The sequence below is a fragment of the Agromyces sp. NPDC058126 genome (assembly GCF_042884595.1).
Lineage (GTDB): Bacteria > Actinomycetota > Actinomycetes > Actinomycetales > Microbacteriaceae > Agromyces.
Genome location: NZ_JBHVTS010000005.1, coordinates 348,929 through 394,914, shown reverse-complemented (window position 1 = coordinate 394,914; position 45,986 = coordinate 348,929). Strand labels below are relative to the sequence as shown.

The 45,986-nt window shown below is 71.5% G+C and carries 41 protein-coding genes, 1 tRNA gene and 1 pseudogene (1 of these 43 cut by a window edge); 9 read left to right on the top strand and 34 right to left on the bottom strand.

Translation table 11 applies throughout. The features are described 5' to 3' along the window. The 4 genes and pseudogenes from ACFVTR_RS16765 to ACFVTR_RS16750 all read right to left on the bottom strand — a co-directional run. Nucleotides 1-100: pseudogene (locus ACFVTR_RS16765) on the bottom strand (UTP--glucose-1-phosphate uridylyltransferase); the annotation flags it as partial. Nucleotides 101-129: 29 nt separating this feature from the next. Next, nucleotides 130-1,584, bottom strand: coding sequence for an aminobutyraldehyde dehydrogenase (locus tag ACFVTR_RS16760; RefSeq protein WP_387039148.1), 1,455 nt, complete (start codon nucleotides 1,582-1,584; stop codon nucleotides 130-132). 37 nt (nucleotides 1,585-1,621) lie between these two features. Next, the gene (locus ACFVTR_RS16755) at nucleotides 1,622-3,040 is read right to left on the bottom strand and encodes an NAD(P)/FAD-dependent oxidoreductase (RefSeq protein ID WP_387039146.1); all 1,419 of its coding nucleotides are present in this window, start codon (nucleotides 3,038-3,040) and stop codon (nucleotides 1,622-1,624) included. Further along, complete coding sequence (locus ACFVTR_RS16750; RefSeq protein ID WP_387039143.1) at nucleotides 3,037-4,338, bottom strand: glycosyltransferase; 1,302 nt, start codon at nucleotides 4,336-4,338, stop codon at nucleotides 3,037-3,039. The genes ACFVTR_RS16755 and ACFVTR_RS16750 overlap by 4 nt, the downstream gene beginning before the upstream one ends. Nucleotides 4,339-4,468: 130 nt before the next feature. Between ACFVTR_RS16750 and ACFVTR_RS16745 the strand changes: the two genes are divergently transcribed. Next, nucleotides 4,469-5,089: a TetR/AcrR family transcriptional regulator gene (locus tag ACFVTR_RS16745; RefSeq protein ID WP_387039141.1), complete on the top strand. Its 621-nt coding sequence runs from the start codon at nucleotides 4,469-4,471 to the stop codon at nucleotides 5,087-5,089. Here the strand turns inward: ACFVTR_RS16745 and ACFVTR_RS16740 are convergent. From ACFVTR_RS16740 to ACFVTR_RS16725, 4 genes are read right to left on the bottom strand one after another with little or no spacing between them, the layout of a single operon-like run. Continuing rightward, nucleotides 5,059-6,231, bottom strand: coding sequence for an ABC transporter ATP-binding protein (locus ACFVTR_RS16740; RefSeq protein ID WP_387039139.1), 1,173 nt, complete (start codon nucleotides 6,229-6,231; stop codon nucleotides 5,059-5,061). The two genes, ACFVTR_RS16745 and ACFVTR_RS16740, sit on opposite strands and share 31 nt — an antisense overlap. Then, nucleotides 6,228-7,070 carry an ABC transporter permease gene (locus ACFVTR_RS16735; protein WP_387039136.1) on the bottom strand — a complete coding sequence of 281 codons (843 nt, stop codon included), beginning with the start codon at nucleotides 7,068-7,070 and terminating at the stop codon, nucleotides 6,228-6,230. The genes ACFVTR_RS16740 and ACFVTR_RS16735 overlap by 4 nt, the downstream gene beginning before the upstream one ends. Then, nucleotides 7,063-7,965 (bottom strand): ABC transporter permease, encoded by a 903-nt coding sequence (locus tag ACFVTR_RS16730; RefSeq protein WP_387039133.1) that lies wholly within the window; start codon nucleotides 7,963-7,965, stop codon nucleotides 7,063-7,065. The genes ACFVTR_RS16735 and ACFVTR_RS16730 overlap by 8 nt, the downstream gene beginning before the upstream one ends. Nucleotides 7,966-7,969: 4 nt before the next feature. Further along, entirely contained in the window at nucleotides 7,970-9,073 is a 1,104-nt protein-coding gene (locus ACFVTR_RS16725; protein WP_387039130.1) for a spermidine/putrescine ABC transporter substrate-binding protein, read from the bottom strand. A 120-nt stretch (nucleotides 9,074-9,193) separates the two neighbouring features. Here ACFVTR_RS16725 and ACFVTR_RS16720 point away from each other — a divergent pair, with 120 nt between their 5' ends. Both ACFVTR_RS16720 and ACFVTR_RS16715 read left to right on the top strand, forming a co-directional pair. Further along, a complete protein-coding gene (locus ACFVTR_RS16720; RefSeq protein ID WP_387039128.1) occupies nucleotides 9,194-10,375 on the top strand; it encodes a hypothetical protein in 1,182 nt (393 codons plus the stop codon). Continuing rightward, complete coding sequence (locus ACFVTR_RS16715; RefSeq protein WP_387039125.1) at nucleotides 10,339-11,352, top strand: SIS domain-containing protein; 1,014 nt, start codon at nucleotides 10,339-10,341, stop codon at nucleotides 11,350-11,352. Before ACFVTR_RS16720 ends, ACFVTR_RS16715 begins: the two co-directional genes overlap by 37 nt. Before the next feature lie 136 nt (nucleotides 11,353-11,488). Here ACFVTR_RS16715 and ACFVTR_RS16710 read toward each other — a convergent pair whose 3' ends face one another. Then, a complete protein-coding gene (locus ACFVTR_RS16710; protein ID WP_387039122.1) occupies nucleotides 11,489-12,988 on the bottom strand; it encodes a flavin monoamine oxidase family protein in 1,500 nt (499 codons plus the stop codon). 170 nt (nucleotides 12,989-13,158) lie between these two features. Continuing rightward, complete coding sequence (locus ACFVTR_RS16705) at nucleotides 13,159-13,638, bottom strand: Lrp/AsnC family transcriptional regulator (protein ID WP_376947785.1); 480 nt, start codon at nucleotides 13,636-13,638, stop codon at nucleotides 13,159-13,161. Between the two features lie 376 nt (nucleotides 13,639-14,014). Between ACFVTR_RS16705 and ACFVTR_RS16700 the strand changes: the two genes are divergently transcribed. Further along, nucleotides 14,015-15,673, top strand: coding sequence for a flavin monoamine oxidase family protein (locus ACFVTR_RS16700; protein WP_387039120.1), 1,659 nt, complete (start codon nucleotides 14,015-14,017; stop codon nucleotides 15,671-15,673). 82 nt (nucleotides 15,674-15,755) lie between these two features. On the opposite strand, the gene ACFVTR_RS16695 is transcribed toward ACFVTR_RS16700, so the two are convergent. Next, entirely contained in the window at nucleotides 15,756-16,337 is a 582-nt protein-coding gene (locus tag ACFVTR_RS16695; protein WP_387039118.1) for a YdeI family protein, read from the bottom strand. 168 nt (nucleotides 16,338-16,505) lie between these two features. Between ACFVTR_RS16695 and ACFVTR_RS16690 the strand changes: the two genes are divergently transcribed. Further along, entirely contained in the window at nucleotides 16,506-19,415 is a 2,910-nt protein-coding gene (locus tag ACFVTR_RS16690) for an AMP-binding protein (protein WP_387039117.1), read from the top strand. Here the strand turns inward: ACFVTR_RS16690 and ACFVTR_RS16685 are convergent. The 8 genes from ACFVTR_RS16685 to ACFVTR_RS16650 all read right to left on the bottom strand — a co-directional run bounded on the left by ACFVTR_RS16685 (nucleotide 19,403) and on the right by ACFVTR_RS16650 (nucleotide 27,221). Further along, complete coding sequence (locus ACFVTR_RS16685) at nucleotides 19,403-20,497, bottom strand: ABC transporter ATP-binding protein (protein ID WP_387039115.1); 1,095 nt, start codon at nucleotides 20,495-20,497, stop codon at nucleotides 19,403-19,405. The genes ACFVTR_RS16690 and ACFVTR_RS16685 overlap by 13 nt on opposite strands. Then, a complete protein-coding gene (locus tag ACFVTR_RS16680; protein WP_387039114.1) occupies nucleotides 20,494-21,969 on the bottom strand; it encodes an ABC transporter permease in 1,476 nt (491 codons plus the stop codon). Before ACFVTR_RS16680 ends, ACFVTR_RS16685 begins: the two co-directional genes overlap by 4 nt. A 77-nt stretch (nucleotides 21,970-22,046) precedes the next feature. Continuing rightward, nucleotides 22,047-23,075 (bottom strand): iron ABC transporter substrate-binding protein, encoded by a 1,029-nt coding sequence (locus ACFVTR_RS16675; RefSeq protein ID WP_387039111.1) that lies wholly within the window; start codon nucleotides 23,073-23,075, stop codon nucleotides 22,047-22,049. A gap of 169 nt (nucleotides 23,076-23,244) precedes the next feature. Continuing rightward, the gene (locus tag ACFVTR_RS16670; protein WP_387039108.1) at nucleotides 23,245-24,297 is read right to left on the bottom strand and encodes a permease prefix domain 1-containing protein; all 1,053 of its coding nucleotides are present in this window, start codon (nucleotides 24,295-24,297) and stop codon (nucleotides 23,245-23,247) included. Beyond that, a complete protein-coding gene (locus tag ACFVTR_RS16665; protein ID WP_387039105.1) occupies nucleotides 24,294-24,626 on the bottom strand; it encodes a PadR family transcriptional regulator in 333 nt (110 codons plus the stop codon). Before ACFVTR_RS16665 ends, ACFVTR_RS16670 begins: the two co-directional genes overlap by 4 nt. An 86-nt stretch (nucleotides 24,627-24,712) precedes the next feature. Continuing rightward, nucleotides 24,713-26,086 (bottom strand): MFS transporter, encoded by a 1,374-nt coding sequence (locus tag ACFVTR_RS16660; RefSeq protein ID WP_387039102.1) that lies wholly within the window; start codon nucleotides 26,084-26,086, stop codon nucleotides 24,713-24,715. Further along, on the bottom strand, nucleotides 26,056-26,625 hold the full coding sequence (locus tag ACFVTR_RS16655; protein WP_387039101.1) for an ArsR/SmtB family transcription factor: 570 nt from the start codon (nucleotides 26,623-26,625) through the stop codon (nucleotides 26,056-26,058). Before ACFVTR_RS16655 ends, ACFVTR_RS16660 begins: the two co-directional genes overlap by 31 nt. A gap of 89 nt (nucleotides 26,626-26,714) precedes the next feature. Next, nucleotides 26,715-27,221, bottom strand: a complete 507-nt coding sequence (locus ACFVTR_RS16650; RefSeq protein ID WP_387039100.1) for a MarR family winged helix-turn-helix transcriptional regulator — start codon at nucleotides 27,219-27,221, stop codon at nucleotides 26,715-26,717. Between the two features lie 139 nt (nucleotides 27,222-27,360). Here ACFVTR_RS16650 and ACFVTR_RS16645 point away from each other — a divergent pair, with 139 nt between their 5' ends. Then, nucleotides 27,361-28,152: an SDR family NAD(P)-dependent oxidoreductase gene (locus ACFVTR_RS16645; protein ID WP_387039098.1), complete on the top strand. Its 792-nt coding sequence runs from the start codon at nucleotides 27,361-27,363 to the stop codon at nucleotides 28,150-28,152. Between the two features lie 67 nt (nucleotides 28,153-28,219). Here the strand turns inward: ACFVTR_RS16645 and ACFVTR_RS16640 are convergent, their stop codons facing one another. Beyond that, nucleotides 28,220-29,932, bottom strand: a complete 1,713-nt coding sequence (locus ACFVTR_RS16640) for an FAD-binding protein (RefSeq protein ID WP_387039096.1) — start codon at nucleotides 29,930-29,932, stop codon at nucleotides 28,220-28,222. 75 nt (nucleotides 29,933-30,007) lie between these two features. Between ACFVTR_RS16640 and ACFVTR_RS16635 the strand changes: the two genes are divergently transcribed. Beyond that, nucleotides 30,008-30,604, top strand: a complete 597-nt coding sequence (locus ACFVTR_RS16635; RefSeq protein ID WP_387039094.1) for a TetR/AcrR family transcriptional regulator — start codon at nucleotides 30,008-30,010, stop codon at nucleotides 30,602-30,604. 70 nt (nucleotides 30,605-30,674) lie between these two features. On the opposite strand, the gene ACFVTR_RS16630 is transcribed toward ACFVTR_RS16635, so the two are convergent. The 3 genes from ACFVTR_RS16630 to ACFVTR_RS16620 form a co-directional block, all read right to left on the bottom strand. Then, nucleotides 30,675-30,746: transfer RNA gene (locus ACFVTR_RS16630), tRNA-Gln, on the bottom strand. 178 nt (nucleotides 30,747-30,924) lie between these two features. Next, complete coding sequence (gene gltX / locus ACFVTR_RS16625; protein ID WP_387039092.1) at nucleotides 30,925-32,439, bottom strand: glutamate--tRNA ligase; 1,515 nt, start codon at nucleotides 32,437-32,439, stop codon at nucleotides 30,925-30,927. A 10-nt stretch (nucleotides 32,440-32,449) separates the two neighbouring features. Then, nucleotides 32,450-33,412, bottom strand: coding sequence for a LysR family transcriptional regulator (locus ACFVTR_RS16620; protein ID WP_387039091.1), 963 nt, complete (start codon nucleotides 33,410-33,412; stop codon nucleotides 32,450-32,452). Between the two features lie 81 nt (nucleotides 33,413-33,493). Here ACFVTR_RS16620 and ACFVTR_RS16615 point away from each other — a divergent pair, with 81 nt between their 5' ends. Continuing rightward, on the top strand, nucleotides 33,494-34,552 hold the full coding sequence (locus ACFVTR_RS16615) for an aminotransferase class V-fold PLP-dependent enzyme (protein WP_387039089.1): 1,059 nt from the start codon (nucleotides 33,494-33,496) through the stop codon (nucleotides 34,550-34,552). A gap of 37 nt (nucleotides 34,553-34,589) precedes the next feature. On the opposite strand, the gene ACFVTR_RS16610 is transcribed toward ACFVTR_RS16615, so the two are convergent. The 8 genes from ACFVTR_RS16610 to ACFVTR_RS16575 all read right to left on the bottom strand — a co-directional run bounded on the left by ACFVTR_RS16610 (nucleotide 34,590) and on the right by ACFVTR_RS16575 (nucleotide 42,680). Further along, entirely contained in the window at nucleotides 34,590-35,129 is a 540-nt protein-coding gene (locus tag ACFVTR_RS16610) for a group III truncated hemoglobin (protein ID WP_387039088.1), read from the bottom strand. A 9-nt stretch (nucleotides 35,130-35,138) separates the two neighbouring features. Beyond that, a complete protein-coding gene (locus tag ACFVTR_RS16605; protein WP_387039086.1) occupies nucleotides 35,139-35,912 on the bottom strand; it encodes a fumarylacetoacetate hydrolase family protein in 774 nt (257 codons plus the stop codon). A gap of 86 nt (nucleotides 35,913-35,998) precedes the next feature. After that, complete coding sequence (locus ACFVTR_RS16600; protein ID WP_387039084.1) at nucleotides 35,999-37,501, bottom strand: DUF222 domain-containing protein; 1,503 nt, start codon at nucleotides 37,499-37,501, stop codon at nucleotides 35,999-36,001. Nucleotides 37,502-37,743: 242 nt separating this feature from the next. Then, nucleotides 37,744-38,298 (bottom strand): hypothetical protein, encoded by a 555-nt coding sequence (locus ACFVTR_RS16595; protein WP_387039082.1) that lies wholly within the window; start codon nucleotides 38,296-38,298, stop codon nucleotides 37,744-37,746. A gap of 46 nt (nucleotides 38,299-38,344) precedes the next feature. After that, nucleotides 38,345-38,821, bottom strand: coding sequence for a GNAT family acetyltransferase (locus ACFVTR_RS16590; protein ID WP_387039081.1), 477 nt, complete (start codon nucleotides 38,819-38,821; stop codon nucleotides 38,345-38,347). Next, the gene (locus ACFVTR_RS16585) at nucleotides 38,818-39,933 is read right to left on the bottom strand and encodes a branched-chain amino acid aminotransferase (protein ID WP_387039080.1); all 1,116 of its coding nucleotides are present in this window, start codon (nucleotides 39,931-39,933) and stop codon (nucleotides 38,818-38,820) included. Before ACFVTR_RS16585 ends, ACFVTR_RS16590 begins: the two co-directional genes overlap by 4 nt. Nucleotides 39,934-39,962: 29 nt before the next feature. Next, nucleotides 39,963-41,024, bottom strand: a complete 1,062-nt coding sequence (locus tag ACFVTR_RS16580) for a 3-isopropylmalate dehydrogenase (RefSeq protein ID WP_387039077.1) — start codon at nucleotides 41,022-41,024, stop codon at nucleotides 39,963-39,965. 93 nt (nucleotides 41,025-41,117) lie between these two features. Next, nucleotides 41,118-42,680 carry an MFS transporter gene (locus ACFVTR_RS16575; protein WP_387039164.1) on the bottom strand — a complete coding sequence of 521 codons (1,563 nt, stop codon included), beginning with the start codon at nucleotides 42,678-42,680 and terminating at the stop codon, nucleotides 41,118-41,120. A 161-nt stretch (nucleotides 42,681-42,841) separates the two neighbouring features. On the opposite strand from ACFVTR_RS16575, the gene ACFVTR_RS16570 reads away from it, so the two are divergent. Beyond that, nucleotides 42,842-43,405, top strand: a complete 564-nt coding sequence (locus tag ACFVTR_RS16570; protein ID WP_387039075.1) for a TetR/AcrR family transcriptional regulator — start codon at nucleotides 42,842-42,844, stop codon at nucleotides 43,403-43,405. A 66-nt stretch (nucleotides 43,406-43,471) separates the two neighbouring features. Here ACFVTR_RS16570 and serA read toward each other — a convergent pair whose 3' ends face one another. The 3 genes from serA to ACFVTR_RS16555 form a co-directional block, all read right to left on the bottom strand. Further along, complete coding sequence (gene serA / locus ACFVTR_RS16565; protein ID WP_376947734.1) at nucleotides 43,472-45,070, bottom strand: phosphoglycerate dehydrogenase; 1,599 nt, start codon at nucleotides 45,068-45,070, stop codon at nucleotides 43,472-43,474. Between the two features lie 151 nt (nucleotides 45,071-45,221). Further along, nucleotides 45,222-45,593 (bottom strand): bacitracin resistance protein, encoded by a 372-nt coding sequence (locus tag ACFVTR_RS16560; RefSeq protein ID WP_387039073.1) that lies wholly within the window; start codon nucleotides 45,591-45,593, stop codon nucleotides 45,222-45,224. Continuing rightward, nucleotides 45,590-45,986, bottom strand: partial view of a DNA polymerase III subunit gamma/tau gene (locus tag ACFVTR_RS16555; RefSeq protein ID WP_387039071.1) — the 3' portion only. It continues 116 nt past the right edge of the window; only the last 397 of its 513 coding nucleotides appear in the window; its start codon lies beyond the right edge, outside the window — the gene reads right to left on this strand; it ends in the stop codon at nucleotides 45,590-45,592. The genes ACFVTR_RS16560 and ACFVTR_RS16555 overlap by 4 nt, the downstream gene beginning before the upstream one ends.

Below are 45,986 nucleotides of genomic sequence, written 5' to 3'. Positions count from 1 at the left end.
CCACCGGCAGCATCTCCTTCGGCATCGCCTTCGTCGCCGGCAGGAACCGCGTCCCCAACCCAGCCGCAGGAATGACCGCCTTCGTGATCCGTTGAGTCATCGTCGTCTCCTCGTCATCGTCGCTTCGGCTCACGCCGGCCGGAACCCGCTCGTCTCGGGCGGAGGCGCGTGCCGGATCATGAGGTGCCGCGTGACCGAGTAGTCGAGCAGCGGCTCGATCGACATGTCCTTGCCGAAGCCCGAACCCTTGACGCCGCCGTGCGGCGCCTCCGACGCGATCGGCAGGTGGTCGTTGACCCACGTCACGCCGACGTCGAGCGACTGGCTCACGCGCAGCGCCCGCCCGACGTCGCTCGTCCACACCGACGAGGCGAGGCCGTAGGCGCTGTCGTTCGCGAGCGCGATGCCCTCGGCCTCGCCGTCGAAGGGCAGCACGACGAGCACGGGGCCGAACACCTCGCCCTGCACGATCTCCGACGACTGCGCCGCCCCGACGAGCAGGGTGGGGGCGAAGTACGAGCCGATGCCGTCGAGCGAGCGGCCGCCGACGAGCGCCTCGGCGCCCTCGGCGACGGCGCGCGACACGAAGCCCTCGACGCGCTCGCGGTGCGCCCGCGACACGAGCGGACCGATGTGCGTCGCGGGATCCATCGGGTCGCCCGCGACGACGCCCGCGACGGCCTGGCGCAGTGCCGCGACCCCGTCGTCGTAGACCGAGCGCTCGAGGTAGACCCGGGTCGCCGCGGTGCAGTCCTGGCCCGAGTTGTAGGTGGCGCCCATCGTGACGGCCTGCGCCATCGCACCGAGGTCGGCGTCGGCGAAGACGATGACCGGCGCCTTGCCGCCGAGTTCGAGATGCACGCGCTTCACGCCCTCGACCGCGCCGCGCATCACGGCCTTGCCGGTCTGGGTCGACCCGGTGACGCTCACCATGTCGACCTCGCGGTGCGTGACGAGCGCCTGCCCGACCTCGGCATCGCCCGTGACGACGCTGAAGATCCCGGCGGGCAGCCCGGCCTCCACCGCGAGCTCGGCGAAACGCAGGGTCGTGCGCGGGGTCGCCGGGGCGGGCTTCACGATCACGGCGTTGCCTGCGGCGAGCGCGGGACCGGCCTTCCAGATCGCCATGATGAGCGGGAAGTTCCACGGCGTGATGCCGGCGACGACGCCGACCGGGCGCCGGGTCAGGATCGAGGTGTAGCCGTTCGAGAACGAGCCGGCGCCCGTGCCGTCGAGCGACCTGGCGGCGCCCGCGAAGAACCGCAGGTTGTCGATGCCGAAGGGCAGCTCGCCGTCGAACGCGGTCGTCCACGGCTTGCCCGAGTCCTCGACCTCGAGCTTCGCGAGGTGCTCGGCGTCGGCCTCGAGGGCGTCCGCGAGGCGCAGCAGGGCGAGCGAGCGCTCCCCCGGCGTCTTCGCGGCCCACTCGGGCTGCGCGGCACGTGCCGCGGCAGCCGCCTCGTCGACGTCGGCGACGCCCGACGAGGTGAACGCCGCGACCTCCTGTTCGGTGGCCGGGTTCGTGATGACGGCATCGCCGCCGGTGCCGGCGCGGTAGTCGCCGATGAAGGTTCCGGTGCTCATGGCGAGCTCCTCTCTCGGATGGGGGTCTGGTGCGGCTTCAGGAGTTGAATCCGAGGCCGAAGCGGTCGAGGGTGCGCAGCCACAGGTTGCGCCGGCCCTCGTGGGCGTCGGCGGCGAGGATCGAGCGCCGCGTGAACTGGACGATCGGGTTGCGCAGCGGCTCGGGCGGGATGGGGAACGGGCGCCGCCGCACGATGTCGTACCGGAGCCGCGAGGTCGGCTGCCCCGACAGCAGGTCGAGCGCGACATCCGCCGAGAATCGCGACGCGCCCACCCCGAGGCCCGTGTGGCCGACCGCGTAGGCGACCCGCCCGCCGCGGGCGGTGCCGTAGGCGGCGGTGAACCGCGTCGTCGAGTCGATCGGGCCGGCCCAGCGGTGCGTGAAGCGCAGCCCCTCGAGCCGCGGGAACGTCGTGAAGAAGTGCTCGGCGAGCAGCTCATGCGAGGCGTCCCGCTGCTCGAGGCTCGCGTCGACCTTGCCGCCGAAGTAGTACACGGCGTCCCAGCCGCCGAAGAGGATGCGCCCGTCGGCGGTGGGCCGGTAGTAGTGGAACTGGTTGCCGGCGTCGGTGAGTCCCTGCCCGTCGGCCCAGCCGACGGCGGCGCGCTGCGCCCCGTCGAGCGGCTCGGTCATGAGCACGTGGTCGTAGAGCGGCATGATGTAGTTGCCCAGCCGCCGCAACGGCGCCGGGTACGCGGCGGTCGCGATGACCGCGTTCCGCGAATCGACGTGGCCGAGGGCGGTGCGCACACGCACACCTTCACCGCGGCGGTCGATGCCGGTCACCGCGGATGCCTCGTACACGCGAACCCCGCGGCGTTCGAGCTCCGCGGCCATGCCCCAGGCGAGGCGGGCGGGGTCGATGAGCACGGTGCCGGTGCGGTCGCGGAGGCCGCCGAGGTAGGTCGCCGAGTGCACGTCGGCCTGCACCTCGTCGCGGCTCTGCAGCTCGAGGTCGACGCCGTGCCGGGCCCCGAGTTCCTGCGCCTCGCGCAGGCCGTCGAGCTGCCACGGCTCGATCGCGAGCGTCGTCTTGCCCGCGCGGCTCAGCCCGCAGTCGATGCCGGCGGCTTCGATCGTCGCGACGAGCTCGGCGAGGTTGCGTTCGCCCTCCTCGTGCAGGGCGCCGACCTGGTCGGGCCAGATCGCGGTGCCGTGGGTCAGGCCGTGGGTGAGCGAGCTCGAGACGAATCCGCCGTTGCGACCGGTCGCGCCGTGCGCGACGCGCTCGGCCTCGAGCACGACCACGGATGCCCCGGGGTCGCGTTCGAGGGCCCGCCAGGCCGTCCAGAGCCCGGTGAAGCCGGCGCCGACGACGACGAGGTCGGCTTCGGTCGGACCGGTGAGGGACGGGCGCGGCCCAGGCGCACCGATGTCGCGGCCGCGGTCGGTCCAGAACGGACGCGGTGCCGCGTCGGCGAGTGCGGATCGGGCCCCGGTGCGGGTGGCGCTCACACCCGTTCCCTGGCGCCGACCCGCTCGATCACGTCGGCGGCCGCCGAGACGCCGTCGCGCGATCGGATGGCGGCGCCTGCGGCGGCGACGCGCTCGCGCAGCGCTGCGTCGTCGAGCAGCGAACGCACCGCGCCGGCGAGCTCCTCGGGCGTGAACCGGTACGGGTCGAGGCGGATTCCGTACCCCTGCTCGTGCACCCGCTGGGCGTTGTCGTACTGGTCCCAGAAGAGCGGCAGCAGCACCATGGGCTTACCGAAGTGCAGCGCCTCGGTCGTAGTGTTGTTTCCGCCGTGCGTGATCACGAGGTCGACGAGCGGCAGGATCTTCGTCTGCGGAAGGAACTCGGCCCCCCACATGTTGTCGGCGAGTTCGAACTCGTCGTGCAGCGGCCCCTTCGAGACGATGACGTCGACCGGCTGGTCGGCGAGCGCGGCGATGACCCGCCGCATCAGCTCGACGTCGGCCGAGCCGAGGGAGCCGAGGCTGAAGTAGACGAGCGGGCGGCTGCCGTCGGTGAAGGAGGCGGGCAGCTCGGCCGGCGCCTGCTCGGTCTCGCGCACCGACGAGTCGAGCCGGTGCCAGCTCTCCTCGAGCGGGCGCTCGACGTGGTAGTCGAGCACCTCGGGGTAGACGTAGAGGTTCGCGTCGCCCTGATGGATGAACTCGAGGTCGGGCAGGGCGGGCGCCCCCTGCTCCTGCACCCAGGCGTCGAACTCGGTCCAGAGCTGTCGATGCGTGCGCTCGTACTCGTCCCGGAACGCGGGCCAGGCGTCGCGCTCGTCCTTTCCGAGTCCCGAGAACACGGGCGCGATGTGCTCGCCCGGCACCTCGAGCGGGTTGCACGAGACGATCCGCACGAACGGCACGCCCGCGGTGACGAGGGCGGGGAACGCGATCACGTTGTCCTCGATGATGACGTCGGGCCGCACTCGGTCGATGATCGCCTTCAGCTGCGGCTCGCAATACTTCGCGCCGTCGACGAGGGCCTGCCAGATCGGCAGCGTCACCGTCTCGAGCTGCTCGGCGGTCGTCTTGCGGAACTCCGGCGAGACCTCGCGGATGTAGTCCTTCCAGAACTGGCCGGCGTCCTGCTCGACCTCCTCCTCGGGGGCCGGGGCGAGGTCGACGAGGTCCTCTTCGAAGCCGAGCGCGGTGAGCTTGCCCTCCCACGACCGCTCGGCGGCGAAGACCACGCGGTGGCCGCGCTGGAGCAGCGCGTTGCCGATCCCGATGCAGTTGTTCGTCGGCCCGTAGGCGCTCTCGGGCATGAAGAGGAACGTTCGGCGCTCGTCGCCCATGGTGACTCCTTCGTCAATTTATTGAATGGTGATGAAAAGAATTCGAGTTGTCAAGACTTCCGTGAAATATGGCCGGATCGACGTATCATTGACCGACGGTGCAGAGAACTCGTCGGTGAGGGGAACCAGGATGGCGCGGCCGAAACGTCAGGAGGAGCGACGCAGCCAGCTCGTCGCAGCGGCGCAGCGCGCCATCGCGGCGCACGGCCCCGACGGCGCCAGGCTCAACCGCGTCGCCGAAGAGGCCGGGCTCACGTCGAGCGCGGTGCTCTACTACTACCCCGACATCGACGAGCTCATGTTCGAGGCGAACCGGGCCGGCATGGAGCGGTTCTACGAGGCGCGGGTGCGCATGCTCGAACAGCTTCCCGACGACCCGGTGGCGCGTCTGCTCGCCTTGGCCGAGTCGGGCCTGCCGAGCGGTCCCGGCGACACCGAGGTGCGGCTGCTCTGCGAGCTCGGCGGCTCGGCCGGCCGCAACCCGCTGATGGCGTCGCTGCTCACCACGCTCTTCGACCGTCAGGTCGGCATGTACCAGGTGGTGCTCGAGCAGGGGGCCGCGCGCGGCATCTTCACGCTCAGCCAGCCGTCGCTCGTGATCGCGCGCAACCTCGTCGCCCTCGAAGACGCCTACGGCTACCGCATCATCGCCGGCCACCCGACGATCGACCACGACGGGGCGCTCGAACTCATCGTCGCGAGCGCCAGGCTCGCGACGGGTCATGCGCTGACCCCCTCCGCCTCCTCCTGAGGCGACGGGCCGGCCGAGCCGCCTGCGACGCGACCGGACCCGGCGTCGGCCGAGCCGGCGTCGACGGCACCGGTCGGCTGCGCGACGGCGACCCCATCGCGGGCGACCGCGGCCGCCCGCCCGAACCGAACGCCCACCGCGTCGCCGCGGGCGAACCCGCTCGCGCCGTGCACCGTGGCCAGGATCGGTGCGGCGACCCCCGGCACCTCGACCGACAGCGTCGAGGCACCCCCGAGGAAGTAGGTGTCGACGACCTCGCCGCGCAGCACCGCCGTGGCGGCGTCGGCCGTCAGCACGACGTCCTCGGGGCGCACGACCGCCGTCGCGGCGGCCCCGTCTGCGAGCGCGTGCGGAGCGACCTCGACGGCGCCGACGCCCGGCACCTCCACGCGCCCGGCGCGCACCACCCCGTCGAGGAGGTTCGCCGAGCCGATGAACGAGGCGACGAATCGCGTCGCGGGGTTGGCGTAGAGCTCCTGCGGGGTCGCGAGCTGCTCGAGCCGGCCGTCGCGCAGCACCGCGATGCGGTCGGCCATCGACATCGCCTCCTCCTGGTCGTGCGTGACGACGACGAAGGTGAGGCCGACCTCGTGCTGCAGTCGCTTGAGCTCGAGCTGCATCGACGCCCGCACCTGCCGGTCGAGCGCCGACAGCGGCTCGTCGAGCAGCAGGAGCTTCGGCCGCTTCACGATCGCGCGGGCGAGCGCGACGCGCTGGCGCTGGCCGCCCGACAGCTGGCCCGGGCGACGCTTGGCGAGCTGGCCGAGGCCGACCACGTCCATGACCTCGGCGACCCGAGTCGCGGTCTCTGCGCGGCCGACGCCCTCGGCCTCGAGCCCGTACGCGACGTTCTTCTCGACCGAGAGGTGCGGGAACAGCGCGTAGCTCTGGAACATCATGTTGACCGGTCGCTTGTGCGGGGGCATCTGCAGCAGGTCGTCGCCGTCGATCTCGATGCGTCCGGCGGCCGGGGTCTCGAACCCGGCGATCGAGCGCAGCAGGGTCGTCTTGCCGCAACCCGACGGGCCGAGGAGGGCGAAGAACTCGTTGTGGGCGATGTCGAGCGAGACGTCGTGCAGGGCGACCGTGTCGCCGTAGACCGCGCGGACGCCGTGGACGTGGAGGAGGGGTGCGGTGCTCACTTCGTGGTTCCTGTCAGTCGGGTCAGTCGTTGCGCCGCGATCACCGTCACGATGCTCACGAGCAGGAGGAGGCTGGCGAGGGCGTTCACCTCGGGCGTGACGCCGAAGCGCACCATCGAGTAGATGACGATCGGCAGGGTCGGCTGGGTGGGCGCGGTCGTGAAGAACGCGATCACGAACTCGTCGATCGAGAGCGTGAACGCGAGCAGCGCCCCCGCGACGATGCCGGGCGCGAGCTGCGGCAGCGTGACGCGTATGAAGGTACGCACGGGACCTGCGCCGAGGTCGCGCGACGCCTCCTCGAGGCTCGGGTCGAGTCCGGCCATGCGGGCGAGCACGATCGCGGTCACGAACGCCGTCGCGAAGACGGCGTGCGCGAGGATCGCCGAGTGCAGCCCGAGCGTGATCGACAGCAGCGAGAAGAAGGTCAGCAGCCCGATGCCGAGCAGCAGGTCGGGCAGGATCGCCGGGGCGATCGCGAACGCCCGGATGAGCCCGCCGCGCGTGTACTTCTGGATGCCGTAGGCGAGCAGCGTGCCGAGCACCGTCGCGATGGCCGTGGCGCCCGCCGCGACGATGAGCGTGTTGACGAGCCCCTGCATGATCGCCTTGTCGGCGAAGAGCTCGGGGTACCAGCGCAGCGAGAAGCCGCGCCAGACGAAGAGGTTCTCGGAGTCGTTGAAGCTCATCACGACGACGACGAGGATCGGCAGGTAGAGGAAGGCGTAGCCGAGCCAGAGGGGCACCAGGATGCCGCGGGGCTTGCGCACGGCGCGCGGCGTCGCGGCCGGATCGGCCTCGCGCATCGCGCTCGTTGGCGGGTTCTGCACGTCAACCACGGCGGCTCCCCTCGGTCAGCCGCCGCGAGACGGCGGTCTGCACCAGGATCACGCCGACGAGCATGATCGTGAGCACGAGCGCGAGGGTGGCGCCGAACGGCCAGTCCCGCGCCTCGAAGAACTGATCGCGAACGAGGTTGCCGACCATGATCGTCTTGCCGCCGCCGATGAGCTCGGGGATCACGAAGTTCGACATCGCCGGCACGAACACGAAGATGCAGCCCGTGAGGGCGCCCGGCAGCGACAGCGGCAGCGTCACGGTGCGGAAGGCCCGCCACCCGGTCGCGCCGAGGTTGGTCGCCGCCTCGCGCAGCGACGGGTCGAGCTGCTGCAGGGAGGCGTAGAGCGGCAGCACCATGAGCGGCAGGTACATGTAGAGGAGCCCGACGACGATGGCCTGCGGCGTGTACAGCATCGCGATCGGGTCGTCGATGAGGCCGAGGCCCTGCAGCCACTGGTTGACCCAGCCGGCGTTGTTGAGCAGCAGGATCCAGGCATAGGTGCGGATCAGGAAGTTCGTCCAGAAGGGCAGCACGATGGCGACGAGGGCGACGGTGCGCCACTTCGGCGAGAGCCCCGCGATCGCGTAGGCCATCGGGTAGCCGAGGAGCAGCGCCAGCAGGGTCACGACGAGCGCGATCAGCACGGACTGTCCGATGACCCCGAGGTAGAGGGGCTCGGTGAGCTTCACCCAGTTGTCGAGCGTGAACTCGAACACGATGCCGCCGAACCGGCCGCGCGTGAAGAAGGTGTAGAAGGCGAGCAGCCCGACCGGGATCGCCATGAAGACGATCAGGAAGATCGTGCCGGGCGCGAGGAACGGGACCGGGGCAAACCCCCGCCGCGCGCGCGGGGCGCGCACGGCGGGGGCCTTCGGGTCGAGCGTCGAGGTCACGGCGTCAGTTCGTCGCGAGCACTTCGGCGTTGAGGTCGACGTACTTCAGCGAGTCCTCGCCGAGGTCGACGATCACCTCCTGCTCGAAGAGTTCGTCGACCGAGATGCCGAGGGTCGGGTACTGCTCGATGAGGGCGGGGTCGAGCGCCTCCATCGCCGCCTGGTTCGGCACCTTGTAGAGGATGTTCTCGGCCACCCAGGTCTGCACCTCGGGATCGAGGATGTAGTTGATGAAGGCCATGGCGGCCTCCTTGTTCTCCGAGCTCTTGAGCACCGTCATCGTGTCGACCCAGAGGTCGGCGCCCTCGTCGGGGATCACGAACTCGATGTCGGGGTTCTCGGCGATGCCGTAGTTGCACCAGCCGTCCCACGCCTCGACGAGGGCGGCCTCGCCCGAGACGAGCTTCGAGTAGAAGGTGGTGTCGTCGTAGGCGAGCAGCGTCGACTTCGTCTCGAGGAGCTGGGCCTTCGCCTCGTCGAGCTCGGCGTCGTCGGTGGTGTTGAGCGAGTGCCCCTGCGCCTTGAGCGCGGGCATCGCGAGCCAGCGGTCGGTCGAGAGCATCGTCGTCTTGCCGACGAGCTCGGGCTTCGGGTCGAGCAGGTCGTTCCACGACGTGGGCGCGAAGCCGGTGAGGTCGGGGCGGTAGCAGAGGCCGGTGGTGCCCCAGGCGTAGGGCTCCGAGTACACGTTGCCCTCGTCGTAGCCGAGTTCGAGGGCCTCCGGGTAGAGGTTCTCCTCATTGGGGATGAGCGACTTGTCGAGCTCCTGGAGCAGCCCCTGCTCGCCGAGCGCCTGCGCGTACTGGCCCGAGACGAACGCGACGTCGATGCCGGGGTCGGCGCTCGCGGTCAGCTTCGCGACGATGTCTTCATTGGTGGTGTGGTTGACGATCGTCGTCTTGACGCCCGTCGCCTCCTCGAACTGCTCGGCGAGGTCCTCGGGGTAGTAGTCGGCCCAGACCGACACGGTGAGCGTCTGCTGGCTCAGGTCGGCGTCGGGGTCGAGGGCTTCTCCCCCGCCTCCGCCACCGGTCGAGCACGACGTGGCGGCGAGAGCGAGCGCGAGTGTGCCGGCCGCGGCGGCGGCGATGCGGCGGGTCGAGCGCATGTGGAACCTCCTGCAACGATGAACAAGGTTGAGCGATTGTTGCATCGGTCGTCAAGAAATGGCAATGCCCCCGAGAGAGTACTGGAGCGCGGGTTGCCGAATAGTTATAATCCGTATTCAATGAACTCGATGATGAGCGGTGAGCGACCGAACGTCGACGGACGAGCACTCTCCGTCGACGATGACGGCGTCGTGCTCGTCGACGGGCGGCGTCCCGCCGCCGGCGACGGACTCGGCCGGGCCCTCGCGCGATCGGTGGTCGGCGACGCGATCCCGGCCGACGCCCGCGAGCGTGCGATCACGGTCGACCAGACCAACATCTCGGTCATCGTCGACGAGCGACTCGTCGTGAAGATCGTCGGTCGCTGGGCCGCCGCCGACCGGGCCGCGATCCTGCTCGAGCGCCTCGCCGACGCCGGCAGCGGCGACGTCGACCGCCTCGTCGGACGGGTCGGGTGGCGGCATCCCGCCCTCGGCGAGTCGACCGTCGCGATCGTCACCGAATACCTGCCGGGCGCCGACGACGGCTGGACCTGGGCCGTCGACGACGTCGTCGAGCACCTCGCGACGGGCACCGAACCCGACTGGCCGGCCCTGCTCGGCACCAGGATCGCCCGGATCCACGACGTCCTGGGTCGCACCGCGACCCCGTCGGGCACCCGAGCGCCGGAGGCCCGCCGCGCTCGCGCCGACGACGCCCTCGCTCGGGCGCTGTCTGCCACCGACCCGGCCGACGGAGCCGGCGGCGCGCGACTGCACAATCGACGCGAGTCGCTCGCCCGGGACATCCGCTCGCTCGACGGCACAGCGGCCGGACTCGAGTTCCCGATCCACGGCGACCTCCACGTCGGCCAGGTCCTGGCATCGCCCGGGGTCGACGGCCGCCGCTACACCGTCATCGACTTCGACGGCGACCCGCAGCTCTCGTCCGACGACCGCGAGCGCGCCGATGCCGCCGCACGCGACCTCGCACACCTCCTCGTCTCCCTCGACCTCGTCGCCGCCGTCGCCCAGCGACGCGTCGGTCGCGCCGACGCCAGGGCCTTCGAGTGGTCCGACCGGGCCCAGGCCGCGCTGCTCGAGGCGTACCGGGCCGAGCTCTCGCGCCCCGAGCTGTTCGACGAGTCGCTCGTGCCGGGCTTCCGCGCCGAGCAGCTCGTCGCCGAGCTGCACTACGCCGACCGGTTCCTGCCGGTCTGGCGCTACGCCCCCGACGCCGCCATCACGCACCGTCACCGCCCGACCGACGACCACCCGGAGGCCCCGTGGACCCCGCCGCCTTTCGCACCGACCTCGACCTGATCCCCGACACGCTCGGCGCGCTCGCCGACGCGCTGGAGGCCGGCCTCCCCGGCCTCGACGCCGTCGGCGCGCTCGGCTCGGGACTCGGCCCGGCCCCACGCGTGCTCGTGCTCGGCATGGGCTCGAGCCGCTACGCCGCCGACGTCGTCGCGCGCCGCCACCGGGCGTCCGGCCTCAACGTCGTCGTCGAGCTCGCGAGCGCCGCCCTGCTCCCGCCGCCGTCCCCCGACCTCGTCGTCGTCGCCGTCTCGGCGACCGGGGGCAGCGTCGAGGTGCTGCGCGCCATCGAGCATTACCGGGGTACCGGCCGACTCGTCGCGATCACGAACCGCCCCGACTCGCCGCTCGGCGAGCGTGCCGACGTCGTCGTTCCCCTCGTCGCGGGCGTCGAGGCCTCCGGCATCGCGTGCCGCACCTTCCGCGCGACGTTCGCCGTGCTCGACGCGGTGCTGCACGCGCTCCGGCCTGCCCACGGCGCCGCCCGTCCCGCCCGGTTCGACGCCGCCGTGCTGCGCCGCGCCGCCGAGGCCACGGCCGACCTCGTGCACAGCTCGGCCGACTGGCTCGACCCCGCGACCCGACTGCTCGCCGGGCCGTCCGGCGCCTGGACGCTCGCCCCGGTCGAACGGCTCTCGAGCGCGCAGCAGTCGGCGCTCATGCTGCGCGAGGTGCCGCGCGTCGGCGCCTTCGCCTCCGAGACCGGCGACTGGTCGCACGTCGACGTGTACCTCACGAAGACGCAGGACTACCGCGCGCTGGTGTTCGCCGGATCGGCGTGGGACGCGCAGGCCCTCGAGTGGATGGCCTCGCGCGGCTCGCGCCTCATGTCGGTCGGCTCCGCGCTGCCGGGCGCCGAACTCGTCGTCCGCCATCGGCATGACGACGACGCCGACGCCGCCCTGCTCGCCGAGGTGCTCGTCGGCGAGCTCGTGGCGAACCGCCTCCTCGACGGGGAGGGCGCGAACACGCACGGCTGAGCCGCGTCGGCCGCGACCGCGTGAGGGCCCACCTCGACCCGGACGCCATCGTCGTCACGCGATGAACCGCCGCTCCCGAACGATGCCGATCGTTCGGGGGCGGCGGTCGTCTCGGCTCCCGGCCGGGCTGCGCCGGCTAGAGCCCCCGCAGCAACTGGTCCGCCTGCGTCACGCCCGAGGTGTACGACGAGGAGACCGTGCTCGTGCGCATGCCCGCCCAGTAGAGGACGCCGTCGACCGTCGCCGCCATGTCGGCCGAGCTCCCGCCGCTTCCGTACGGTCCCCACGAATAGGGTTCGTTGGCCCAATCGGTCATCACGGCCTTGTGGTACTTCAGCCCATGGTCGCCCGCCGACCTGCGCACGACCTCGAGCACGGCCTGGTACTTCTGCTCGAGCGGGAGCGCGTGGAGCTCACGTGCGGCGGCGCCCGTCTCCCACCCGACGATGACCTGCCCCTTGTAGCGGGTGTGGGCGATCGAGGCGTTCCAGAGCGTCGTCGGGAAGTGATCCATCGACTCGGCGTAGCCCCAGTCGTCACCGCCGTTCGGCGTGAACACCTTGTCCTTGAACTCGAGCACGCACTTGAAGATGTTGCTGTAGGTGAACGCGTCGAAGGCCGCCCACTTCGCGGCCGGCAGACCCTGGGTGAAGGCGATGTCGCGGCGCTTCATGACACCGGCGGGGACGGCGAACACCACGCGCTTCGCGGACATCGTGCCCTTCGAGGTGCGCAGCTCGACGCCGTTGGCGGTGTAGTCGACCTCCTCGACCACGGTCCGCAGCATCACCGGGACATCCCCGGCGATGTAGCGGAGCAGCTGGTCGTAGCCGCCGATGATCTTGTAGTCGCCGTCGTCGTACCGGGGGTCGTTCGGATCCAGGATCTCGGGCTCCGGCGCCTGGTCGGGGTGCAGCGTGTACCGGATGCAGTCCCGCAGCGGCCCGACGGCGCGAGTCGCGGCCGTGTTGTAGAGCGGCTCGCTGTCGTCGGTCAGCTCGTAGATGAGGCCGCTCGGCGTGTTCGTCGCGGTCACGCCGAGGCGCCGCAGGTACGCGTCGGCCTTCTCGCCGGGCAGCGCAGCCGGCAGGGGCAGGTTCTGCCCTGCCGGGTCGTACTGGACGAGCCCCTCGGGGATGCCCAAGGGGAAGAGCCACGAGCTCGGCGAGTCCCACTGGTGCCACTGCGACGACGCCGAGGACGCCGGCGCATCGGCGAGACGGATGTAGTTGTGCTGGAACATCCGCAGGTCGAACCCGGCCTGCTCGATCCAGGGGTAGGTCGGCGCGTAGGGGCCGCCGTGCACGAGCTCGCAGCCGCGCTCGACAGGAATGCCCATGGAGGTGCGATCGGTGTACATGCGGCCGCCGATCCGGTCGCGCGCCTCGACGATCACGACCCGCAGCCCGGGGTTCTGGTCGGTGAGGCGGCGCGCAGCACCGATGCCCGCGGCACCGGCTCCGACGACGATCACGTCCCAGTTCTTCTTGTCGCCCGTCGCATGCTTCAGCGAGGGCGTCCCGTTGCCGTGACCGTTGCCCGGGCCGATCGGCGGGCCGGCAGCGGCGAATTCGGCGAGTCCTCCTGCGGCGGCGAGCCCGCCCAGCAGGAGGCCGCGACGGCTGATGTTCTCCATGGTGCAACTCCTTCGTTGTCGGATCGTTCGATGAGCGCGATGCCCGTGATCGGGCGATCGGCGCGACGGCATGCTCCGCTGCATGCGCGTCGGTTCGCGCTCCGTCGAGACCGGACGGAGCGCGCGATGGGGACCTGCGGGGGCGGGGGCGGGGGCGGATGCGGAGGCGCCTAGTCGGCGCTCGAGACCTCGGGGACGCCCCACCCGTACGCGAGCTTGTGCACTTCGAGCACGAAGAACGACTCGGTCGAGACGACGCCGTCGACGGCGCCGATCTTGTTCTCCAGGACGTCCACGATGTGCGCGACGTCGCGGCAGATCACCTCGACCATCACGTCGAACCTGCCGCTCGTGATCACGACGTAGCTCGTCTCGGGCAGCGCCGCGAGCGACGCGCAGACGGCCCGGGCCGTCCCCGGCCGTACACGCACCCCGACGAGGGCGAGCCGGTCGAAGCCGATGGCCAGGGGGTTCGCGATCCCGACGACCTGGAGGACCCCTTCGTCCTCCAGCTTCTTCAGGCGGTAGCGCACCGACGAGGCGGGCACGTCGAACTCGGCGGCGAGGCTGGAGATCGGGCGCCGTCCGTCCACCTGCAGCGCCGCGATGATGCGGCGGTCGAGGTGGTCCAGGCCGTCGAGCTCGTTCACGGGTCGAGGCTAGCGCGGATCGTCGGGGCTCGGTCGATCCGGCTGCGGCACGCCGTCGGGGAGGTCGATCATGGGGCGGCCCTGCGCCGAAGGGACGATGACCGCGGCTGCGCTGACGACGGATGGGTCATGACGGGTTCCTCTCTCGATCGGTCGGACTTGCGATGCCCCTCGAGCGCATGACGACTCGCCCCGGGGCCAATCTGACGGCCATCCTTGCGGAGTCTTGTGGAATGCGCAATCATCTGACTCAACTTCTCACAAATCAACAGCTGGGTTTCGCTCGGCATGACGAATCATCCACTCGTCACGACGGCGGCCATCGACTTGCACCATGTTCAGCAACGCTCCACCGAGACGGACAGCGAGGTTCTTCATGAAGGCAATCCCCCGCGGCACCACGCCGCTCACCACTCGGATCGGCTCGATCCTGCGCGCCCACGGCGAGGCCGAACGGCGCGGCATCCCGGTCGACGAGGTGCTCGGCGAAGCGGCCGAGGCCCGCGCCGAGGCATCCGGTTCGACGGAACTCGGCAGCCTGCCGCCCAGCCGGCGCGACGCCCTCAGGGTCGCGGGCATCGCCGGCGCCGGCGCGGCCCTCGCGATGGCCTCGCCGATGCCGGCCGCGGCGGCCGTGGCGAAGCCGGCTCCCGCCCCGAGCGTCGCGATCGTCGGCGCCGGACTCGCCGGCACCCGCGCGGCGCACTGGCTCTGGCGCACCAAGGGCATCGCATCGACCATCTACGAGGGCAGTTCCCGGGCCGGCGGGCGCTGCTACAGCCTGCGCGGCTTCTTCGACGAGGGCATCGTCGTCGAGCACGGCGGTGCGCTCATCAACACCGACCACAACGCGATCCGCAGCCTCGCGTCGAACCTCGGGCTGAGCCTCGACGTGGTGTCGGGCGGCAGCTACGGGGGCTGGGTCGACAAGTACCGCATCGACGGCGCCGACTACCCGTACGACGACGCGAACGACGACTGGGGGCAGGTGTACCAGGCGATGAAGGCCGACCTCGCCGCAGCTCCCTACTGCCAGACCCACGATGTGCACACGGCAGCGGGCGTGGCGCTCGACGAGATGACCGTCGACGAGTGGCTCGCGGCGAAGGTGCCCGGGGGCCTGTCGAGCCGCTTCGCGAAGCTCATGCAGTCGAACGCGATGGCCGAGTACGGGCTCGAGTCGCACGAGCAGTCAGCCCTGAACCTCGTGTACCTGCTCGGCTGGAACTCGCAGAACAGCCTCTCGCCCATCAACGGCGCCGACGAGAAGTACCTCGTGCGCGGCGGCAACGACCAGATCGTGACCCGCATGATCGCCGAGCTCCCCTCGAACACGGTGCGCTACGCTCACGAGCTCGTCGCGGTGAAGCGCAACGCCGACGGCACGGTGCGGCTGAGCTTCACGGTCGGCAACCAGACGATCGACAAGACGGTCGACCGGGTCATCCTCGCGTTGCCGTACACGACGCTGCGCGACTGCGATCTCAGCCAATCGGGCTTCTCGGCCCTGACGCGGCGCGCGATCGACGAGCTCGGTCTCGGGGCGAACGCGAAGATCCACGTGCAGGTCTCGCACCGGCCGTGGGTGGAGCAGGGCTTCGGCGGGGCGGCCTACACGAACCCCTCCGGCTTCCAGTGCGGCTGGGATGACACCGCCTCGCATCCGCTGCCGGTCGGCGTCTACAACTTCTTCCCGTCGGGCGACCAGGTGAAGGGATGGTCGGGCGCGCCGTTCGGCACCGCGCCGGCGGCGCAGGTGCAGGGGTATCTCGCGCAGCTCGAGCCGATCTTCCCCGGCGTGACCGCCGCGTACTCGGGTAAGGCCTACCGCGACTACTGGTGGGCGAACCGCTGGTCGAAGGGTGCGTACACCTGCCCGCGCCCCGGTCAGTACACGCAGCTGTTCGGCGTCGGCTCGGCGCCCGAGGGCAACGTGCACTTCGCGGGCGAGCACACGAGCGTCGAGTACTTCGGCTTCCTCAACGGTGCCGTCGTCTCGGGCGAGCGGGCGGCGAAGGCGGTCGCGCTCTCCTGATCGGGATGCGCGGGATTCCGTGTCGCGGGCGCCCCCGAACGCGGCCGCGGCGCGGAGGCCCGCCACCGATCGACCCGCGTGCTCACTGCGGGTACGGCGTCTCGCCCCGTTCGAGGCCGCCGACGAGCTTCGCGAGCCGGTTCGCCCGGCTGGTCGCGCTCGGCGCGGTCGTGACGCGGTGGAGCACGGCGTACCGGTTGGTGGCGTTGAGACGGTCGAAGAGTTCGGATGCCGCGGGTGACGCGGCGAGCGCCGCCGCGAGGTCGTCGGGCACCTCGATCGTCGACGAGCCGGCGTAGGCGCGCTCCCAGCGCCCGTCGGCCTTCGCACGATCGATCTCCGACTGCCCGCGGGCGCGCATGCGCCCCTCATCGGCGAGCCCTGCGACGAGGCCGATGTTGCGCTGCGACCAGAGCGACGCGCGTCGCCGCGGCGTGAACCGCTGCAGGAAGCAGGCGGCGTCGTGGCTGCGCTTCTGCCCGTCGATCCAGCCGCTGCAGAGCGCCTCGTCGAGCGCTTCGGCGTAGCTCAGGGTGGTCGGCTCGGTGGTGCCCTTCTTCGCGAGCAGCAGCCACACGCCGTCGGAGCTCTCTTCGTTCGCGTCGAGCCAGGCGCGCCAGGCTGCGCGGTCGGCGACGACGAAGGGGGTGATCTCGGGGCTCATCTCAGGCTCTTCTCGAGGGACGTCCAGGGTGCTGCCCATCGTAGGGCGCACCCCCGACAGGATGAGCGTCGAGATGCAGGAGCGGACGAATGGCTTCGACGAGTTAGGGTAGGCTCACCTCATCCCTTCGCCACTCGGCACCCTCCCCTGCTCTGAAAGCCCTGCTCGATGCTCCTGACCGCACCCGCCATCGGCGTCTCGATGCTCGGCGGCCGTCCGGCAGACCCCGCGCTCGTCGCCCACGGCCGGGTCGTCGACTACGCCGAACTCGGCGATCGGGTCGCCCGGCGTCGTGACGAGCTCGGCACGACCCGTCGTCTCGTGATGATCGAGGCGGGCAACGCCATCGAACCCGTCGTCACGTACCTCGCGGCGCTCGAGGGCGGCCACCCGGTGCTCTTCGTGCCGGGCGAGGGCGACGAGACCGCGTGCCGGAACCGCGCCGCGCTCGTCGAGCGCTTCGACCCCGACGTGATCGCCCGCAACGGCATCGACGACCACGGCGAGGCCGGCTGGACCCTCGAGGAGCGCCACCCCGGCACCCGGCACGAGCTCCACCCCGAGCTCGCCCTGCTCGCCAGCACCTCTGGGTCGACGGGCTCGCCGAAGCTCGTGCGCCTCTCGACCGAGAACCTGCGGAGCAACGCCGCCGCGATCGCCGAGTACCTCCGCATCGGGCCGGCCGATCGCGCCGCCACCACGCTCCCGCTGCAGTACTGCTACGGGCTCTCCGTCGTGAACAGCCACCTGCTCGCCGGGGCGAGCCTGCTGCTCACCGAACGATCGGTCACCGACGAGACCTTCTGGCACGAGGCATCCGAGCACCGCGTCACGTCGTTCGCCGGCGTGCCGTACACCTTCGAGCTGCTCGAGGCCGGTGGCTTCGCCGACCGCGAGCTGCCGAGCCTGCGCACCCTCACCCAGGCGGGCGGGCGCCTCGCGCCCGACGCGGTGCGACGCTTCGCCGCGCTCGGCGAGCGTCGCGGCTTCGAGCTGTTCGTCATGTACGGGCAGACCGAGGCGACGGCGCGCATGGCGTATCTCCCGCCCGAGCTCGCGGCGAGCGCCGCCGGCGCCATCGGCCGGCCGATCCCCGGCGGTCGGTTGCGCATCGATCCGCTCGGCGGCATCGAGGGCGAAGCGGATGCCTCGGGCAATGCGCCGCTCGCCGGCGACGCTCCCGGCGACGGACTCGGCGCGGACACCGGCACCGGCGAACTCGTGTACGAGGGTCCGAACGTGATGCTCGGCTACGCCGAGACGCCGGCCGACTTCGCGGTCGAGCGCACGGTGCACGAGCTCCGCACGGGCGACCTGGCGCGCCGACGCGCCGACGGCCTCTTCGAGATCGTCGGGCGCGCGAACCGTTTCGCCAAGGTGTTCGGCCTGCGCCTCGACCTCGATCGGGTCGAGCGCCTGCTCGCCGAGGAGGGGCTCACCGCGCGCGCGGCGACCGACGACGCCCGGCTGCTCGTCTTCGCGACGTCCGAGCGCGTCGCCGTGCGGGTGCGCGAGCGGGCCGCGGCGCTCACGGGGCTGCCGTTGCACGCCGTCGCCGCCTACGCGGTCGACGAGTTCCCGCGGACCTCGAGCGGGAAGCCCGACACCGCGGCCCTCGTGCGCTTCGCCGCCGACCACGATCGTGTGTCGAACGAGTCGCGCACGGCCCTCGCAGACGGCTCGACGACCGCGACCGCCGCCGCCGACCCGGGTCGCGTTCGCGACCTGTTCGCGACGCTGCTGGGTCGGCCGACTGCCGGCCCCGACGACTCGTTCGCGGGCCTCGGCGGCGACTCGCTGAGCTACATCGAGGTGTCGCTCCGGCTGGAGGAGCTGCTCGGGCCGCTCCCCCGCGACTGGCCGCAGCTGACCGCCCGCGAACTCGCCACGCTCGGCGGCTCGAGCGGCACGACGGTCGCAACCGCGGCCGCGACCGCGAGCGCGACCGCCGAGACGGTTCCGGGGCCCGCAGGTGCGCCCGGTGCCCCCGCGGTCGGCGCATCGGCGACGGGCGGTTCCTACCACGAGGCATCCGCCCCCGGCTCCGGCGCACCGCCTCGCCGCCGCCCCCGCCTGGTGCGCCTCGAAACGCCCGCGGTGCTCCGTGCCGCGGCGATCGTGCTCATCGTCGGCACGCACGCCGACCTGTTCATGGTGAAGGGCGGCGCGCACCTGCTGCTCGCCGTCGCGGGCTACAACCTCGCACGGTTCCAGCTCGCTCCGGTGCCGGGCGCGACCCGGGTGCGCCGACTCGCCCGGAGCGCCGTGCAGCTCGCGGTGCCCGCGGTGCTCTGGATCGGCGCGGTCGCACTCGTGACCGCGCAGTACCGACCTGCCACGGCCCTGCTCGTCAACAACCTGGTGCCGAGCGACGGCCGATGGAACGAGCAGTGGCAGTTCTGGTTCCTCGAAGCGGCCGTGTGGACGATCGTCGGCCTCGCGCTGCTGTTCGGCGTGCGCGCGGTCGACCGGCTCGAGCGGCGGGCGCCCTTCGGCTTCGCCCTCGGCGCCCTTGCGGTCGCACTCGCCGCACGCTTCGCGATCGCCGGCCCCGAGGCCGAGTTCGTCGAGCGGTACAGCGCCCCCGTGGTGGTCTGGCTCATCGCGCTCGGCTGGCTGGTCGCCCGCGCCGACACGACCGCCCGGCGGCTGCTCGTCTCGGTGCTCGCGGTCGCGAGCTCCTTCGGCTTCTTCGGCGACCCCGGTCGCGAGGCGATCGTCGCTGGCGGGGTGCTCGCACTCATCTGGATCCGGACGATCCCGCTGCCGCGCCTGCTCCTCCCCCTCGTCGTGACGCTCGCGACCGCCTCGATGTTCATCTACCTCACGCACTGGCAGGTGTATCCGCCGTTCGAGGCGACCGCGCCCTGGCTCGGCACCCTCCTGTCGCTCGCGGTCGGCGTGCTCGCCTGGCGCGTGTACGTCACGGCGAGCGGTCGGCTGTCGAAGCTGACGGGCCGTGCGCGCAGCGCGTTCGCGGCACGCGCGAGTGCACGTCGTGCGAGGTCAGGCGGTGAGCACGACGTCCCGAGGACGACGGTCGCCCGCGCGGGTGCGTCAGCGGCTCAGTCGGACTGAGCGACCGCGGCGGCCGGAGCGGCCGTCGGCCGATCGTGCTCGGGGTAGAGCACGACGCCGCCGTCGACCGCGACCTGCACGGGGCAGCCGGGCTCGAAGCGGCCCGCCTCGTGCAGCGGGACGCGATGCGTCACCTCGACCGGGAACTCGGCGGCACCGAGCCGCAGCCGCAGCTCCGCCGAGGCGCCCGTGCGACGCACGCCGATGACGGTCGCGTTGCCGTCGGCCGCGCCAGGATCCAGGCGCAACTGCTCGGGCCGCAGCATCGCGCACACCCGCTCGGCGCCGCCGCTGCGATCGTGGCGCACCACGAGGCATCCGAACGCGCAGTCGGCCAGGTCGGCCCCCGCCGACCGCGCCGGCACCATGACGACGTCGCCGAGGAACTCGGCGACCCCGGCATCGATGGGCGCGTCGAACACCGCCGCCGGATCGCCAGCCTGCACGAGCCGGCCGCCGGCGAGCACGCCCACCTGCTGGCCGAACGAGAGCGCCTCGTCCTGATCGTGGGTGACGAGCACGGCCGTCACGCCGCTGCGCTCGAGCACGTCGATCACGGCCCGCCGCGTCTGCGCGCGCAGCCCGGTGTCGAGGGCGCTGAACGGCTCGTCGAGGAGGATCACGCTCGGGCGGAGGGCGAGGGCCCGGGCGAGGGCGACCCGCTGCTGCTGTCCTCCGGAGAGCTCGTGCGGCATGCGCTCGGCAAGTGCTGGGTCGAGCGAGGCGAGCTCCATGAGCTCGCGCACCCGCGCCGCCCGACCCGGCCCGCGGGGCAGCGCGAACGCGATGTTGCGGGCGACCGAGAGGTGCGGGAAGAGCGCGCCGTCCTGGGCGACGTACCCGATGCCGCGACGATGCGCGGGCATCGCCGCGGCGGGTCCGGCGAGTTCGCGGCCGTCGAGGGAGATCGTGCCGGTGTCGGGGCGATCGAAGCCCGCGATCAGCCGCAGCAGCGTGCTCTTGCCGCTGCCGGAGGAGCCGACGAGGGCGAGCCGGGTGGCGTCGGGCACCTCGAGCGAGACGTCGCGGAGCACCTCGGTGCCGCCGAACGACTTCGAGATGCGGTCGAGGCGCAGGGTCATCTGAGGCTCCGTCCGGTGGCATGGGCGAACATGAGGGCGACGGCGGGCACCGAGAGCAGCACCAGCAGCACGGCGTAGGGCGCGGCGGCCGGGTAGTCGAGCGAGGATGCCGCGGACCAGAAGCTCGTCGCGACGGTGCGCGTGCCCGTGGGCGCGAGCAGCAGCGTCGCCGTCAGCTCGTTCGCGGCGCCGAGTGCGACGAGGGCGCCGCCCGCGGCGACGGCGGGCACCAGCATCGGCGCGGTCACGCGGAGGCGTGCGGCCCACGGGGCGACGCCGAGCGAGCGCGCCGCCTCCTCGAGCGACTCGGGCACCTGGGAGAGTCCGGCTCGCAGCGGCACGAGCGCGCGCGGGAGGAAGATGACGACGTAGGCCACGATCACGGTGAACGCCGTCTGGTAGAGGGCCGGGGCGAACGCGAGCGTCGTCGCGACGAGCGCCAGGGCGACGATGATCGCCGGCAGGCTCGACGCGAGGTAGGCGGCGCCCTCGAGCAGCCGGGCGAGCCGGCTCGGGTAGCGCACCGCGAGCCACGCGAACGGCAGCGCGACGAGGATGGCGCAGACCGCGCCCCCGATCGAGAGGCCGAGGGTCTGCACGGTCGCCGGCACGAGCGCGGCGAGATCGAGCGCGTCGGCGGCGAAGAGCCAGCGGACGACGCTCGAGAGGGGCACGACCGTCGCCGCGACGACGATGCCCGCCGCCGCGACCACGGCGAGCGGCGCGAGCCCGCCGAGCGGCAGCCGTGCCGGCGGGTGCGGCGAGCCGCTGCCGACGCGGGCGTAGCGCGCGCGACCCCGCGCGAGCGACTCGGCGGCGAGCAGCATGAGGCAGAGCACGGCGAGCACGAGGCCGAGGGCAGCGGCGTTCGGGCCGGCGAACGTGGCCTGGTAGGCGACGACGATCGCGGTGGTGAAGGTGTCGAAGCGGAGGAAGGCGAAGGCGCCGTACTCGGCGAGCAGGTGCAGGGCGACGACGAGGGCGCCGCCGAGCACTGCGAGGCGCAGTTGCGGCAGCACCACCCGCGCGAAGACGCCCCACGATCCCATTCCGAGCGCCCGCGCCGACTCCTCGAGCGCGGGGTCGAGGCCTCGGATCGCGGCGAGCGCCGGCAGGTAGACGAGCGGGAAGTACGCGAGCACGGCGACGAGCACGCCGCCCCACAGCCCGCTGATCGACGGGATCGCACTCGCCCAGCCGTAGCTCGCGACGAACGCCGGGATGGCGAGCGGCGCCACGAACCCGACGGCGAAGAGCCGCCGCGCGGGCAGCGCCGTGCGCTCGACGAGCCAGGCCGCGCCGACCCCGAGCACCACGCTCGCGGGCACGCCGATCACGACGAGCAGCACGGTGTTGACGAGCAGCTCGCCCACTTTCGGGCGGAAGACGAGCGCCGAGAGCTCGTCCCAGCCCATCGCGAAGGCCGCCTGCACGACGTAGCCGATCGGCACGAGCGCGCCGGCGGCGAGCACGGCGACGATGACGACCAGACCGACGGGCGCCCGACGCCGATGCGTCGCGTCCGTCGGAGCGGTGGTCGCCGTCGAGGTCAGAGCAGGCCGGCTTCCGTCATGAGCTCGATCACCTTCGGGCCGTTGAGCGACGAGGGGTCGATCACGGGGGCGTCGAGGGTGTCGAGCGGGGGCAGCTCCGCCTTCGCGGGCACCTCCGAGGCGACGGGGTACTCGAAGCTGTAGCCCTCGCCGAGGATCCGCTGGCCCTGCTCGCCCGCGATGAAGGCGAGGAACTGCTGCGCCTCGTCGGGGTGCTTCGCGTTCTCCAGCACGCCGCCGCCCGAGACGCTGACGAAGGCGCCCGGGTCCTGGTTGCCGAAGTAGTGCAGCTTCGTGTTGCCGCTGTCTTCAGCCGCGGCATCCTGATCGCGGTACCAGTAGTAGTGGTAGATGATGCCGACCGGAACCTCGCCGGCGTTGACCGCCTTCATGGTGACGATGTTGTTGCGGTACTCGACCGCGTTCTCGGCCATGCCCTCGAGCCAGGCGCGCGCGCCGTCTTCGCCCTGCGTCTCGAGCACCGCGGAGACGATGGCCTGGAAGTCGGCCTTCGCCGGGGCGGCGCCCCAGCGATCCTTCCACTCGGGCTTCTGGAGATCCATGAGCGAGGCGGGGAGCTCGGCCTCGCTGATCAGCTCGGGGTTGTAGACGAGCACCGTCGAGCGGGCGGCGATGCCCGTCCACGCACCGGATGCCGGGCGGTACTGCTCGGGCACGAGCGCGAGGGTCGACTCGTCGACGGGGGCGAACAGGCCGGCCTCCTCGACGAGCGACATCGCCGGCGAGTTCTCGGTGAGGAAGACGTCGGCCTTCGAGGCCGCCCCCTCCTGCACGAGCTGGTTGCCGAGCTCGCTGTCGTCGCCGTTGCGGAGCACGACCTCGATGCCGGTCTCCTCGGTGAACGCGTCGGCCCACTCCTGGGTGAGCTCCTCGTGCTGCGCGTTGTAGACGACGAGGGCGTCCTCGTCGACCGCGGCGTCGCCCGCGCCTCCGGCGGCGCAGCCGCTGAGCAGCAGGGTGAGGGCGACGGCGGGCACGACGGCGCGGCGCAGGGGTGAACGCATGGGGAGGAGGACCTTTCAGGCCGAGGCAAGCAGGTAAGGCTATCCTAAAGCACCCAACGGCTCGCTCCGATCGGCGATCGGATGCCTCGTGCTCGCCCTCGCCCGCTCGCTCCGGCGCCCCGCTCGTCCCCAGCGGCGCTCGGCGCTCGCCCGCTCGCGACCCCTGCGCTCACCCGGCGCGGTCGGCGCGGTAGCGCTCGACCGCGTGCAGCCCCGAGGAGATCGCCGCGAAGAGCACGGCGGCGATCGGCCAGATGATCCACGAGCGGCCCCAGTCGCCGCCGATGAAGCTCCACCCGAGGAACACGACCACCACGAGCGGCCAGTAGAAGGCCGAGATCACGCCGACGATGCCGCGTCGGTCGTCGGATGCCGCGGCGACGCCCTCGGCCTGCGTGAGGGTCTCGGCGACCGAGGCGGCCCAGTTGCTCGGAAGGAAGACGAGCAGCCCGGTCGCGACGATGGCGAGCATCGCGGCGACCGCGACACCGATCCAGGACTTCGTCACCTCGGGCGGAGCGAGCAGGCTCATGGCGAGCACCGGGGTGACGGCGAGGATCCAGAGGGCGATCGAGACCTGCAGGGCGGTGGTGCGCCGCGGGGACGCCTCGGGCGCGAGCTGCCGCGCCCAGCGGTCGACGGACGCCGTCCGGGTGAACTCCCCCGCAGTCAACCGCGCGAACGGTTCGAGCAGCTGGCCGCGTCGCACCATCATCATGACGGCGACGGTCACCATCACGAGCAGGACTCCCAGGCCGATCAGCACGCCGACCTGCTGGTCGAGGGCGATCGCGCCGCCGCCGGTGAGCGTCGCCAGCGCGATGAGCACGGCCGGGGAGAGGACGAACATGGCCACGGCGAGCGCGACGCGCGGCTCGCTGCGACGGCGCGCCTCGGCGTACCCCTCGGCTTCCTCCTGCGTGACGGGCGCGGGCGCCGCCGCCCGACTCGCCGACGGCGACGCCGCTCCGTCCGCGGCACCGAACGCTCCGGCTGCGGGCGCGATCTCGGCGCTGATGCCGAGCTGCGGCGCGAGCTCGTCGAGGTTGCCGAACTCGGTGATGACCCGGCCGACGGCCTCGTTCTCGGAGAGGCCCTCTGCGAGGTACCCGTGGTAGGCGTCCTCCATCATCGTGTGCAGCTCTGCCTTCGCCTCGAGCATCTTCGAGGTCGGCGGGTAGGCGCCGAACATCGTCTCGAGGTAGGCGGTGATGACGTTCATGCTTCGACTCCTTCGATGAACCGGTCGACGACCGATTTCGTGTCGCGCCACTCGGCGACCTTCAGCTCGAGGTGGGCGAGCCCGTCGTCGGTGATGCGGTAGTAGGTGCGTGGTTTGCCCGACTCGGATGCCCCGGCGTACGAAGTGACGAGCCCCGACCCCTCGAGGCGCTTGACCGCCGAGTACAGGGTGGTCTGCTTGATCGTGTACTCGGCACCGGTCACGGCGTGGATCTGCTGTGCGAGCTCGTAGGCGTACGACGGCCGCTGCCGCAGGAGCGAGAGCACCATGAGGTCGACGTACCCGCGGATCGCGTCGGCACTGATCATCGTGGCCCTCCATTCCACTCGTCGACTGATGCACCACCGAACGTACTACGCGTGCCGTAGTACGTCAAGCATTCATCGATCCGGAGTCAGGAGTCCGCGGTCGTCTCGAACGTTCGACGAGGGAGGTCGCGGCGACGGAGCCAGGGCTGCAGCCACGAGGCCGCGTTGGCGACGAGCGCCACGACGCCCATGACGAAGATCACCGGGGCAGGCCCCCACTGCTCGGCGAGCACCCCCGCCAGTACGCCGGCGATGGGCATGCCCGCGAAGTTCACGAGCTGGGCGCTCGTGCTCTGGCGCGCGAGCATGTGCTCGGGCACGTACGACTGCACCCAGGTGCGCCGCAGCACGTTCGCGGCGACGATGCCCGCGACGGCCACGGCGTTCGCCGAGACCACGATCCAGAGCACCGGACCCGGCTGTGCGAAGGCGAGCAGCGGCAGCATGAGCCCCGCGACCGTCAGGGTGATGCTGACGCCGCGCGCGTCGCCGAGTAGACGACCGAGCGCGGGCGCGGCGAGCGCGCCCACGATGCCGCCGATCGAGGAGACGGCGAAGACGAGGCCGATCGCAGCCGAGTCGAGACGCAGCTCGCGACTCAGCCACAGCACGAGGACCGCCTGCTGCCCGATCAGGCCGAAGTTCGCGACCGCGCCCTGCAGGGCGAAGAACCGCAGCCGCCGGTCGCCGAACACGAGCCGGAGGCCCGATCGCACCGACGCCCAGAGCGGCTCCCGTCGCGGAGCCGACGCCGCGGGGTGCGGCCGCATCACCACGAGACAGACGAGCGAGATCGCGAGCCCGAGCGCCTCGCCGAGCATGCCCTTCACCGGGCCGACGAGCTGGCCGACGAGGCCGCCGAGCCCCGGCCCCACCGTGTTGGCGGCGTTCTCGGTGCCGAACAGCAGGCTGTTGGCGACCGGCCGGTCGCGCTCGGGAACGATGCGCACGAGCAGTTTCGTGTACGCGGACCGGAACGCGATCGTGCCGGTGCCGACCACGAGCGCGACGACGACGAGCTGCCAGAGGCTCAGCACGCCGACGACCGCCGCGACGGGCACCGAGACGTACGCCAGCATCGAGACCGCGTTCGCGCCGATCATCACGGCGCGCGGCGATCGGCCGTCGACCCACGCGCCGAGCGGCAGCCCGACGACGAGCCACGGCAGCCAGGTGGCCGCCGCGATGACGCCCATCCAGGTCGCCGAGGCGTCGAGGAGGTCGACGGCGACGAGCGGCAGGAGCACGCTGGTCATCCCGGCGCCGGTGACCGAAGCCGCCTCCCCCGCCCAGAGCCGCAGGAAGTCGCGGTTGCGTCGGAGACCGCCGCTGCCGTCTCCACCCCGAGCCGGCACCGCCGACGCGGGCGGGATCGCCCCCGTGGCATCCGCCCTCGACCCTGCCTCGGCGCGGCGCGCCTGCTCGACGCTCACGGCCGGTTCGGGAACGCGCGCGCCCACAGGAGCACCGCCTCCCGCCCCTCGTGCTCGCGCCCCGAGTACGAGCGGACCAGCGCCACGATCGCCTCGTCGAGCTCGGCGAGTTCGTCGGGGCTGAGCCAGAGCCGCGACTGGTGCGCGAAGGCGACCTCGGACCACTCAGGACGCGCGTCGCGCTCGGCGAGCCACTCCCGGGCCCGGTCGTGCTGCTCCTGGAGCATCTGCGACTCGAGCGAGTCGGCGATCGTGCGCGCCGCCGGGTCGGCGAGGCCCGACGACGACCAGCGGATGCCCCGCTGCGCGCGCTGCCACCAGTGCTCGCGGGCGTCGCGGGCGAGTTCGGGTGCCTCGACGACGAGCCCCGCCCTCGCGAGGATGCCGAGGTGGTGGCTCACGCTGCCGATCGCGACGCCCGCGCGCTCGGCGAGCATCGACACGGTCGCCGGGCCGTCGACGGCGAGCAGGTCGTAGAGGCGGTTGCGCAGCGGGTGCGTGAACGCCTTCAGCACATCGGCGTCGACGATGTCGCGGATGCCGTCGGGTTCTGGTGTCGTCTCCATGGTCCCCACGATAGATGCACAAGGAACTTTGTACAAGTACTCTTGTGCATATCCACCCCCGCCCGACCCTGCGACTTCGACGGGAGCGGTCAGGCGGATCGGACCCGAGCCCCTCCCGGACTCCAGGTCTCGGCCGGGTCCACCGCCTGCGCGAGTCGCCCGGCGATGATGCCGAGCTGACGCACCTGCTGCGGGGTGAGCGCATCGAACACGAGCCGCTCGACGAGCGCGTGATGCGCCGGCGTCGACCGGATGAGCAGGTCGTGCCCCTCGTCGGTCAGCACGGCCAGGGTGACCCGCCCATCGCTCGGGTCGACCTGGCGACGGACCAACCCCTTCCGCTCGAGCCGTGAGATCGCGCGCGACAGGCGCGAGAGCGTGCTGCTCGCGTATCCGGCGAGCGTGCTCATCCTGAGCGTGCGGTCGCCTGCGCTGTCGAGCGCGAACAGCAACCCGTGCTCGAAATGCGTGAGGCCGCTGTCGCGCTGCAGCTGGGCGTCGAGCGCCGCGGGAAGCCGCTCGAGGAGCGTGGCGAGGGAGGCCCACACCTCGAGGTGGGCTTCGCTCAGGCCTGACGATTCGGTCGACGACGGCATGATCCGAGGCTACGGCACCCGCGGACCCCGGAGGCACCGACAACTCAGAAACTTGCTCAGGAAAGTGAATTGCTCCTAGGATTACTTTCCCAAGCAAGTGAATTGCGGCGCCCGGGCGCTGCAGGAAGGAGAGATGCAGATGGATCTGCGACTCCAGGGCAGGACGGCGTTCATCAGCGGATCGACGCAGGGCATCGGCTTCGCGATCGCGCACGCGCTCGCCGCCGAGGGCGTTCGGGTCATCCTGAACGGGCGCACGGCCGACCGTGTCGACGCGGCCGTGGCTCAGCTGCGCGCCGCGCATCCCGAGGCCGACCACACCGGGCTGGCGGCCGACTTCTCCGCGCCGGCGGAGGTCGACCGCCTCGTCGACGACCTCGGCGAGGTCGACATCCTCGTCAACAACGTCGGCCTCTTCGGGCTCGCCGAGTTCGAGTCGGTCTCCGACGACGAGTGGCGTCGCTACTTCGAGGTCAACGTGATGAGCGGAGTACGCCTGTCGCGCCGCCTCCTGCCCCGCATGCTGGAACGGGGATGGGGGCGCGTCCTCTTCATCGGCAGCGATTCCGGCGTGAACATCCCGGCCGACATGGTGCATTACGGCGTCACCAAGGCGGCGATGATCGCCCTCGGCAACGGGCTCGCGAAACGTACGCGCGGTACTGCCGTCACGGTCAACACCGTGCTCGGCGGCCCCACCTACTCCGACGGCGTCGCCGCGACCGTCGCCTCGATCGCCGACGCGCAGTCCGCTCCCGTCGACGCCGTCAAGGCCGCGATCATCGGGCAGAACAGCACGACGCTGCTCGAACGATTCCTCGATCCTTCGGAGATCGCCGGCCTCGTCACCTACCTCGCCAGCCCCCTCGCCTCGGCGACCAACGGCGCAGCGATCCGAGCCGACGGCGGCGTGCTCACCGCGACGCTGTAGCCGCCTCCGTCGCGGGCGACGCGCCCGTCGCGCGCGTGGCGAATCCGTCACGCGCGCGACGCGTCGCTCAGGCGGCCCCGGATGCTGCGACCGACTCGGTCGCGACGACACCGGCGTCGGCGCCCGCCGCCGCCATGTGCCGGGCGGCGATGAGGCCGAACACGCAGGCCGGCCCGATCGTCGAGCCCGGACCCGGGTAGGTGTGGCCCATCACCGCGGCCGAGTTGTTGCCGGCGGAGTAGAGCCCCTCGATCACCGAGCCGTCGGCGCGGAGTGCCCGCGCGTGTTCGTCGGTGACGACGCCGCCCTTCGTGCCGAGGTCGCCGATGACGACCTCGTAGGCGGTGAACGGGCCGCGCTCGATCGGGGCGAGGTTGTTGTTCGGGAGGATGGTCGGATCGCCGTAGTAGCGGTCGTACGCCGAGTCGCCGCGCTGGAAGTCCTGGTCGCGCCCGGTGCGGGCGAATCCGTTGAACTTCTCGATCTCGGCGGCGAACGCCTCGCGGTCGACGCCGATCTTCGCGGCGAGCTCGTCGAGGGTCGGCGCGGTCACCTTGATGCCCTGCGCCGCCATCGCCTTGTTGGCCTTCGGGTCGGCGGCGAAGGTGAGGAAGTACCGCTTCACGTACCGGCCGTCGAGGATCATCCAGTAGGGACCGGTCGCGCCGTCGTGCTCGAGCATGTGATGCCCGAGGTCGACGTACGACTCCGACTCGTTCGCGAACCGGCGCCCCTCCTTGTCGACCAGCAGCGAGTGCGGCATCGAGCGCTCGCCGACGATGAACGAGCTGAGGCCGCCCTCGACCGGGCGAACGGTGGCGCCCCACCAGGCGTCCTCCATGTACTCGAGGTCGGCCCCGACCGCGGCGGCCATGTCGATGCCGCCGCCGAGCGCACCCGGCGAGCCGGCCGGGTTGCCCTCGACGCCCTGCAGCGCCTTGCGTCGCTCGCGATCCCGGTCGAATCCACCGGCGGCGAGCATGACGCCCTTGCGGGCGCGCACCGTGACGAGTTCGCCGTCGCGCTCGACCTCGACGCCGACGACGCGATCGCCCTCGACGACGAGTCGCCGGGCGGGCGAGTCGAGCCAGAGCGGCACTCCGCCGTCGAGCACGACGGTCTTCGCGAACGAGGTCGCGAGCGCGGCGCCCATGCCGACGAGGATGCGGCCGGTGACGAGTCCGCCCAGCGTGCGGAAGACGAGGCGGACGCCCTGCCAGAAGCCCGACCACGTCGACCATGCGCGGCCGAGCAGGTACATGTCGCTGTTGAGCATCGGGAACGGGAGCAGCGCCCGGGACTTCTTGCGCCACGCACCGATCCGCTTGCTGTCGACCGGGGCGAGCTCGATGGAGCGGCCGATCTTGCCGCCCGGGAGCTCGGGATAGTAGTCGGGGTACTTGTCGGCTCGGATCCACCGGAACCCGAAGCGTTCGGTGGTCAGGACGAAGTCGGCGACGCCGTCGACGAACGCCTCCTTGCGCGCCCGGTTCGACGACCGGCCGGGCTCGCTGACCGTCTCCTCGAGGTAACGGAGCGCCTCTTCACGCGAGTCGCGCGCGCCGTCGCGCTGCATCAGCGGATTGTTCGGCAGCCAGAGTCCACCGCCGGACATCGCGGTATTGCCGCCGAATCGCTCGGTGCTCTCGACCATCAGCACGGTGAGCCCCTCGTCGATCGCTCCGAGGGCGGTGGCGAAGGCGGCGGCCCCGGATCCGACGACGACCACGTCGACCTCGTCGCTCGGGTGTTCGGATCGGGTGGTTCGGGTGTCGGTCATGAATCCTCCTTGATCGATGACGCATTCATATTACGTAACGGAGCGTTTTGTGAATAGTGCCGCTACGGTGTGACCATGACCGAGCGACGACGCGGGGCCGTCCGAAGTGAGAAGGCGCGAGTGGCGATCCTGCAGGCGACCGCGGCGCAGCTCGCCGAACGCGGGTGGGACCAGCTCACGATCGAGGGGATCGCAGCCGACGCCGGCGTCGGCAAGCCGACGATCTACCGGTGGTGGCCGTCGAAGAGCGCGCTCATCGCCGACGCCCTGCTCGAGGGCGCCATCGTGCTGCCCACTCCCCTGCCGGCCGACACCGGTGACCTCCGCGCCGACCTCGTCGCCTGGCTCGAGCCGACCCTCGGGCTCACCGAGAATCCCGAAGCCACCGCCCTGACCCGCTACCTCGTCGCCGCGGCCGCCGAGGATGCCGTCGTCGGCCATCGCCTCGACGAGGCCAATCCCGCCACGCGCCTCCTCGCCGAGCGGTTGGCGGTCGCGCAGGAACGCGGCGAGCTCGCCCCGACGGCCTCGATCGAGCTCATCATCGATGCGCTCATCGGCGCGTTCATCCTGCGGGCGCTCCGCCGCGCGGAGTATCAGCCAGGTCAGGCGGCGGCGCTCGTCGACGCGGTGCTGTTCGAGCAACTGGGCACGGCCGCCGCGCGCGGCTGAGGCAACGGGCTGACTCGCCACTGACCGCCAGAAACACGAAAACCCCCGGCGAACCGGGGGTTTCTCACTGCTGGGGTACCTGGACTCGAACCAAGAACAACTGAACCAGAATCAGCCGTGTTGCCAATTACACCATACCCCAATGGCCGAGAACCGGAGTTCCGCGCCGAGAGTCAACTGTAGCCTACCGAGTCGCACCCGCCAAACTGAGCGGGTCTCAGCGGCTCGAGGGGGTCTCGAACCGGCCGAGACGACGGATGCCCCGGGGCGAACCCCGGGGCATCCGTCTCGTGCAGCGATGCTGCGGCAGACCGCGGAGATCAGCCGATGAGCGCGGCGAGCCGGTCGACGCGCGCGAGCGAGTCGACCTTGCCGAGGATCTGCATCGACTCGAACAGCGGCGGCGAGACGCGACGGCCCGAGACGGCCGTGCGCACGGGGCCGAAGGCCACACGGGGCTTGAGGCCGAGGCCGTCGATGAGTGCGGCGCGCAGCGCCTCCTCGATCTCGGCGATCGTCCACGCCTCGGCGGGCAGCGCGTCGAGGGCGTTGCGCGCGGCGGCGAGCACGGCGGGCGCGTCGGCCGGCAGTGCGCCGACGGCGGCCTCGTCGAACTCGAGCGAGTCGGCGTCGGTGAAGAGGAAGCCGAGCATTCCGGGCGCCTCGCCGAGCAGGTTGATGCGCTCCTGCACGAGCGGGGCGGCCTCGGCGAGGATCGCCTCCTCGCCAGGGGTGATCGGCGTCGAGACGGCACCCGCGGCCTGCAGGTACGGCACGGTGCGCGCGGCGAAGTCGGCGACGTCGAGCTGGCGGATGTGGTCGCCGTTGATCGCCTCGGCCTTCTTCAGGTCGAAGCGGGCGGGGTTCGGGTTGACGTTCTCGACGTCGAAGGCGGCGACGAGCTCGTCGCGGCTGAACACGTCGCGGTCGGCCGAGAAGCCCCAGCCGAGGAGCGCGAGGTAGTTCAGCAGCCCCTCGGGGATGAAGCCGCGGTCGCGGTGGTGGAACAGGTTCGACTCGGGGTCGCGCTTCGAGAGCTTCTTGTTGCCCTCGCCCATGACGTAGGGCAGGTGGCCGAATCGCGGCACGAAGGTGGTCACGCCGATGTCGATGAGCGCGTGGTACAGCGCGATCTGGCGCGGCGTCGACGAGAGCAGGTCTTCACCTCGAAGCACGTGCGTGATGCCCATGAGCGCGTCGTCGACGGGGTTCACGAGCGTGTACAGCGGCGCGCCGTTCGGGCGCACCACGACGAAGTCGATCGTGTTGCCGACGGGGAAGTTGATCTCGCCGCGCACGAGGTCGTCGAAGCCGAGGTCGACCTCGGGCACGCGCAGGCGCAGCGCGGGCTCGCGGCCCTCGGCGCGGAACGCGGCCTTCTGCTCGTCGGTCAGGTCGCGGTCGAAATTGTCGTAGCCGAGCTGCTTCGGGCGACCGTTGGCCTCGTTGCGAGCGTCGATCTCCTCGGCGGTCGAGTAGCTCTCGTACACGTGGCCCGAGGCCTTCAGCTTCTCGATGACCTCGGCGTAGATGCCGGCGCGCTGCGACTGCCGGTACGGCTCGTGCGGGCCGCCCGCGCCGACGCCCTCGTCCCAGTCGAGGCCGAGCCAGGTGAGCGCGTCGAGGATCATCTCGTAGCTCTCTTCACTGTCGCGCGCGGCGTCGGTGTCTTCGATGCGGAACACGAAGGTGCCGCCGGTGTGGCGTGCATAGGCCCAGTTGAACAGGGCGGTGCGCACGAGGCCGACGTGCGGCGTGCCGGTCGGTGAGGGGCAGAAGCGCACACGGACATCGCTGCCGGTGGCCTGGGTGAAGGGGTGAGCTGACTCGGACATCGCCTCAATGCTACCGAGCGGTGCGCGCGGCCCGCTCGCCGGCGAGGCCATCGAGCGCGGCGAGGGTGGCCGCGACGGCGGGCACCCGCCCGGCGCCCTGCGCGGTCACGAGGTGCAGGGAGCGCACGTCGGCGCGCGCGGTCGGCCGGGCGACCACGTCGGGATGCCGCGGCGACGCCGCGAGCGCGAGCGCCGGCAGCAGCGCCACGCCGAGCCCCTGCGCGACCATGCCCTCGACGGCGACGAAGTTGTCGGTCTCGAAGGCGATGCGCGGCGTGAATCCCGCGGCATCCGCGAGCTCGAGCAGGTGCCCGCGGCAGCGCGGGCAGCCGGCGATCCAGGGTTCGTCGCCGAGAGCGGCGAGTTCGATGCGGTCGGATGCCGCGGCCGGGTGCCCCGCAGGCAGCACGAGCTGCATCGGCTCCTCGCCGTAGCCGCGCACGTCGAGGCCGCGTGCGCTCGCGCGGTGCGGGTCGTCGCGGTCGCCCGGATAGCTGAAGGTGATCGCGACGTCGGCGCGGTCGGCGCGCACGGCGGCGACCGCCTCGGGCGGCTCGGCCTCGACGTAGGTGACGGTGACGCCCGGATGCTCCGCCGCGAGCGCGGCGATGAGCCGGGGCACGAGCGTCGCCGACGCCGACGGGAACGCGACGAGGCGCACCCGCCCGGCGCGGAGCCCCCGGAGCTCGGCGAGCTCGCCGGCGGCCGCCTCGAGGGCGGTCGCGACGTCGTTGGCATGGCGGGCGAGCACGCGCCCCGATTCGGTGAGGCGGATGCCTCGGCCGACGCGCTCGACGAGGGCGATGCCCGTGCGCTCCTCGAAGCGGCGGAGCTGCTGGCTCACCGCGGGCTGGCTGTAGCCGAGCGAGGTGGCGGCGGCGGTGAGCGAGCCGTGCTCGGCGATGCGGCGCACGACCCGCACCGTCTGCAGGTCGAGGGCGGCCGCGAGGGCGTCGATCGAGGCATCCGACATGCCAGCATCATAAGCGTTGGTTATGCATGTCATCGAACACTGGTTCTTGTCGAATGATTCGAACTGTTCGACGCTGGAGTCATGCACCACCTCCGAGACCGTTTCGCCGCAGGCCGCGGCTACCTCGCCGCCTGCACCCTGGGCCTGCCGGCCGACGTCACCCGCGACGCCGTGCGCCGCGACCTCGAGCGCTGGTCGCTCGGCGCGGCCACCGCCGCCGACTACTCGGCCGCCCTCGAGCGCGCCCGCGGGCACGCCGCGAGCCTCCTCGGCACCTCCCCCGAGCGCATCGCGACCGGTTCTCAGGTCTCGGTGTTCGCGGGGCTCGCCGCCGCCGCCGCTCCGGCCGGCGCCGAGATCCTGTGCGTCGACGGCGACTTCTCGTCGGTCGTCGCCCCGTTCCTCGCGCGCGGCGACCTCGACGTGCGGCACGTGCCGCTCGACGCCCTCGCCGACGCCGTCACCCCGTCGACCTGGCTCGTCTCGTACTCGCTCGTGCAGTCGGCGACCGGCGAGATCGCCGACGAGGCATCCGTCGCCGCCGCCGCCCGCGACGCCGGTGCACTGACGCTCGTCGACACGACGCAGGCGACCGGCTGGATGCCGACCGACCACGTCACCGGCGATCTCGTCGTCTGCCACGCCTACAAGTGGCTCGGCGCCCCCCGCGGTGCGGCCTTCGCAGCGATCTCCGACCGGGCGGTCGAGTCGTTCACCCCGCACACCGCGGGCTGGTACTCGGGCACCGACCCGTGGGCGTCGTGCTACGGGCCCGAACTGCACCTCGCCGACGGCGCGCGCCGCTTCGAGGTCTCCCCCGCGTGGCACGCATGGGCCGGCGCCGACGCCGCACTCGGCTTCGCCGCCTCACTCGACATGGCCGCCGTGCAGCGGCACGACGTGGGGCTCGCCAACGCGTTCCGCGAGCGGATCGGGCTCGCCGCCTCCGACTCGGCGATCGTCACCTGGCCCGACGAGACCGGCTGCGACCTCGCGGCGCTGACGACCGCCGGGCTCGTCGCGTCGGGTCGCGCCGGCCGGGCACGCGTCGCGTTCCACCTCTGGAACGACGACGAGGATGTCTCGCGCGCCGCCGACGCCGTGATGGGCAGCGCCGCGCACCTCAGCCTGCGGCGCTGAGCTCGGGCTGCCGGGCGCAGTTAGCCGACGCTCGGGCTCAGCCGTCGGCGCCGGGCCCGTCGATCGTGCCCTCCTCCTCGAGCCGCTCACGCGTCGTGATCGTCTCGTACGCCGAGCCGGTACCGCCAGCGAGGCGGCGGCGGATCGAGGCGGCGATGCGCTCGCCCTGCACCTTCGCGCGGTCGGCGACCTCACCCCTGAACCCGTCGTCGACGGTCTGCCGCCAGAGCACGAGCCAGCGGTCGAAGTGGGCCTCGGTGAGCGGATGCTTCGCGTCGAGCGCGACGTGCAGCGCGAGCGTGTTGCGGTGGTAGGTGCCGGCGTCGAAGAGCACCGACTCCCAGAAGTCGCACATGATCGGCAGGTGGTGGGCGAGGTCCATCTTCGCGACGTCGGTGAAGATCGGCCCGATGAGCGGGTCGGCGAACGCCCGCAGGTAGAACGCCTCGATGAGTGCGACGAGGTCGTCGCGGTCGCGGAGGTCGTGGTGCCCGTCGCCCGGCGCAGGCTCGATCGTCAGGGGGTCGCCGGAGCTGCCGGTGACCTCCGCCCCGTGCCCCGCGCCCTGCTCGCCCATGACGCCTTGCTAGCTCGCCGAGCGCACCGGGTTCGAGAGCACGCCGAGACCCGAGATCGTGACCTCGACGGTGTCGCCGTCGACGATGGGGCCGACGCCCGCCGGCGTGCCGGTGAGGATGACGTCGCCCGGCAGCAGCGTGAACACGCTCGAGGCGTGCGCGATGATCGCGGGCACCGAGTGCACGAGGTCGGCGAGCCGCCCCTCCTGCTTGCGCACGCCGTTGACACTCGTCTCGATGGTGCCGTTCTCGAAGTCGACGTCGATCGAGATGACCGGCCCGAGCGGGCAGAACGAGTCGAAGCCCTTCGCGCGGGCCCACTGGCCGTCGCGCTGCTGCAGGTCGCGGGCGGTCACGTCGTTGGCGATCGTGTAGCCGAAGATCACCTGCTCGGCATCGGCCTCGCTCACGTTCTTCGCGATGCGGCCGATCACGACCGCGAGCTCGCCCTCGTGCTCGACCTGCTCGCTCTGCGGCGGCAGCACGATCGCGTCGTCGGGGCCGATCACCGAGGTGTTCGGCTTCAGGAACAGCAGCGGCTCGGTCGGGGCGGTGCCGCCCATCTCGGCGGCGTGGTCGTGGTAGTTCTTGCCGACCGCGACGACCTTCGACCGCGGGATCACCGGCGCGAGGAGCTTCGCGTCGGCGAGCGCGACCCGCTCGCCGGTCGGCTCGTAGCCCGCGAACATCGGGTCGGCCTTCAGCACGACGAGCTCGTGCTCCTCCTCGTCGATGATGCCGAACGAGATGGTCTCACCATGGCTGAACCGCGCGATCTTCATGAGATCAAGCCTATCGGCGGGTGGTGTGCGAGGGCTGGACGGCAGGCCCTCGTCGCACACCATGGTGGGCGCGCCGCCAGCACCCCTCACGCGGCGTCGCGGAGTTCGAACCGCGCTCGCCCTCCGAGTCGAGGTCGCTGCCCGGGGTCGACATGCGGCGGTGGAATGAACCAGATCTCGTGCCGACTCGCGAAGATGCGCCAGCCGTCTCGATGCACCTGGTGATGGCAGTGGGTGCAGAGCAGCACCCCGTTGTCGAGATCGGTCGGGCCGGTGTCGCGCTCCCACCACCTGATGTGATGGGCGTCGACGTAGCCGATGTTGCGACCGCAGCTCGCGCACCCGCCGTCGCGCTCGGCGAGGGCGAGGCGTTGCGCCCGGGTGAACAGGCGCTTTGCTCTGCCGACATCGAGCGGTTCGCTGCGCCCACCGAGCACCATCGGAATGAGCTCGGCATCGGCCGCCATCCGCCGAAGCATCGCTGCCGACATCACTCGATCGAACCCATCGATCGAGCCGAGCCTGCGCGATGTGGTCGAGCGTGCGGCAGCGCCGTGCACGACACGGTCGGCGCGTGCGTCGACCGCTCCTCCGATCGCGGCATCGACGTGCTCGGACGGCAACGGCGCGTCGAGCGCATCGGCATGCAGGCGAACGACGACCGTCGTCTTCGACACCGTCGGCATCTCAGCGCAACCGAGCGCATGCCTGGCGAGATCGGCCAGCGCGTCGGCCTGCAACTGCGGGATGGAGCGCCGGTCGTCGATGACCGGACCATCGCCGTCGGTGCCGTCGCCTGGAGTCGCCCGACGCCGCCGCTGCAGCACTTCGGAGACCAGGTGCTCGACCGCAGCCTTGATCGGTGCCGCGGCCGTGACGTCGAACCGCCCGTGCAGCCGCACCATGCCCGACGCCTCCTCGGTGATCGTGAGCGAGCGCTGCTCGCGCAGCGCCTCGTCACGCGGAGCGACGCCATCTGGATCGAGCCGCGCCTCAGCGTGCGTCAGCGCGCGCTGGAACAACGAGTGCGGCACCGACGTCGCAAAGGCGGCGAGCTCGACCTCGTAGGCGGCGGCACGCGTGGCGCTCGTGCGAGGAGCCACTCGGTCGAGCATGGTGCAGATCGCATCGGCCGCCTCGAGGCCGATCGCCCCGCTCGCGAGGACACCTGCCACAGCCGGCCGCCGCGGCGGCATCGGCTCCCCTGTGAACGACGCGCGCGGTCGACTCGCGGCTCCGACCCTCACGAGCATCGCGGCCTGCCGTGCGGTCGCTCCGACCGTCGAGGCGACGAGCTGGATCGCGTTGCGCTGCCCGTGCCGCTTCGCGAGCCCCTCGGCACCGAACGCGGCGTCGCTGCGCAGGTCGACCTCGGCGGCGAGCGCCGCGAGCACCGCATCGAGTTGACGACGCAGCCCGCCCGCGACCTCGACCACACGGACGAGACCGGCATCGCTCATCGCGACGACGTCGTCGAGCCCCCGCTCGGCACCGGCCTCGACCACTGCGCCGAACGCGGGCGCAGCCCCCGCCCACTCGGCGCGCAGCGCGTCGAGATGACTCTCGAGGGCGGCGAGCGGGTTCGTCATGCTTCGATCCTGCCGCCACCCACCGACATTCGAGCTCGAGCAGAATCTAGATCTGATCAGGTATTCAGATGTGGATAACTCGACCTGGACGCCCCTTGTGGAGAAGGAGTCGAGCCGTCAGCGGCCCGCGGCGAGGCATCCTCGATCAACCGCCCACTGAGGCTCGCCTCATCGTCGACCGACCACCCCATCGATACCGTTGTCGAGGCCGGTCGCGCGCGCACACCTACCGCTTCTGCAGCTCATGGAGCCGGGTGCGGGGCCCGCCCCACCCTCAACGCGTTGAGGTTCTCGGTGATCCTGTCGGTCTTCGAGTATGAAGGGCGGAACAGTCCGAACCTCGCCATCGGGCAAACACGGATGATTCGTTCGTCGTGGAGAGCGATGACGATCAGCGGATCATCGGTCGCTCCGCTCGAGTCGACGCGGATACTCCGGATCTCGTCGGGAGCGAGCTCGAACATCGCATCGGATCGGTCATGAATCGAGAATCCCGACTCCCCCGCGACGACGACGACCATTTCCTGCGGCTCGAGGCCGGACCACATCATTCCGATGAAGCCCATTCCGTTCTCCTGGCCTGCCAGCAGCTCCCTGAGGCGAGCCCGCGCCCAAGATGTTCCGAAGAACGCAAGTGCGAACCAGGCGAACGCCACCGCCACGAGGACGAAGGTGGTGACGCCGATCCAGACCGGATTGCCCAGCAGACCGGACGCCAACTCCGCAGCCGGCACGACCACACCCGCCACCAGGATGTACCACCCGACAGCGAGCCGTTGGCGGGGTCTTCCGGTCATGCGTCAAGTCTCCCGAGTCGACGAGGCGTTGACAACGACCAATGGTTCAGCGCCCCGCCGGCGAGGCATCCTCGATCAGCCGCTTGCCGAGGCTCACCGCATCGTCGACCGCGTATCCGAGGCGCTCGTAGAACGCGATCACCTCGGTGTTCGAGGTGCGCACCTGCAGGTTGAGCTTGGGGCATCCCCGCTCGACGAGGAGGCGCTCGGCCTCGGCCATGAGCCGGCGGCCGAGTCCGGTGCCGCGCGCGGGGTCGGCGACGGCGAGGTAGTTCACCCAGCCGCGATGGCCCTCGTACCCGACCATCGCCGTGCCGACGAGGGTCGCGTCACTCGCGACGGCAACGAGGAACAACTCGGGCTGCACCGTCATCTTCCGCGAGATGTCGAGGTACGGGTTGTTCCACGGCTTCACGAGGCCCGCGGCACGCCACAGCGCGACGACGGCCTCGGTGTCGTCGACGACGAACGGCCGGATCGAGGTCGATCCGGCCGTCGCGTCGTCGTGGAGCGTTTCGCTCACGCGTCGAGGCGCAGCAGCCAGCCGTGGCGGTCTTCGACTCGCCCGTACTGGATGCCCGTGAGCTCCTCGCGGAGCGAGAGCGCCAGCTCGGCGGCCGCGTCGCCCTCGTGCACGATCTCGAAGTCCTCGGCGAGGATGCGGCCGATGGGCGTGATGACCGCAGCGGTGCCGCAGGCGAAGGCGCCCACGATGTCGCCGGATGCCGCGCCCTCGCGCCACTCGTCGATCGTCACCTTGCGGCTCTCGACCGCGTGGCCGCGGTCCTTCGCGAGCTGCAGCACCGAGTCGCGCGTGATGCCCTCGAGGATCGAGTCGGACTCGGGGGTCACGAGCGTGCCGTCCTTGTAGACGAGCACCACGTTCATGCCGCCGAGCTCCTCGAGGTACTTGCCCTCGTCGAGGAAGAGCACCTGCTGGCAACCGTGCTCGGCCGCCTCGGCCTGGGGCAGCAGGCTCGACGCGTAGTTGCCGCCGGTCTTCGCCGCACCGGTGCCGCCCTTGCCGGCACGCGCGTAGTTCGTCGACAGCCAGATCGACACGGGCTGCACGCCGCCGTGGAAGTAGGCGCCCGCGGGGCTCGCGATCACGTAGAACGCGACCTTCTTCGCCGGGCGCACGCCGAGGAACGCCTCCTTCGCGAACATGAACGGCCGCAGGTACAGGCTCGTCTCGGGCGCCGACGGCACCCAGTCGGCGTCGACCGCGATGAGCTTCTTCAGCGACTCGATGAAGATGTCGCTCGGCAGCTCGGGCAGCGCGAGGCGCTTCGCCGAGCGCTGCATGCGGGCGGCGTTCTGCTCGGGGCGGAAGGTCCAGATCGAGCCGTCGGCGTGCCGGTACGCCTTCATGCCTTCGAAGATCTCCTGCGCGTAGTGCAGCACGGCGGCGGCCGGGTCGAGCTGGATCGGGCCGTAGGGCGTGACGCGGGGGCGGTGCCATCCACCCTTCTCCGACCAGCACACGTCGACCATGTGGTCGGTGAAGTGATTGCCGAAGCCGGGGTCGGCGAGGATCGCCTCGCGCTCCTCGGGCGACTTGGCGTTCTCGTTGCGGACCGTCTGCCAGATGAGTCCGGCGGCGGAGGGGGCCTGGAGCGGGAGGTTGATCGTCATGAGATGTCCTTCGATGCGCTTGCGCTTGATCAGTCGAGTGCGCCGATGCGGGCGGCGATCGCGTCGCCGACCTCGGAGGTCGTGCGCGTCGCCCCGCCGCGTTCGGCGATGTCGGCGGCGACCGCCCGCGAGACCTTCGCCGAGGCCGCTGCGAGACCGAGGTGGTCGAGCAGGAGGGCGACGGAGAGGATGGCCGCGGTGGGGTCGGCGATGCCCTTCCCGGCGATGTCTGGAGCCGAACCGTGCACCGGCTCGAACATGCTCGGGAATCGGCCGTCGGGGTTGATGTTGCCCGAGGCTGCGAGGCCGATGCCGCCGCTGATCGCGCCGGCCAGGTCGGTGAGGATGTCGCCGAAGAGGTTGTCTGTGACGATGACGTCGAATCTAGCAGGATCGGTGACGAGGAAGATGGTCGCGGCGTCGACGTGCAGGTAGTCGACGGTCACGTCGGGGTACTCGGATGCCACGGCGTCGACCGTGCGCTTCCACAACGAGCCGGCGAAGACGAGCACATTGGTCTTGTGCACGAGGGTGAGCTTCTTGCGGGGGCGCGCGTTCGCGGCGGCGAAGGCGTAGCGCACGACCCGCTCGACGCCGTAGCCGGTGTTCACGGAGACTTCGTTGGCGACCTCGGCGGGGGTGCCGACGCGGATCGCGCCGCCGTTGCCGACGTACGGGCCCTCGGTGCCCTCGCGCACGACGAGGAAGTCGACGTCGCCCGGATTCGCGAGCGGGCTCACGACGCCCGGGTAGAGCACCGACGGGCGGAGGTTCACGTAGTGGTCGAGCTCGAATCGGAGCTTCAGGAGGAGCCCCCGCTCGATGTTCGCCCCGGCGAGGCGCGGGTCGCCCGGCACTCCCCCGACGGCGCCGAGCAGGATCGCGTCGTTGCCCTTGATCGCGTCGAGGTCGGCGTCGGTGAGCACGTCGCCCGTCTCGAGGTAGCGGGCCGCACCGAGGGAGAACGGCGTCTGCTCGAAGACGGTGTCGCCCCCGGCCGTGACCGCGTCGAGCACCTTCAGCGCCTCACCCACGACCTCGGGGCCGATCCCGTCACCGGGAATGACCGCGAGCTTGACCGTTCGACCCATGAATACTCCTTCGTGCGACAACCCCTCCAGCGTACTGCCGTCGCCCGCCGTGCCCCGTTCCATGACGGGGCACGGCAAGCCGGCACCCGGCGCTCAGTCCTGATGCGAGGGATTGCGCAGCGTCAGGGCTGCGATGGCCGCGGCCACGACCATGAGGCCGACGCCGATGAGCGAGGTCACCAGCACTCCACCGTCGAAGGCGACCGCCGCCGCGTGCATGAGCTCCTCGGCCTGCGCGGCGGGCAGCTCGGACGCCACCACCGCCGCGCCCGCGAGGGTTTCGCGCGAGGCATCCATCTGCGCCGCCGTGAGCGAGGCGGGCAGATCGATGGCGCTCGCGTAGTGCGCCGCGATGATGCTGCCGAGGCCCGCGGTGCCGAGCACCGCGCCGAGCTCGTACGCCGTCTCGGAGACCGCGGAGGCCGCGCCCGCCTTCGACGCCGGCGCGCTCGAGAGGATGAGCTCGTTCGACACCGTCTCGGCCATGCCGATGCCGATCCCGAGCATCGTGAAGGCGAGGATGACCGCGCCGAGCGATCCTTCGGACGCACCGAACGCGACGACGAGGTAGCCGCCCGCCGAGAGGGTGAGCGCCGCGGGCACGAGCAGCCTCGGGGCGACCCGCCGCGAGATCGGCACCACGACGAGGCCGGCGACGATCATCGCGAGGAGGCCCGGCAGGAGGGCGAGCCCGGCCTCGACCGGCGAGAGCCCGGCGATGATCTGCAGGTGCTGCGACACGAAGAACAGGAAGCCGACGAGCGAGATGACACTCAGCAGGTTCACGAGCACGGCGCCGCCGAACGGGCCGACCGTGAAGAGGCGCACGTCGAGCATCGGCGCCTCGCTCGCGAGCTGGCGGCGCACGAACAGGTAGCCGGCCGCGAGGCCGACGAGGATGAAGAGCGGCCCGGCCGCGTCGAGGCCCTCGGTGGCGAGGTGCTTGATGCCGAAGACGATCGGCGCCATCGTCGCGAGCGAGAGCAGGATGCTCCAGACGTCGATGCGGCCCGGGTTCGGGTCGCGGCTCTCGGTGATGAGCAGCGGCACGAGCACGAGCATCGGCACGAGCACCGGCACCGCGAGCAGGAACACCGAGCCCCAGGCGAAGTGCTCGAGCAGGATGCCGCCGACGAGCGGGCCGAGGGCGCTGCCCGCGGCGAACGCCGAGGCCCAGATCGCGATCGCCAGGCGGCGCTGCTCGCGATCGGCGAAGATCGAGCGCAGCAGCGACAGCGTCGAGGGCATGAGCATCGCGCCGAAGAAGCCGAGCGCGGCGCGCGCGGCGATGAGGAGCTCGGCGGACGGGGCGAATGCCGCACCGACCGACACGACGGCGAAGCCGATCGACCCGATCATGAGCATGCGGCGACGGCCCCAGCGGTCGCCGGCGCTGCCCATCGCGACGAGCAGGGCGGCGAGCACGAGCGGGTAGGCGTCGATGATCCAGAGCTGCTGGGCGGCCGTGGGCGCGAGGTCGCGCGAGATCTCGGGCAGCGCGAAGCTCAGCACCGTGTTGTCGATCGACACGAGGAGCGCGGGCAGCATGAGCACCGCGAGCGCGATCCAGGCGCGGCGCGGGGCGCGGCCCGAGGCGGTCGCGCGGACCGCGGCGCGGGTGCGCTTCGCGGCGGCGCGAGGCGTCGCGTCGGTCATCGGGGTGGTCGACGAATCGGTCGTCGGGGTCGTGGTGGCCGTCTGTTCGGTCATGGTTTCACTCAGTTTCTATACCGTCTAGTTGGTATAGTAACAGAAGCAAGCCGCGCGCCGTCAAGGTCGCCGGCACGTGATCGCCGCCGTTCAGGGAGAATCGACTCATGGCCCGTCCCCCAGCCGCTCGCGAAGCAGTGCTCGATGCGTTCGAGCGCCTGATCATCGCCGACGGCGAGCGCGCCGCCACCCTCGACGCGACCGCCCGCGAGGCCGGGGTGTCGAAGGGCGGACTGCTCTACCACTTCGGCTCGCGCAACGCGCTCATCGCCGGGCTCATCGAGCGACTGCACCGCCTCGTCGACGATGACGTCACCCGCATCGAGGAGGCTCCCGAGGGGCCGATCGCCTACTTCGTGCGGTCCTCGCTCGAGATCGAGACGGCCCTCGACCGCAGCTTCATCGCGACCGTACGACTCGCCCAGGGCGGCGACCGCGAGGCCGGGCAGGCCATCGAGGAGGTCCGCGAGCGCTGGCTCGCCGAGCTCGGCCGGTACGTCTCCGACCCGGCCCTCGCCATCGCCATCACGCTCATCGGCGACGGCCTCTACTACCACTCCGCCCTGCGGGCCGAGGCCGTCGACGACGCCGCGAGCGCGGGCGACTTCACCCCCGAGCAGATGGACGCGCTCGTCGCCCTGCTCGAACGCCTCGTCGCCGACGGCCGCTGAGACGACGGATGCCCCGGCGCGCGCCCCGCGAGGGGCGTCTCGCCGGGGCATCCGACCGATCGAGTGCTACTCGGTGATGTCGATCTCGACGAAGACCTTCGCGTCGATCGCCTGGCGCACCCGCTCGAGCACCTCGGCGGGCACCGGCGAGTCGACGGTGAGCACGCTGAGCGCGGTGCCGCCGGCCTCGCGACGGGCGATCTGCATGCCGGCGATGTTGATGCCGGCCTCGCCGAACTCCTGGCCGTAGACCGCGACGATGCCGGGGCGGTCGGTGTAGCTCATGACGATGTGGTGCTTCGCGATCGGCACCTCGAGGTCGTAGCCGTCGATGCCGACGAGCTTCTCGGTCTGCTTCGGACCGGTCAGGGTGCCCGACACCGACACCTGGGTGCCGTCGGCGAGCGCACCGCTCAGCGTGATGACGTTGCGGTACTCGGGGCTGTCGGCCTCGGTGATGAGCCGCACCTGCACGCCGCGCTGCTCGGCGAGGAGCGGAGCGTTGACGTACGACACCGACTCGGAGACGACGTTCGTGAACACGCCCTTGAGCGCGGCGAGCTTCAGCACGCTGACGTCGTAGTCGACGAGTTCGCCGCGCACCTCGACGTCGAGGCTCGTGAGGCCGCCGTGCTCGCCGTGCGCGAGGCCCGAGAACAGCTGGCCGAGCTTCTCGACGAGCGGGATGCCGGGGCGCACGTACGGGTCGATGACGCCGCCGGCGACGTTCACCGCGTCGGGCACGAGCTCGCCGGCGAGCGCGAGGCGCACCGACTTCGCGACCGAGATGCCGGCCTTCTCCTGCGCGTCGTCGGTCGAGGCGCCGAGGTGCGGGGTGACGATGAGGTTCGGCAGGCCGATGAGGGGCGACTCGCGCGGCGGCTCCTGCACGAAGACGTCGAGCGCGGCGCCGGCGATCTCGCCGGAGACGAGCGCGTCGTGCAGCGCCTGCTCGTCGATGAGGCCGCCGCGGGCGACGTTCACGACGTAGGCCGTCTTCTTCATCTGCTTCAGCTGCTCGGTGCCGATCATGCCGAGCGTCTCGGGCGTGCGGGGCATGTGGATCGTCACGAAGTCGCTGCGCTCGAGCAGTTCGTCGAGCGAGACCGTCTGCACGCCGAGCTGCTGCGCGCGGGCGGCGGTGATGTACGGGTCGTAGGCGATGACCTCCATGCCGAACGCCTGCAGGCGCGCGGTGATGAGGGCGCCGATGCGGCCGAGGCCGATGATGCCGACGGTCTTCTCGTAGAGCTCGGTGCCGGTGTACGACGAGCGCTTCCACTGGCCGGCCGAGAGCGAGACGTGCCCGGCGGGGATGTGGCGGGCGAGGCTCAGGATGTGGCCGATCGTGAGCTCGGCGGCCGAGATGATGTTCGACGTCGGCGCGTTCACGACCATGACGCCGGCCGTCGTCGCCGACTTCACGTCGACGTTGTCGAGGCCGACACCCGCACGCGCGACGACCTTGAGCTTGGGAGCTGCGGCGATCGCCTCGGCGTCGACCTGGGTCGCCGATCGGATGAGGATGGCGTCGGCATCGGCGAGCGACGACAGGAGCGCCGGTCGATCGGTGCCGTCGACCTGACGGATCTCGAAGTCGGGCCCGAGGGCGTCGACGGTGGCGGGCGAGAGTTCTTCGGCGATCAGCACGACCGGCTTTGACACGAACGGTTCCTTCGGAGCGATGCGCGCGGAAAGGCGCGCGGGGAGGAGCGCCTACGCCAGTGGGGGCGCCGTTACCCCGCCAACCATACTGGAGTGTTGCGCGCCATCACGTACTGTGACGGCTCGCGACGTCGCCGAGCCGGCGAACGGCTCAGACGACGACGCCGCCGACCTGGCCGAGCAGCACCGTCAGGCTCAGGAACAGCGCGGCCGAGACGCAGAGGCCCGCGAAGTACAGCGCGATGCGCGCGAGGATGCCTCGGCGCCGCCCCAACGCGAACGCCACCGCGAAGCACGCGAGCGGCGCGAGCAGGGCGACGATCATGACGGCCCATCCGGCCACGGAGAACGACAGGCCGATGCCGAGCAGCTGCACGATGCTCTCGACCACCTCCCACACGTCGAACGCGTAGAAGAGCCCGAACGCGACGGCGAGGGCGACGTCGAGCCAGAGCGGCAGGGCCGGGCCGGCGGCGGATGCCTCGGGCTCGGCGCCTGCAGGCACGGCGGATGCGGCGGTCATGCGGTCACTCCGAAGATGAAGGGCAGCGGCGCCAGCACGACGGCCCCGGCCACGAGCCAGGCGAGCCGCGAGCGGGCGGTGCGCGCTCCGCGCAGCGCGAGCACGAACCAGAGCGGGGCGGCGAGCACCGCGAGCCAGAGGCCGAGGCTGTACATGAAGTCGCCGACGACGCTCATGCCCGGCGTCGCCGTGCGGAGCGCCGTGATGATCCAGCCGATCGTGTAGAGCAGGTACACCCCGCCGAGCACGCCGAGGACGACGAGCTCGACCGAGCCGGTCTGCGCGCCACCGGCGGGTGCGACGGTGTCGTCGCCTTCCTCGGTGCCCGCATCCGTGCCGGTGCCGGTGCCTGCGTCCGCGTCCGAGCCGGCGCCCGTCCGGGGTGCCGTCGTC

Coding starts and splice junctions, on each gene's coding strand:
- ACFVTR_RS16570 (WP_387039075.1), top strand. CDS start 42,842: ATGGCCCGTCCCCCAGCCGCTCGCGAAGCAGTGCTCGATGCGTTCGAG.
- ACFVTR_RS16695 (WP_387039118.1), bottom strand. CDS start 16,337: ATGAGCCCCGAGATCACCCCCTTCGTCGTCGCCGACCGCGCAGCCTGG.
- ACFVTR_RS16710 (WP_387039122.1), bottom strand. CDS start 12,988: ATGGAGAACATCAGCCGTCGCGGCCTCCTGCTGGGCGGGCTCGCCGCC.
- ACFVTR_RS16640 (WP_387039096.1), bottom strand. CDS start 29,932: ATGACCGACACCCGAACCACCCGATCCGAACACCCGAGCGACGAGGTC.
- ACFVTR_RS16635 (WP_387039094.1), top strand. CDS start 30,008: ATGACCGAGCGACGACGCGGGGCCGTCCGAAGTGAGAAGGCGCGAGTG.
- ACFVTR_RS16580 (WP_387039077.1), bottom strand. CDS start 41,024: ATGGGTCGAACGGTCAAGCTCGCGGTCATTCCCGGTGACGGGATCGGC.
- ACFVTR_RS16690 (WP_387039117.1), top strand. CDS start 16,506: ATGCTCCTGACCGCACCCGCCATCGGCGTCTCGATGCTCGGCGGCCGT.
- ACFVTR_RS16610 (WP_387039088.1), bottom strand. CDS start 35,129: ATGGGCGAGCAGGGCGCGGGGCACGGGGCGGAGGTCACCGGCAGCTCC.
- ACFVTR_RS16670 (WP_387039108.1), bottom strand. CDS start 24,297: ATGAACGTCATCACCGCCTACCTCGAGACGATGTTCGGCGCCTACCCG.
- ACFVTR_RS16760 (WP_387039148.1), bottom strand. CDS start 1,584: ATGAGCACCGGAACCTTCATCGGCGACTACCGCGCCGGCACCGGCGGC.
- ACFVTR_RS16605 (WP_387039086.1), bottom strand. CDS start 35,912: ATGAAGATCGCGCGGTTCAGCCATGGTGAGACCATCTCGTTCGGCATC.
- ACFVTR_RS16655 (WP_387039101.1), bottom strand. CDS start 26,625: ATGGAGACGACACCAGAACCCGACGGCATCCGCGACATCGTCGACGCC.
- ACFVTR_RS16620 (WP_387039091.1), bottom strand. CDS start 33,412: ATGTCGGATGCCTCGATCGACGCCCTCGCGGCCGCCCTCGACCTGCAG.
- ACFVTR_RS16750 (WP_387039143.1), bottom strand. CDS start 4,338: ATGGGCGACGAGCGCCGAACGTTCCTCTTCATGCCCGAGAGCGCCTAC.
- ACFVTR_RS16720 (WP_387039128.1), top strand. CDS start 9,194: ATGAACTCGATGATGAGCGGTGAGCGACCGAACGTCGACGGACGAGCA.
- ACFVTR_RS16665 (WP_387039105.1), bottom strand. CDS start 24,626: ATGATCAGTGCCGACGCGATCCGCGGGTACGTCGACCTCATGGTGCTC.
- gltX (WP_387039092.1), bottom strand. CDS start 32,439: ATGTCCGAGTCAGCTCACCCCTTCACCCAGGCCACCGGCAGCGATGTC.
- ACFVTR_RS16650 (WP_387039100.1), bottom strand. CDS start 27,221: ATGCCGTCGTCGACCGAATCGTCAGGCCTGAGCGAAGCCCACCTCGAG.
- ACFVTR_RS16725 (WP_387039130.1), bottom strand. CDS start 9,073: ATGCGCTCGACCCGCCGCATCGCCGCCGCCGCGGCCGGCACACTCGCG.
- ACFVTR_RS16575 (WP_387039164.1), bottom strand. CDS start 42,680: ATGACCGACGCGACGCCTCGCGCCGCCGCGAAGCGCACCCGCGCCGCG.
- ACFVTR_RS16685 (WP_387039115.1), bottom strand. CDS start 20,497: ATGACCCTGCGCCTCGACCGCATCTCGAAGTCGTTCGGCGGCACCGAG.
- ACFVTR_RS16560 (WP_387039073.1), bottom strand. CDS start 45,593: ATGACCGCCGCATCCGCCGTGCCTGCAGGCGCCGAGCCCGAGGCATCC.
- ACFVTR_RS16615 (WP_387039089.1), top strand. CDS start 33,494: ATGCACCACCTCCGAGACCGTTTCGCCGCAGGCCGCGGCTACCTCGCC.
- ACFVTR_RS16585 (WP_387039080.1), bottom strand. CDS start 39,933: ATGACGATCAACCTCCCGCTCCAGGCCCCCTCCGCCGCCGGACTCATC.
- ACFVTR_RS16645 (WP_387039098.1), top strand. CDS start 27,361: ATGGATCTGCGACTCCAGGGCAGGACGGCGTTCATCAGCGGATCGACG.
- ACFVTR_RS16600 (WP_387039084.1), bottom strand. CDS start 37,501: ATGACGAACCCGCTCGCCGCCCTCGAGAGTCATCTCGACGCGCTGCGC.
- ACFVTR_RS16595 (WP_387039082.1), bottom strand. CDS start 38,298: ATGACCGGAAGACCCCGCCAACGGCTCGCTGTCGGGTGGTACATCCTG.
- ACFVTR_RS16675 (WP_387039111.1), bottom strand. CDS start 23,075: ATGCGTTCACCCCTGCGCCGCGCCGTCGTGCCCGCCGTCGCCCTCACC.
- ACFVTR_RS16700 (WP_387039120.1), top strand. CDS start 14,015: ATGAAGGCAATCCCCCGCGGCACCACGCCGCTCACCACTCGGATCGGC.
- ACFVTR_RS16745 (WP_387039141.1), top strand. CDS start 4,469: ATGGCGCGGCCGAAACGTCAGGAGGAGCGACGCAGCCAGCTCGTCGCA.